Source organism: Salmonella sp. SAL04157 (genome assembly GCF_046551635.1).
Lineage (GTDB): Bacteria > Pseudomonadota > Gammaproteobacteria > Enterobacterales > Enterobacteriaceae > Salmonella > Salmonella enterica.
This window is the reverse complement of record NZ_JBGDVS010000004.1, coordinates 173015-230685: the sequence shown is the minus strand read 5'-3', so window position 1 is coordinate 230685 and position 57671 is coordinate 173015. Positions and strand designations below refer to the sequence as shown.

50 protein-coding genes and 1 pseudogene (2 of these 51 running past the window's edge) are annotated in these 57671 nt (G+C 53.2%); 23 read left to right on the top strand and 28 right to left on the bottom strand.

What is annotated here, in order from left to right:
* The 6 genes from ACLJRE_RS10850 to citS all read right to left on the bottom strand — a co-directional run.
* A protein-coding gene (locus ACLJRE_RS10850) for a response regulator (RefSeq protein WP_000377415.1) crosses the window boundary here: on the bottom strand, positions 1 to 681 show its 5' portion. Its footprint begins 6 nt before the window's first position; only the first 681 of its 687 coding nucleotides appear in the window; the start codon lies at positions 679 to 681; its stop codon lies beyond the left edge, outside the window.
* Position 682: 1 nt separating this feature from the next.
* Positions 683 to 2302 (bottom strand): sensor histidine kinase, encoded by a 1620-nt coding sequence (locus ACLJRE_RS10845; protein ID WP_053296637.1) that lies wholly within the window; start codon positions 2300 to 2302, stop codon positions 683 to 685.
* Positions 2303 to 2436: 134 nt separating this feature from the next.
* The gene (locus ACLJRE_RS10840; RefSeq protein ID WP_000444830.1) at positions 2437 to 3738 is read right to left on the bottom strand and encodes an oxalacetate decarboxylase subunit beta; all 1302 of its coding nucleotides are present in this window, start codon (positions 3736 to 3738) and stop codon (positions 2437 to 2439) included.
* A gap of 12 nt (positions 3739 to 3750) precedes the next feature.
* Entirely contained in the window at positions 3751 to 5520 is a 1770-nt protein-coding gene (oadA, locus tag ACLJRE_RS10835; RefSeq protein WP_058108997.1) for a sodium-extruding oxaloacetate decarboxylase subunit alpha, read from the bottom strand.
* 15 nt (positions 5521 to 5535) lie between these two features.
* Complete coding sequence (locus ACLJRE_RS10830) at positions 5536 to 5775, bottom strand: oxaloacetate decarboxylase subunit gamma (protein ID WP_001001155.1); 240 nt, start codon at positions 5773 to 5775, stop codon at positions 5536 to 5538.
* Positions 5776 to 5933: 158 nt separating this feature from the next.
* A complete protein-coding gene (gene citS, locus ACLJRE_RS10825) occupies positions 5934 to 7274 on the bottom strand; it encodes a citrate/sodium symporter CitS (RefSeq protein ID WP_000183608.1) in 1341 nt (446 codons plus the stop codon).
* A 244-nt stretch (positions 7275 to 7518) separates the two neighbouring features.
* On the opposite strand from citS, the gene citC reads away from it, so the two are divergent.
* The 7 genes from citC to dapB all read left to right on the top strand — a co-directional run bounded on the left by citC (position 7519) and on the right by dapB (position 13720).
* A complete protein-coding gene (gene citC, locus ACLJRE_RS10820) occupies positions 7519 to 8562 on the top strand; it encodes a [citrate (pro-3S)-lyase] ligase (protein ID WP_072156320.1) in 1044 nt (347 codons plus the stop codon).
* A gap of 29 nt (positions 8563 to 8591) precedes the next feature.
* Positions 8592 to 8885, top strand: a complete 294-nt coding sequence (citD, locus tag ACLJRE_RS10815) for a citrate lyase acyl carrier protein (protein WP_000691461.1) — start codon at positions 8592 to 8594, stop codon at positions 8883 to 8885.
* Positions 8882 to 9751: a citrate (pro-3S)-lyase subunit beta gene (gene citE / locus ACLJRE_RS10810; protein ID WP_023212454.1), complete on the top strand. Its 870-nt coding sequence runs from the start codon at positions 8882 to 8884 to the stop codon at positions 9749 to 9751. The genes citD and citE overlap by 4 nt, the downstream gene beginning before the upstream one ends.
* Before the next feature lie 10 nt (positions 9752 to 9761).
* The gene (citF, locus tag ACLJRE_RS10805; RefSeq protein ID WP_000665573.1) at positions 9762 to 11282 is read left to right on the top strand and encodes a citrate lyase subunit alpha; all 1521 of its coding nucleotides are present in this window, start codon (positions 9762 to 9764) and stop codon (positions 11280 to 11282) included.
* Positions 11282 to 11833 carry a citrate lyase holo-[acyl-carrier protein] synthase gene (citX, locus tag ACLJRE_RS10800; RefSeq protein ID WP_000679050.1) on the top strand — a complete coding sequence of 184 codons (552 nt, stop codon included), beginning with the start codon at positions 11282 to 11284 and terminating at the stop codon, positions 11831 to 11833. The genes citF and citX overlap by 1 nt, the downstream gene beginning before the upstream one ends.
* On the top strand, positions 11811 to 12719 hold the full coding sequence (gene citG, locus ACLJRE_RS10795) for a triphosphoribosyl-dephospho-CoA synthase CitG (protein WP_001103238.1): 909 nt from the start codon (positions 11811 to 11813) through the stop codon (positions 12717 to 12719). Before citX ends, citG begins: the two co-directional genes overlap by 23 nt.
* A gap of 179 nt (positions 12720 to 12898) precedes the next feature.
* Positions 12899 to 13720: a 4-hydroxy-tetrahydrodipicolinate reductase gene (dapB, locus tag ACLJRE_RS10790; RefSeq protein ID WP_023212453.1), complete on the top strand. Its 822-nt coding sequence runs from the start codon at positions 12899 to 12901 to the stop codon at positions 13718 to 13720.
* Positions 13721 to 13846: 126 nt separating this feature from the next.
* Here the strand turns inward: dapB and ACLJRE_RS10785 are convergent, their stop codons facing one another.
* Together ACLJRE_RS10785 and ACLJRE_RS10780 are read right to left on the bottom strand one after the other, a co-directional pair.
* On the bottom strand, positions 13847 to 14056 hold the full coding sequence (locus ACLJRE_RS10785) for a hypothetical protein (protein ID WP_162297775.1): 210 nt from the start codon (positions 14054 to 14056) through the stop codon (positions 13847 to 13849).
* A gap of 220 nt (positions 14057 to 14276) precedes the next feature.
* The gene (locus tag ACLJRE_RS10780; RefSeq protein WP_023212451.1) at positions 14277 to 14546 is read right to left on the bottom strand and encodes a hypothetical protein; all 270 of its coding nucleotides are present in this window, start codon (positions 14544 to 14546) and stop codon (positions 14277 to 14279) included.
* Between the two features lie 213 nt (positions 14547 to 14759).
* On the opposite strand from ACLJRE_RS10780, the gene carA reads away from it, so the two are divergent.
* The 3 genes from carA (at position 14760) to caiF (ending at position 19823) form a co-directional block, all read left to right on the top strand.
* Positions 14760 to 15908 carry a glutamine-hydrolyzing carbamoyl-phosphate synthase small subunit gene (gene carA, locus ACLJRE_RS10775; RefSeq protein ID WP_000597273.1) on the top strand — a complete coding sequence of 383 codons (1149 nt, stop codon included), beginning with the start codon at positions 14760 to 14762 and terminating at the stop codon, positions 15906 to 15908.
* A gap of 18 nt (positions 15909 to 15926) precedes the next feature.
* Positions 15927 to 19154 (top strand): carbamoyl-phosphate synthase large subunit, encoded by a 3228-nt coding sequence (carB, locus tag ACLJRE_RS10770; RefSeq protein ID WP_001126323.1) that lies wholly within the window; start codon positions 15927 to 15929, stop codon positions 19152 to 19154.
* A gap of 273 nt (positions 19155 to 19427) precedes the next feature.
* On the top strand, positions 19428 to 19823 hold the full coding sequence (gene caiF, locus ACLJRE_RS10765; RefSeq protein ID WP_000333324.1) for a carnitine metabolism transcriptional regulator CaiF: 396 nt from the start codon (positions 19428 to 19430) through the stop codon (positions 19821 to 19823).
* A 76-nt stretch (positions 19824 to 19899) separates the two neighbouring features.
* On the opposite strand, the gene caiE is transcribed toward caiF, so the two are convergent.
* From caiE to caiT, 6 genes are all read right to left on the bottom strand, one after another.
* A complete protein-coding gene (gene caiE / locus ACLJRE_RS10760) occupies positions 19900 to 20496 on the bottom strand; it encodes a carnitine operon protein CaiE (protein WP_000122860.1) in 597 nt (198 codons plus the stop codon).
* Between the two features lie 109 nt (positions 20497 to 20605).
* Complete coding sequence (caiD, locus tag ACLJRE_RS10755) at positions 20606 to 21391, bottom strand: crotonobetainyl-CoA hydratase (RefSeq protein WP_000004378.1); 786 nt, start codon at positions 21389 to 21391, stop codon at positions 20606 to 20608.
* Positions 21392 to 21444: 53 nt separating this feature from the next.
* The gene (caiC, locus tag ACLJRE_RS10750; protein WP_000355822.1) at positions 21445 to 22998 is read right to left on the bottom strand and encodes a crotonobetaine/carnitine-CoA ligase; all 1554 of its coding nucleotides are present in this window, start codon (positions 22996 to 22998) and stop codon (positions 21445 to 21447) included.
* Positions 22999 to 23060: 62 nt separating this feature from the next.
* Positions 23061 to 24278, bottom strand: a complete 1218-nt coding sequence (gene caiB / locus ACLJRE_RS10745; RefSeq protein ID WP_001016206.1) for an L-carnitine CoA-transferase — start codon at positions 24276 to 24278, stop codon at positions 23061 to 23063.
* Between the two features lie 111 nt (positions 24279 to 24389).
* Positions 24390 to 25532: a crotonobetainyl-CoA dehydrogenase gene (caiA, locus tag ACLJRE_RS10740; RefSeq protein ID WP_000347134.1), complete on the bottom strand. Its 1143-nt coding sequence runs from the start codon at positions 25530 to 25532 to the stop codon at positions 24390 to 24392.
* A gap of 34 nt (positions 25533 to 25566) precedes the next feature.
* Entirely contained in the window at positions 25567 to 27084 is a 1518-nt protein-coding gene (gene caiT / locus ACLJRE_RS10735; RefSeq protein WP_000787073.1) for an L-carnitine/gamma-butyrobetaine antiporter, read from the bottom strand.
* Positions 27085 to 27564: 480 nt separating this feature from the next.
* Between caiT and ACLJRE_RS10730 the strand changes: the two genes are divergently transcribed.
* The 7 genes from ACLJRE_RS10730 (at position 27565) to ACLJRE_RS10700 (ending at position 33435) form a co-directional block, all read left to right on the top strand.
* Entirely contained in the window at positions 27565 to 28335 is a 771-nt protein-coding gene (locus ACLJRE_RS10730; protein ID WP_000692185.1) for an electron transfer flavoprotein FixA, read from the top strand.
* Positions 28336 to 28350: 15 nt separating this feature from the next.
* The gene (locus tag ACLJRE_RS10725) at positions 28351 to 29292 is read left to right on the top strand and encodes an electron transfer flavoprotein subunit alpha/FixB family protein (RefSeq protein WP_001032188.1); all 942 of its coding nucleotides are present in this window, start codon (positions 28351 to 28353) and stop codon (positions 29290 to 29292) included.
* Between the two features lie 49 nt (positions 29293 to 29341).
* A complete protein-coding gene (locus ACLJRE_RS10720; RefSeq protein WP_023212450.1) occupies positions 29342 to 30628 on the top strand; it encodes an FAD-dependent oxidoreductase in 1287 nt (428 codons plus the stop codon).
* Positions 30625 to 30912 (top strand): ferredoxin-like protein FixX, encoded by a 288-nt coding sequence (gene fixX / locus ACLJRE_RS10715; protein ID WP_000203736.1) that lies wholly within the window; start codon positions 30625 to 30627, stop codon positions 30910 to 30912. Before ACLJRE_RS10720 ends, fixX begins: the two co-directional genes overlap by 4 nt.
* A 147-nt stretch (positions 30913 to 31059) precedes the next feature.
* Entirely contained in the window at positions 31060 to 32400 is a 1341-nt protein-coding gene (locus tag ACLJRE_RS10710) for an MFS transporter (RefSeq protein ID WP_001136169.1), read from the top strand.
* A gap of 88 nt (positions 32401 to 32488) precedes the next feature.
* Complete coding sequence (locus ACLJRE_RS10705) at positions 32489 to 32719, top strand: YgdI/YgdR family lipoprotein (RefSeq protein ID WP_001172089.1); 231 nt, start codon at positions 32489 to 32491, stop codon at positions 32717 to 32719.
* A 299-nt stretch (positions 32720 to 33018) separates the two neighbouring features.
* A complete protein-coding gene (locus ACLJRE_RS10700) occupies positions 33019 to 33435 on the top strand; it encodes a hypothetical protein (RefSeq protein WP_000767274.1) in 417 nt (138 codons plus the stop codon).
* 223 nt (positions 33436 to 33658) lie between these two features.
* Here the strand turns inward: ACLJRE_RS10700 and srfN are convergent, their stop codons facing one another.
* Positions 33659 to 33949: a DUF1471 family virulence protein SrfN gene (gene srfN / locus ACLJRE_RS10695; RefSeq protein WP_000745957.1), complete on the bottom strand. Its 291-nt coding sequence runs from the start codon at positions 33947 to 33949 to the stop codon at positions 33659 to 33661.
* Between the two features lie 897 nt (positions 33950 to 34846).
* Between srfN and ACLJRE_RS10690 the strand changes: the two genes are divergently transcribed.
* A complete protein-coding gene (locus ACLJRE_RS10690; protein ID WP_000066315.1) occupies positions 34847 to 36736 on the top strand; it encodes a sulfatase-like hydrolase/transferase in 1890 nt (629 codons plus the stop codon).
* A 350-nt stretch (positions 36737 to 37086) separates the two neighbouring features.
* On the opposite strand, the pseudogene ACLJRE_RS10685 reads toward ACLJRE_RS10690, so the two are convergent.
* Positions 37087 to 37167 (bottom strand): annotated as a pseudogene (locus ACLJRE_RS10685) (hypothetical protein); the annotation flags it as partial.
* Between the two features lie 120 nt (positions 37168 to 37287).
* On the opposite strand from ACLJRE_RS10685, the gene kefF reads away from it, so the two are divergent.
* The 3 genes from kefF (at position 37288) to folA (ending at position 40351) form a co-directional block, all read left to right on the top strand.
* Positions 37288 to 37818: a glutathione-regulated potassium-efflux system oxidoreductase KefF gene (kefF, locus tag ACLJRE_RS10680; protein ID WP_000600706.1), complete on the top strand. Its 531-nt coding sequence runs from the start codon at positions 37288 to 37290 to the stop codon at positions 37816 to 37818.
* A complete protein-coding gene (gene kefC, locus ACLJRE_RS10675; RefSeq protein WP_000377152.1) occupies positions 37811 to 39673 on the top strand; it encodes a glutathione-regulated potassium-efflux system protein KefC in 1863 nt (620 codons plus the stop codon). Before kefF ends, kefC begins: the two co-directional genes overlap by 8 nt.
* Before the next feature lie 198 nt (positions 39674 to 39871).
* Complete coding sequence (folA, locus tag ACLJRE_RS10670) at positions 39872 to 40351, top strand: type 3 dihydrofolate reductase (RefSeq protein ID WP_000624379.1); 480 nt, start codon at positions 39872 to 39874, stop codon at positions 40349 to 40351.
* A 211-nt stretch (positions 40352 to 40562) separates the two neighbouring features.
* Here folA and apaH read toward each other — a convergent pair whose 3' ends face one another.
* From apaH to lptD, 6 genes are read right to left on the bottom strand one after another with little or no spacing between them, the layout of a single operon-like run.
* Positions 40563 to 41411, bottom strand: coding sequence for a bis(5'-nucleosyl)-tetraphosphatase (symmetrical) ApaH (gene apaH / locus ACLJRE_RS10665; protein WP_023212448.1), 849 nt, complete (start codon positions 41409 to 41411; stop codon positions 40563 to 40565).
* A 10-nt stretch (positions 41412 to 41421) separates the two neighbouring features.
* The gene (gene apaG, locus ACLJRE_RS10660; RefSeq protein WP_000610894.1) at positions 41422 to 41799 is read right to left on the bottom strand and encodes a Co2+/Mg2+ efflux protein ApaG; all 378 of its coding nucleotides are present in this window, start codon (positions 41797 to 41799) and stop codon (positions 41422 to 41424) included.
* A gap of 2 nt (positions 41800 to 41801) precedes the next feature.
* On the bottom strand, positions 41802 to 42623 hold the full coding sequence (rsmA, locus tag ACLJRE_RS10655) for a 16S rRNA (adenine(1518)-N(6)/adenine(1519)-N(6))-dimethyltransferase RsmA (RefSeq protein WP_001065402.1): 822 nt from the start codon (positions 42621 to 42623) through the stop codon (positions 41802 to 41804).
* Entirely contained in the window at positions 42620 to 43609 is a 990-nt protein-coding gene (gene pdxA / locus ACLJRE_RS10650) for a 4-hydroxythreonine-4-phosphate dehydrogenase PdxA (protein WP_000093001.1), read from the bottom strand. The genes rsmA and pdxA overlap by 4 nt, the downstream gene beginning before the upstream one ends.
* On the bottom strand, positions 43609 to 44895 hold the full coding sequence (surA, locus tag ACLJRE_RS10645) for a peptidylprolyl isomerase SurA (protein WP_000800482.1): 1287 nt from the start codon (positions 44893 to 44895) through the stop codon (positions 43609 to 43611). Before surA ends, pdxA begins: the two co-directional genes overlap by 1 nt.
* Positions 44896 to 44948: 53 nt before the next feature.
* Positions 44949 to 47303, bottom strand: coding sequence for an LPS assembly protein LptD (gene lptD / locus ACLJRE_RS10640; RefSeq protein ID WP_000746125.1), 2355 nt, complete (start codon positions 47301 to 47303; stop codon positions 44949 to 44951).
* Between the two features lie 253 nt (positions 47304 to 47556).
* On the opposite strand from lptD, the gene djlA reads away from it, so the two are divergent.
* Positions 47557 to 48369, top strand: a complete 813-nt coding sequence (gene djlA / locus ACLJRE_RS10635; RefSeq protein ID WP_001200595.1) for a co-chaperone DjlA — start codon at positions 47557 to 47559, stop codon at positions 48367 to 48369.
* Between the two features lie 94 nt (positions 48370 to 48463).
* On the opposite strand, the gene rluA is transcribed toward djlA, so the two are convergent.
* From rluA to ACLJRE_RS10615, 4 genes are all read right to left on the bottom strand, one after another.
* On the bottom strand, positions 48464 to 49123 hold the full coding sequence (rluA, locus tag ACLJRE_RS10630) for a bifunctional tRNA pseudouridine(32) synthase/23S rRNA pseudouridine(746) synthase RluA (protein ID WP_000525196.1): 660 nt from the start codon (positions 49121 to 49123) through the stop codon (positions 48464 to 48466).
* 11 nt (positions 49124 to 49134) lie between these two features.
* A complete protein-coding gene (gene rapA / locus ACLJRE_RS10625) occupies positions 49135 to 52041 on the bottom strand; it encodes an RNA polymerase-associated protein RapA (protein ID WP_001116967.1) in 2907 nt (968 codons plus the stop codon).
* Between the two features lie 173 nt (positions 52042 to 52214).
* Complete coding sequence (polB, locus tag ACLJRE_RS10620) at positions 52215 to 54566, bottom strand: DNA polymerase II (RefSeq protein ID WP_000035717.1); 2352 nt, start codon at positions 54564 to 54566, stop codon at positions 52215 to 52217.
* Between the two features lie 43 nt (positions 54567 to 54609).
* Positions 54610 to 55230: a YdcF family protein gene (locus ACLJRE_RS10615; RefSeq protein WP_023257537.1), complete on the bottom strand. Its 621-nt coding sequence runs from the start codon at positions 55228 to 55230 to the stop codon at positions 54610 to 54612.
* A gap of 517 nt (positions 55231 to 55747) precedes the next feature.
* Between ACLJRE_RS10615 and ACLJRE_RS10610 the strand changes: the two genes are divergently transcribed.
* On the top strand, positions 55748 to 56167 hold the full coding sequence (locus ACLJRE_RS10610; protein WP_015406122.1) for a DUF4751 family protein: 420 nt from the start codon (positions 55748 to 55750) through the stop codon (positions 56165 to 56167).
* Between the two features lie 5 nt (positions 56168 to 56172).
* Here the strand turns inward: ACLJRE_RS10610 and araD are convergent, their stop codons facing one another.
* Positions 56173 to 56868: an L-ribulose-5-phosphate 4-epimerase gene (gene araD / locus ACLJRE_RS10605; RefSeq protein ID WP_000888690.1), complete on the bottom strand. Its 696-nt coding sequence runs from the start codon at positions 56866 to 56868 to the stop codon at positions 56173 to 56175.
* A 140-nt stretch (positions 56869 to 57008) separates the two neighbouring features.
* On the bottom strand, positions 57009 to 57671 hold the 3' end of the coding sequence (gene araA, locus ACLJRE_RS10600; RefSeq protein ID WP_023212446.1) for an L-arabinose isomerase. It continues 840 nt past the right edge of the window; only the last 663 of its 1503 coding nucleotides appear in the window; the start codon falls outside the window, past its right edge — the gene reads right to left on this strand; the stop codon is at positions 57009 to 57011.

Below are 57671 nucleotides of genomic sequence, written 5' to 3'. Positions count from 1 at the left end.
TTTGCCGCGATAGAGTCTCTCCGGCCTGCCCACTTTCCCGTAGCTGATCTCCGCTTCGAGAAAGTTATTTTTCACGCCTTGTTCCAGATAGCGTCGGGCAGTGGTTTTACTGCTGCCCAGAATTTGCGCCAGAGTGTCTGCTGTATGTACTGCCTGCGGGTCGGCGAATATTTGTCGTACCCGGTTGAAGGTGTTTTCATCAATTCCCCGCAGTCCGCTATTCGGTTCTGCGGTTTGTTCTTTGGCCTGGATATTAAATAAGGCATCAACGTGCGTCTGGTTTGCCTGCTCACTGGAACGTAACGAACTGCGGTAACGGGTGAACCGCTCCAGGGTATGCTGCAGGCGCTGATAATGTACCGGCTTAATCAGATAATCGAATACGCCCATGCGTAAGGCATCGCTGATGGTATCCATATGATTGTCGGCGGTAATGAAAATAATTCGCCCCGTGTAGTTGGTGCTGATGGTATGACGAATTAAATCGATCCCTTTGCCATCGGGTAAAAAATTATCCAATAGAATTAACTGTGGTTGATAGAGGCGTATTTGCTTCTTTGCACTTTCCAGTTTGTCTGCGATGCCGACGATTGAAAACTGGGGAAAAAGCTTGATGGTGTCCACCAGGATTTCCGCTAGCATCGGTTCGTCTTCAACGATGAGTGTCGTAATGCTATCCATGTTATTCTTCTCTGGTAAAAGGGATATAGAGGGTAAAAATGGTGCCAAAAGGATTATTGTTATCGACGATAATGTCACCATTGGCCTGCTTGACGTAGCTGTGCACCAACCATAATCCAATTCCGTGATCGCCGTTGTTGTGGGTGGTCACTCCACGCTCGAAAATATGCTGGCGGATATTTTCGTCAATACCACATCCCTGATCGGCAACTTCAATAATGACTTCATTACCTTCGCTGTTGATCAGGCACTCAATCTGTCGCGAGCCTTCGCGATTGAGCAGGGTGGCGTTATAGGCGTTGTCCAATAAATTGCCAACAATCGAAATCCATTCATTATGCGAGAGCGATGACGGCAGGTGTTCAACAAAGCTTGAAGGATCGAAAATCAGCTCCAGCCCCAGCTCTTTTGCCCGATAATATTTACCGATTAATAGCCCCGCAAGGTGGTAGTCGCGGAAATTATGGGAAATAAAATCGAGTACTTTCTGGTGGCTTTCCGATTGCTGCTGAATCAGCGCCAGCGCATTATCGTAGCGCTTCAGGAACAGCAGTCCGGCAATGGTGGAAATAAGGTTGCGATGCTCATGCTGCACGGCGCGCAGGTTATCGGCGTATTGCCGCACCTGACTTAACTGCAGGCTGAGTGTATTGATATCGTCTTTGTTGCGAAAGCTAATAACCCAGCCCTGAGGCTGGTTGTCAATAATGACCGCCATGCGACTGGCGATGACTTTCATTTGGTTAAAGGTGACGATCTCATCTTTTTTGTTTTTTTGCGGCGCATCGTAAAAAAAAGCCTCCGGCAACACGATATGGTGGATTGCATAGCCAATGAGTTCAGACTCCGGTTGGCTCAGATTCAGTAAGCGGCGAGCCGTTTGGTTAATGGCGGTAATACGGTGATGGGAGTCAATGGCGATCAACCCTTCAAATACCGACTCAAATAACACGCTTTGCTGAATTAATAGTTGTGAAAGCTGCTGCGGCTCCATGTTAAGCATCTGCTTTTTAATATGCAGCGAGAAGCGGCGGGCGCAGTACAACAGCACCAGCAACAGTATCGCCATCGGGAACAGCAACGAGCTGATTTGTAAGTTAAGCCAGCTCTCCAACTGTTCCAGAGTATAGCCAACGGAAACAATACCGATGACTTTACCGGTACTGTCCTGAATCGGGGATTTACCACGTAAGGAAGAGCCTAATGAACCTTTACGCACCGATACGTAGCTTTTAGCGTTATACAGCGCGTCGTCGCTATCGCCGCCCTCCATATATTTGCCGATCTCATTCGGGTTGACGTGATACAGTCGCTGACCTTTTTCGTTGCCAACGGTAATGTAAGTCGCGTCCGAAAACGAGCGCATTGGGTCAATCAGCGCTTTGATGCGTGGCAAATCATGCGCCTCTACGGCTTCAACTAATTCTGGCATAGCGGATATTTGCATTGCCTGAATAAGCGCACGTTGGCCCACCTGATAATGCAGGCGCTCTTTCGTGATATCGGTCAGATACCAGGTGATTGCCAGCATCACGATGGTGGATGTAAACAGGATCAGTAGAAATATCCGGTTTTGAAACGAGCGTCTGGCAAACCAGCGTGTAATTTCCCGTATAAACATATTGGTATTTAGATATTTAATTACGGTATTTTCTTGCATTCGGCATCACCGGAACCTGAACCAGTTCATACTTACTTTTCTTTCAGAAAAAATTTGGATGAAAATGGGATACGGCATGCGTATCCCATCCACTATTACATCGCCAGCACGTATTTCAGCATCACCCCGGCGGCAATCGCCGAACCGATAACCCCCGCCACGTTCGGGCCCATCGCGTGCATCAGCAGGAAGTTCTGCGGGTCCGATTCCAGCCCCACTTTGTTCGATACGCGTGCCGCCATCGGCACCGCCGACACCCCCGCCGAACCGATAAGCGGGTTGATTTTGTTCTTACTGCACAGGTTCAGCAGCTTCGCCATCAGCACCCCGGCCGCCGTCCCGATACCAAAGGCAATCACCCCCAGCAGCAGAATGCCCAGTGTCTGCGGCTGCAGGAACTTGTCCGCCACCAGCTTGGCGCCCACCGACAGTCCGAGGAAGATGGTCACGATATTAATCAGCCCGTTCTGCACCGTGTCGCTCAGACGCTCCACCACGCCGCTTTCGCGCATCAGGTTGCCAAAGCAGAACATCCCCAGCAGCGGCGCGGCGTCCGGCAACAGCAGGGCCACCAGCATGAGCAACACCACCGGGAAGAGGATTTTTTCCCGCTTGCTGACGGTGCGCAGCTGCACCATGCGGATTTTGCGCTCAGTCTCCGTGGTCAGCGCCTTCATAATCGGCGGCTGGATTAACGGCACCAGCGCCATATACGAGTACGCCGCCACCGCAATGGCCCCCAGCAGCTCCGGCGCCAGCTTGCCCGACAGATAAATCGCCGTCGGGCCGTCCGCGCCGCCGATAATGCCGATGGCCGCCGCCTGCGGCAGGGTGAAGGAAATCAGGCCGAAGTAGTTCAGCGTCAGCGCCCCCAGCACGGTGGCGAAGATACCGAACTGCGCCGCCGCGCCGAGCAGCAGGGTGCGCGGATTCGCCAGCAGCGGGCCGAAGTCGGTCATCGCGCCCACGCCCATAAAGATGACCAGCGGCGCGACGCCGGAGCCAATCGCCACTTTGTAGAACAGCGCCAGCACCCCCGGCGTGTAGCCCATGTCCACCGCCAGGTTCTCCATCTGGCCCTGCACCGACGGCAGCGCCAGCGCTAACGCCTCCTTGATGGCGTGCACGTCCGGCGCGCAGTTAAGCTTCGCGGCAATCACCGCCAGCTGCCCGGCGTCGTGATGTGCCAGCAGGCTTTCCAGCGCGGTCAGCGCCATGCCCGCTTCCGGGATGTTGGAGAGCAGGCCGCCGAAGCCAATCGGCAGCAACAGCAGCGGCTCGAACTTTTTCGCAATCGCCAGCCACAGCAGCAGCAGGCTGACCAGCAGCATGATGGCCTGGCCTGCGCCAAGGTGCATCAGCCCCATGCCCTGAAGCAGGGCGTTCAGACTTTCCATTTCAGTTCTCCGTTACGCCAGCGTCATCAGGGTGTCGCCCACAGAGACCGCGTCCCCGGACTTCACCGCGATACCGCGTACCGTCCCGGCCTGCGCGGCGCGGATTTCGGTTTCCATCTTCATGGCTTCCAGAATCAGCAGCACGTCGCCTTCGGCCACCGTCTGGCCCTCGGTGGCAATCACCTTCCAGATGTTGCCCGCCAGCGGCGCGGTGACCGGGGTGCCTGCGCCTGCCGGGGCGGCAGCCTGAACCGGTGCGGAAGACGGGGTGGCAGTAGTGAGCTGGCTGATATCGCCGCCGTCGCTGACTTTGACCACAAAGGCTTTGCCTTCCACTTCCACGGTGTAGATACCGGAAGCTGCAGGCTTCTCTGCTTTTGCCACCGGCTGCGCGGCTTCCGCCTGCGGTACCGGCTCAAACTCCGCCGGGTTATGGCGGTTCTCAAGGAATTTGAGGCCAATCTGCGGGAACAGCGCCACGGTGAGCACGTCGTCGATGGCGTTTCTCGCCAGAGTGATGCCCTTCTCCTGCGCCTGCCGCCTGACGTCCGCTTCCAGTTCAGCCAGCTCCGGCTTCAGCAGGTCCGCCGGGCGGCAGGTCACCGGGGCAGCCCCTTCCAGCACGCGGGCCTGCAGTGCCGCGTTCACCGGCACCGGGGTGTGGCCGTATTCCCCTTTCAGTATCCCGGCGGTTTCCTTCGCGATGGTCTTGTAGCGTTCGCCGGTCAGGACGTTGAGCACCGCCTGGGTGCCGACAATCTGCGAGGTGGGGGTCACCAGCGGGATAAAGCCAAGGTCCTCGCGCACGCGGGGGATTTCCGCCAGCACCTGGTCCAGCTTGTCCGCCGCATTCTGCTGCTTCAGCTGGCTTTCGAGGTTGGTCAGCATTCCGCCCGGCACCTGCGCCACCAGAATGCGGCTGTCGTAGCCTTTCAGCTGGCCTTCAAAGGCGTGGTATTTTTTGCGCACCTCGCGGAAGTACGCCGCGATGCTTTCCAGCTTCAGGATATCCAGCCCGGTGTCATATTTTGTGCCGGCAAGCGTGGCGACCAGCGCCTCGGTGGCCGGGTGGCCGTAGGTGGCGCTCATGGAGGAAATCGCCGTGTCCACGCCGTCAACGCCCGCCTCGATAGCCTTCAGCAGGGCCATCTCCGCCATCCCGGTGGTGGCGTGACAGTGCAGGTGCAGGCGCACCTCAAAACGTTTTTTGATTTCACTGACCAGCTCAAAGGCGGCCATCGGCGTCAGGATGCCGGACATATCCTTGATGGCAATCGAGTCAACGCCGGTTTCCAGCAGCTGTTCGGTCAGGTCCAGCCAGGTCTGCAGGGTGTGCGCCGGGCTGGTGGTGTAACTCAGGGTCCCCTGGGCATGTGCCCCGTGGCTGCGCACCGCCTGCAGGGCGGCTTTCATATTGCGCGGGTCGTTCATGGCATCGAAGACGCGGAACACGTCCATACCGTTTTTCACCGCGCGCTCGACGAAGCGCTCCACCACATCATCGGCGTAGTGGCGGTAGCCGAGCAGGTTCTGCCCGCGCAGCAGCATCTGCAGCGGGGTTTTCGGCATGGCTTTTTTCAGCTCGCGCAGGCGCAGCCACGGGTCTTCGCCAAGAAAGCGGATGCAGGCGTCAAAGGTGGCGCCGCCCCAGCATTCGAGGGAGCCGTAGCCCACGTCATCGAGCGCGGCGGCAATCGGCAGCATATCGTCAAGACGCAGACGGGTGGCAAACAGGGACTGGTGGGCGTCGCGCAGGACGACATCGGTAATGGCAATAGTCATGGATCCCTCCGGGAATTAAGCGTTAAGGCGGTGATGGTGAATGGCGGCGGCAATCACCGGCTTTAAGCGGGTGAAGTCGTCCACGACGGGAACGGCGCGCGGTGCGGGCGCGGCGACGGGTTCCGGGAAGAAGCGAGTAATCACGGCAGACATGCCGCGAATGGCAAAGATGAGCAGGAACAGAAAGCTCAGTACGAACCCCATCCCTAAAAACATCAGGGTGAAACCTTCACCCAGTAGTACAGCTTCATTCATGAATCATTTTCCATAATGAGAGGCACGACGGTGGCCTTGACGACAACCTTCCTGGTGAATCCGGCTAAGGAGTAGAGTGGATTTCCCTTGGCCGCCCCCGGCTTTGGCCTCTACTTTTCTCCAGGTCGTTTGCGGCAAAGACACCGCCGTGCGTTTTTTTACACCATCATGCTGAACACGATGCTAGCGATAACCAGCACAATACCGCCGCCCAGACGAGAGGAAATTTGTGCATATGAAATGAGGTTCATACGGTTACAGGCGGAGAGCACTTCCAGATCGCCGGAACCGCCGCGGTTGGCCATACACAGGCCAGCGGTAATAGATGATTCAATCGGGTAGAAGCCAATCAACCAGCCCCCGATAGCTGCGCCAACGACAGCGCCGACCACAATGATTGCGGCGATAACGACGTTCGCGAACGTCAGGGCGTCGATGATCTCTTGCAGATCGGTGTAGCAAACACCCACACCTACCATCAGCACCCACAGCAGTTGTTTGGAGAAGAAGTCAGAAAGACGTTTCGCCCCGGCTTTAATCTCCGGTGAGCAAAGACCTGATGCGTTCAGCGCAGCAACAATCAGAACCATCCAGGCGAAGTAGTGAATAGAGACGCCGCCGATGCTTGGCAGAATTTTCTTGGCAACAACATAGGCCAGCAGGAAGCAAGTGGTGGATAACACCATGCCAACCGCCGTTTCACGATGGGTAATCTGACCGGCTTTTTCATCATCTTCAGTTTTGAAGGAGGCCTTACGAACCAACTCGCCTTCACCGCTAAGCCAGGTGTATTTTTTACCGACCATATCGAGGAGTGCAGCGAAAATAATGGCGAAGATGTTTGCGATGGTCAGAATGGCGATAGCCGTTGAGTAGTACTCTTCGCGGGAACGTCCGGTAACCGAGTGATAAATTTCAGACAGAGGCACGGCGCCCGCGCCGTTACCACCGCCCATAATCGGCAGAACGTACAGCATCATGATACGGTCGACCGGGATACCGAAGCACAGACCAATGACGATACCGAAAAGGGACGCGCCGACAATCCCGGCGAGGATGGTTGGGATATAGCCCAGCAGTGATTTTAATAGCAGCTTACGGTTTACCGACAGGATAGCGCCTGTGATCAACACCGCGATAAACAGGTTAAGGAAGTTGCTTTTATCCATTACGTTGCTGATCGCATCAATTTCTTTCTGCGTAAATATGCCAGCATAGACAAAATAAGCTGCAACCAGAAATATCATAACCGGTGCGCCGCCAATATATTTATTGAAGATCGGTAAACGTTTGCCGATTTCACCAAAAATGGCCCCCATCACAAACATAAGGGCAAAACCACCGACTAAGTCAGTAGGTATAGCATTATAAAAATGAGAAAGTAATAAAGTAATTAATGCAAAAGCATAAAGCGGTAGCGGCATACCAAAGATTTTGAATCTGAGTAAATCGCTAGCCCCCTTTCTCTCCGTAGCCGAAGCCTGGGTCATGTTGGTCATAAACATTTTCCTGTGTATTGATGGGTAACAAGACCTGCGCATACTAATAAATTCAATGAACCGTGAGATGTGACTATCTTCACTGAATGGTTGTGTTTTTAATTAATTTAATTGTTTTTATTAACTCTGATTAATTAAGGAAATAAAAACTATAAAGGTCATAAAGGCAGCGGGGAAAGTGTGATGTCTATTCCAGACGAATAATATAAACACTGGCGAAATATGCGGCGTTATTTGCTGACGGATGCTGAATAGAGTGAATCTGATATTTAAACGCATTTATTTGCAAAAGGATGTATTGCGTCGCGAGTCGGTCGCCATGTTTCTGAAGGGCGAGGGACTCGCCCTGGAAGACGATTGTGAAATCGCGGTATGCGCATATTGGCAGGGTGAGATAGTTGGATGCGGCTCGCTGGCCGGGAACGTACTGAAATGCATCGCTGTTTCCCCAGTTTTACAAGGGGAAGGGCTCAGCCTCAAACTGCTGACTGAGTTGCTTACATTGGCCTACGAGTTAAACCGCAGCGAGCTTTTCCTGTTCACTAAGCCGCAAAATCGGTTGCTGTTTTCTGGCGCGGGGTTTTGGCCCATTGCGCAGGCAGGTGAGTTGGCGGTGTTAATGGAGAACAGTAGTGAACGGTTAGCGCGCTTTTGTCGCCAACTGGCGCTTTATCGTCAACCGGGAAAAACGATCGGCGCCATCGTCATGAACGCCAATCCGTTTACCTTGGGCCACCGTTATCTGGTGGAGCAAGCGGCTGCGGCCTGTGACTGGCTGCATCTGTTTGTGGTCAAAGAAGATGCTTCATTTTTTTCCTATACCGACCGTTGGGCGCTGATCGAACAAGGAATCGCGGGTATTGACAACGTCACGTTGCATTCCGGCTCCGCTTATATGATCTCGCGTGCGACGTTTCCCGGCTATTTCCTCAAAGAAAAAGGGGTTGTGGACGACTGCCATTGCCAGATCGATCTGCAACTCTTCCGTGAACATCTGGCTCCAGCGCTGGGGATTACCCATCGTTTTGTCGGCAGTGAACCGTTTTGTCCTCTGACCTGTGCCTATAACCAGCGAATGCACGACATTTTACACGATCCGAAGCGCAGCGGCCCGGTTATTGAGGTCGTCGAGCTGGCGCGGGTGGAGAAAAACGGCACGGCTATTTCCGCCTCTCGCGTCAGAAAACTGTATAGCGAACGTAATTGGCCGGCGATAAGCGCGCTGGTGCCTGCTGGCACCCTGGCATATCTGCAGCGGCATGCCGCCAGACACACTGAAACCATATGACGTAACACCGTTAACAAGGAACATAACTAATGAAAATCATTAAAGATGCCCTGGCAGGCACGCTGGAATCCAGCGATGTGATGATCAGGATAGGTCCATCCAGCGAGCCAGGAATTCGGCTGGAGCTAGAGAGTCTGGTGAAGCAGCAGTTTGGCGCGGCGATTGAGCAAGTCGTGCGCGAAACGCTGGCGAAGCTGGGCGTTGAACGCGCGCTGGTTAGCGTCGATGACAAAGGCGCGCTGGAGTGTATTTTACGCGCCCGAGTGCAGGCGGCGGCGCTGCGCGCTGCAGAACAAACGGAAATTCAATGGAGTGCGTTATGAGACCACGTCGCAGTATGTTGTTTATCCCCGGCGCAAATGCGGCCATGTTGAGCACCTCGTTTGTCTACGGTGCGGACGCGGTGATGTTCGACTTAGAAGACGCCGTAGCGTTACGTGAGAAAGATACCGCCCGTCTTTTGGTTCATCACGCGCTTCAACATCCGTTCTATCAGGATGTTGAAAGAGTGGTGCGCATTAATCCACTGAACACGCCGTTTGGTCTGGCCGATCTTGAGGCCGTCGTGCGTGGTGGCGCGGATATTGTGCGTCTACCGAAAACCGACAGCAAAAACGATGTGCTGGAGCTGGAAGCGCAGGTCGAACGGATCGAACGTGAATGCGGACGCGAGGTCGGCAGTACCAGGCTGATGGCGGCGATCGAATCAGCGAAAGGCGTGGTCAATGCCGTCGACATCGCCACCTCTACACCACGTCTGGTGGCAATTGCGCTGGCGGCATTTGATTACGTGATGGATATGGGTACCAGCCGGGGCGATGGCACCGAGCTGTTCTACGCCCGCTGCGCAGTGCTGCACGCGGCGCGTGTTGCGGGTATTGCCGCCTATGATGTTGTTTGGTCGGATATCAATAATGAAGAAGGCTTCCTGAAGGAAGTGCAGTTGGCGAAAGGGCTTGGTTTTAATGGTAAGTCCTTAGTGAACCCACGTCAGATTGAGCTGTTACATCAGGCTTATTCTCCGACACGTAAAGAAGTTGAGCATGCGTATGAGGTGATTGCCGCCGCTGAAGAGGCTGAGTCTCGCGGTCTGGGTGTCGTTTCACTCAACGGCAAAATGATTGACGGCCCGATTATCGACCACGCGCGCAAAGTGGTGGCGCTGTCGGCTTCCGGTATTCGTGATTAAGGAAGGAACCATGAAAGAGACTGTAACCATGCTCAACCAGCAATATGTCGTACCTGAAGGATTACAGCCCTACCAGGGGGTAACAGCGAACAGCCCGTGGCTTGCCAGTGAAACGGAAAAGCGTCGGCGTAAAATTTGTGACTCGCTTGAAGAGGCTATCCGTCGTTCCGGGCTTAAAAATGGCATGACGATATCCTTCCACCATGCGTTTCGTGGTGGCGACAAAGTTGTCAATATGGTGATGGCGAAACTGGCGGAAATGGGATTCCGCGATCTGACGCTTGCCTCCAGCTCATTAATCGATGCCCACTGGCCGCTTATCGAACACATTAAAAATGGCGTGGTGCGGCAGATTTATACCTCCGGGCTGCGCGGCAAGTTAGGGGAAGAGATCTCCGCTGGCCTGATGGAAAACCCGGTACAGATCCACTCTCACGGCGGCCGCGTAAAACTGATTCAGAGCGGTGAGCTGAATATTGATGTCGCTTTCCTCGGCGTGCCGTGCTGCGACGAATTTGGTAATGCGAACGGCTTTAGCGGCAAGTCACGCTGCGGCTCTTTGGGGTATGCGCAGGTTGATGCGCAGTACGCTAAATGTGTGGTGCTCCTGACTGAAGAGTGGGTCGAATTCCCCAATTATCCGGCCAGTATCGCGCAGGATCAGGTTGATTTGATCGTACAGGTGGACGAAGTAGGGGATCCGGAAAAAATCACTGCGGGCGCGATTCGTCTGTCCAGCAACCCGCGTGAACTGTTGATCGCCCGACAGGCGGCCAATGTAATCGAACACTCAGGCTATTTTTGTGACGGTTTCTCGCTGCAAACCGGCACCGGTGGCGCATCTCTGGCGGTCACCCGTTTCCTGGAAGACAAAATGCGTCGCCACAACATTACGGCGAGTTTTGGCCTGGGCGGGATCACCGGCACCATGGTGGATCTGCATGAGAAAGGGTTGATCAAAGCGCTGCTGGATACGCAATCATTCGATGGCGATGCAGCCCGTTCGCTGGCGCAGAATCCACATCATATTGAAATCTCAACCAATCAATACGCGAACCCCGCCTCTAAAGGCGCGGCATGCGAACGCCTGAATGTGGTGATGCTGAGCGCACTGGAAATTGACGTGAATTTCAACGTTAACGTGATGACCGGTTCAAACGGCGTACTGCGTGGCGCATCGGGCGGCCATAGCGATACGGCAGCAGGGGCCGATCTCACCATTATTACCGCACCGCTGGTCCGTGGCCGAATCCCATGCGTGGTGGAAAAAGTGCTGACTACCGTCACGCCTGGGGCAAGTGTTGATGTGCTGGTTACCGACCATGGTATTGCGGTGAACCCTGCGCGTCAGGATCTGCTTGATAACCTGCGTGCTGCGGGTGTGGCGCTGATGACCATCGAACAACTGCAACAGCGCGCTGAGCAACTGACCGGTAAACCGCAGCCGATTGAGTTTACCGATCGGGTGGTGGCTGTGGTGCGTTATCGCGACGGTTCAGTGATTGACGTGATTCGCCAGGTTAAAGGCTGATGAAGGGCACAGACCTGCTGTACCAGGGCCAGGCAGTTACGCTGGAGGAGATGCTACAAGCGCGCGATAAACGTGCCGCCAGGCAGCGTCAGGCGTTGAACTGCTATCGGCTACCGTTGATTTCCCTCACGCTGGTTGCACCGGGCGCCGTTAAAAACTCAGCGGTCTGGCGGCGTGTCGCCGATTATGCAATTGCCGAAATACTGGCGCTTTGCGAACAGAAGGAGTGGGTCAACGTCTGGGAAATGCAGGTGAATGAACGCAGCGGCCCGGAATGGATGGCAGCGGTCTGTGCGCCGGCAATGGCGTTGAAACAGCACATGTCGACACTAGAGATGAGCCATCCGTTAGGGCGGCTTTGGGACATCGACATTATTGATAGCGACGGTAAGTCGCTATCACGCCGTGAACTCGGGCATCCTGCCCGGCCATGTTTGATATGCCAGCAGGATGCTCATCTCTGTGCCCGGGGCAAGCATCACACCCTTGACCTTTTGTTGGATGAAATTGCACGAAGGATTGAATGCTATGAACGTGAGCGTTGTGACTGAACGGCGTACGCCAGCGTACTCATCGCTGGCGGCTGGCGAACTTAATGGGTTGGTTGCAAGAGCGCTGCTGACGGAAGCCAGGCTGACACCAAAACCCGGTCTGGTCGATATTCGTAATTCGGGAGCGCATAGGGATATGGATCTGGCGGCATTTGAACGTAGCACTACCGCCATTGCTCCGTGGATGGAAAAGTTTTTTATCATGGGCAACAACACGGCGGCGCTGGCGGCAGAAAATGTCCTGGTGATGCTGCGTCCGCTGGGGATGGCCTGTGAGAACGATATGCTACAGGCGACCAATGGTGTGAATACCCATCGCGGGGCGATTTTCGCTTTTGGCCTGCTGAGCGCAGCGATTGGCCGACTTCTCGCGCGGGGAGAACCGTTGGAGCAAAATCGTATCTGCGACCAGGTTGCCCGCCTGAGTCGGAATATTGTTGCCCACGAGCTCTCAGCAAAAAAAGCGGGAAAACTGACAAAGAGTGAAACCCATTTCCAGTGCTATGGCCTGTCGGGCGCGCGGGGAGAAGCGGAAAGCGGTTTTCGAACCGTCAGAACGCAGGCTTTGCCGGTGTTTAACCGGGTCGTGCAGGAGCATGACGATACCCATCTTGCCCTGCTGCAAACATTGTTGCATCTGATGGCGTGGAATGATGATACCAATCTGGTGTCACGGGGAGGCCTGGAAGGGCTTTACTACGTGCAGCAGCAGGCACAAAAATTGTTGTGGCAAGGGGGCGTATTGGTTGAGGGGGGCATTGAAGCGATGCAGTCCCTCGATGATGAACTCATCCTGCGTAACTTAAGCCCTGGCGGTAGCGCGGATTTACTGGCAGTGACCTGGTTTTTAAGTCATTTTCCTGCCGGTTCCCTCTATCCTGAGTAAGTTTCTCTTCTTTCATTCTCTCCAGCAATGATTCATCCTGCGGGATGAATCATGTCTTTTACTGATATCGCTCCCTGTTTATCATTAATTTCTAATTATCGGCGATTTTAGATGGCGGCCTCCGGGCGCGCTGGTTACTCTGAAAACGGTTTACGCAATTTTTACAAAAGAGAATAGCTATGCATGAAGCACAGATCCGCGTTGCGATTGTCGGCGCCGGTGGCCGCATGGGACGGCAGTTAATCCAGGCCGCCATGGCGATGGAAGATGTTCAGCTGGGTGCCGCGCTGGAGCGCGAAGGCTCTTCCTTGCTGGGCAGCGATGCTGGCGAACTGGCAGGCGTGGGGAAAACGGGCGTCATCATTCAAAGCGATCTGGCGTCGGTCAAAGATGATTTCGATGTTCTGGTCGATTTTACCCGTCCTGAAGGCACACTGGCGCATCTGGCGTTTTGCCGCCAGCATGGTAAAGGGATGGTGATTGGTACTACCGGCTTTGACGACGCCGGTAAACAGGCCATTCGCGAGGCGTCGCAAGAGATTGCGATCGTTTTCGCCGCAAACTTTAGCGTCGGCGTTAACGTCATGCTCAAGCTGCTGGAGAAAGCCGCGAAGGTAATGGGCGACTATAGCGATATTGAAATTATTGAAGCGCACCACTGCCATAAAGTGGATGCACCGTCGGGTACGGCGCTGGCAATGGGCGAGGCAATCGCCGGGGCGCTGGATAAAGATCTGAAGGACTGCGCGGTCTACTCGCGTGAAGGTTATACCGGCGAGCGCGTACCGGGAACGATTGGCTTTGCAACCGTTCGGGCGGGCGACATCGTCGGCGAACATACCGCGATGTTTGCCGATATTGGCGAGCGCGTAGAGATTACGCATAAAGCTTCCAGTCGCATGACGTTTGCAAATGGCGCGTTGCGATCGGCGTTATGGCTAAAAACGAAGAAAAATGGGCTATTTGACATGCGGGATGTGCTGGGACTGGATGTACTATAACGACTAAATACCTTCGTGATGTGGTTGTGGTAATCAAGATTAATTGATTACAAAGGGCAATATATTATTGCCCTTTTGTTTTTTGCCCCCCGGTTATTCGGTCAGATAAATAACGCCTTTCGCCATTCATGTTTCGACAGTTTCTTCGCCCACGACATGTTCTGACGTTGTTTTCGCGTTAAGAATAGTCAGTTTAAAGACATCCGGGCCAACGGCATCCATTTGCGTGACGTAATTGCCATTACGATAAATGCGGTTAATTGGCCCTTCAGGCGCATCGGTAAGGGTCATTACGTTCAACGGGAAAAAATTACTGCCTGAACTGACGTCACTCATATTCAGCTGCAGTGGCTTATCGTATGCAAAATGCACCTCGACCAGACTGATAAGACTGATATCCATCGTGGGGTTAGCGCTGTTCCACGGGGGCGTTTTATCTCTTTTTCTTCAATAGGTTAGCTTTTTTATGCTGTAGTGAGGCTGGTTGTGGTCCAATCGTATGCGTTAGTCTTAAAGAAAAAGAAGTTAGACCTTTATATCGCGATTGTGATTCTCATTACATTATCTTAATTTGCTGTTTTTTGTTGATTTTTTGATGTTTTTTATTTGTTTTTATTTTTATAACAGATTGATTTTTAAAATATTTTTTTATTGGTTTGCTTAATTTTGAATTTTTTATTCGTTTGATAGAATTAATGGCTATTAAACGAATTTTTATCGTTGTTTTTTGTTGTTTTAATGTGAAATTTGACCATTTGGTCCACTTTTTATCGTTCCAGTCACCTTTTTTCGAACTCAAGGAAGCGCAAGCGTTTTCTATCGTCACTTAGTTGATCTTTTTGCCTCTTAAATAGGATAACTTACTTATAATGTGCAAAATAACATAAAAAACACCCTCTTTAAGTTGACTTTTATCCGGCTTAACTTCAGAATGCCGCCGTTTGCCAGAAATCCACGGGTAAGCAAATTTGCATTGCTTCATACTGACTGAATGAATTAATATGCAAATAAAGTGAGTGAATATTCTCTGGAGGGTGTTTTGATTAAGTCAGCGCTATTGGTTCTGGAAGACGGAACCCAGTTTCACGGTCGGGCCATTGGGGCAACGGGTTCGGCGGTTGGGGAAGTCGTTTTCAATACTTCAATGACCGGTTATCAAGAAATCCTCACTGATCCTTCCTATTCCCGCCAAATCGTCACTCTTACTTATCCCCATATTGGTAATGTCGGCACCAATGAAGCCGATGAAGAATCTTCTCAGGTACATGCACAAGGTCTGGTAATTCGCGACCTGCCGCTGATTGCCAGCAACTTCCGTAACACAGAAGACCTCTCTTCTTACCTCAAACGGCATAACATTGTGGCGATTGCTGATATCGATACCCGCAAGCTGACGCGTCTGCTGCGTGAGAAAGGTGCACAGAACGGCTGTATCATTGCAGGCGATAGCCCGGATGCGAAGCTGGCGCTGGAAAAAGCGAAAGCATTTCCTGGACTGAACGGTATGGATCTGGCGAAAGAAGTGACCACGGCGGAAACCTACCGCTGGACGCAGGGGAGCTGGACGCTGAAAGACGGTTTACCGGAAGCGAAATCTGAGGATGACCTGCCGTTCCACGTGGTGGCCTACGATTTTGGCGCCAAGCGCAACATCCTGCGTATGCTGGTGGATCGCGGCTGCCGCCTGACGGTGGTGCCAGCGCAGACCTCTGCTGAAGAGGTGCTGAAAATGAACCCGGACGGCATCTTCCTGTCGAACGGCCCTGGCGACCCGGCGCCGTGCGACTACGCCATCGAGGCGATTAAGAAATTCCTCCAGACCGACATTCCGCTATTTGGCATCTGCCTCGGCCATCAACTGCTGGCGCTGGCGAGCGGTGCGAAGACCGTTAAGATGAAGTTCGGCCATCACGGCGGCAACCATCCGGTAAAAGATATGGACAGAAACGTGGTGATGATCACCGCGCAGAACCACGGCTTTGCGGTGGATGAAGACTCGCTGCCAGCCAACCTGCGCGTGACCCACAAGTCGCTGTTCGACGGCACCCTGCAGGGCATTCACCGTACCGATAAACCGGCGTTCAGCTTCCAGGGCCACCCGGAAGCCAGCCCCGGTCCGCACGATGCTGCACCGCTGTTCGACCACTTTATCGAGCTTATTGAGCAATACCGTCAGTCCGCGAAATAATCAGGAGTAATAAGAGCCATGCCAAAACGTACAGATATAAAAAGCATCCTGATTCTGGGCGCGGGCCCGATTGTTATCGGTCAGGCGTGTGAGTTTGACTACTCCGGCGCTCAGGCGTGTAAAGCGCTGCGCGAAGAGGGTTACCGCGTCATTCTGGTGAACTCCAACCCGGCCACCATCATGACCGACCCGGAAATGGCCGATGCCACCTACATCGAGCCGATTCACTGGGAAGTGGTGCGCAAAATCATTGAAAAAGAGCGTCCGGATGCGGTGCTGCCGACCATGGGCGGCCAGACAGCGCTGAACTGCGCGCTGGAGCTGGAGCGGCAGGGCGTGCTCGAAGAGTTCGGCGTCACCATGATTGGCGCCACCGCCGACGCCATTGATAAAGCCGAAGACCGTCGTCGCTTCGATATCGCGATGAAGAAAATTGGTCTCGACACCGCGCGTTCCGGTATCGCGCACACTATGGAAGAAGCGCTGGCGGTTGCCGCTGACGTGGGCTTCCCGTGCATTATTCGTCCGTCCTTTACCATGGGTGGCACCGGCGGCGGTATCGCTTACAACCGTGAAGAGTTCGAAGAAATCTGCGAACGCGGTCTGGACCTCTCGCCAACCAACGAGCTGCTGATTGATGAATCGCTGATCGGCTGGAAAGAGTACGAGATGGAAGTGGTGCGTGATAAAAACGACAACTGCATCATCGTCTGCTCTATCGAAAACTTCGACGCAATGGGTATCCATACTGGGGACTCGATCACCGTGGCCCCGGCACAGACGCTGACCGACAAAGAATACCAAATCATGCGTAACGCCTCGATGGCGGTACTGCGTGAAATCGGCGTCGAAACCGGCGGTTCTAACGTCCAGTTCGCAGTGAACCCGAAAAACGGTCGTCTGATCGTTATCGAAATGAACCCGCGCGTCTCCCGCTCCTCGGCGCTGGCGTCGAAAGCCACCGGTTTCCCGATTGCCAAAGTGGCCGCCAAACTGGCGGTGGGTTACACCCTTGACGAACTGATGAACGACATCACCGGCGGGCGTACTCCGGCCTCCTTCGAGCCGTCCATCGACTATGTAGTTACTAAAATTCCGCGCTTTAACTTCGAGAAATTTGCCGGTGCCAACGACCGTCTGACCACCCAGATGAAATCGGTTGGTGAAGTGATGGCGATTGGCCGCACGCAGCAGGAATCCCTGCAAAAAGCGCTGCGCGGCCTGGAAGTGGGCGCTACCGGCTTCGACCCGAAAGTCAGCCTCGACGACCCGGAAGCGCTGACCAAAATCCGCCGCGAGCTGAAAGACGCGGGCGCCGAGCGTATCTGGTACATCGCCGATGCTTTCCGCGCAGGCTTGTCTGTGGATGGCGTGTTCAACCTAACCAACATCGACCGCTGGTTCCTGGTGCAAATTGAAGAGCTGGTGCGTCTGGAAGAGAAAGTGGCTGAAGTCGGGATTACTGGCCTCAACGCCGACTTCCTGCGTCAGCTCAAGCGCAAAGGGTTTGCCGATGCGCGTCTGGCGAAACTGGCGGGCGTGCGCGAGGCGGAAATCCGCAAGCTACGCGACCAGTATGACCTGCATCCGGTCTACAAACGCGTGGATACCTGCGCGGCGGAATTCGCCACCGATACCGCCTACATGTACTCCACTTATGAAGATGAGTGCGAAGCGAACCCGTCCGTTGATCGCGATAAAATCATGGTCCTCGGCGGCGGCCCGAACCGTATCGGCCAGGGCATTGAGTTTGACTACTGCTGCGTCCATGCCTCGCTGGCGCTGCGCGAAGACGGTTACGAGACCATCATGGTCAACTGTAACCCGGAAACCGTCTCCACCGACTACGACACTTCCGACCGTCTGTACTTCGAGCCGGTGACGCTGGAAGACGTGCTGGAAATCGTGCGTATCGAGAAGCCGAAAGGCGTGATTGTACAGTATGGTGGCCAGACGCCGCTGAAGCTGGCGCGCGCGCTGGAAGCGGCAGGCGTGCCGGTTATCGGCACCAGCCCGGACGCCATCGACCGCGCGGAAGACCGTGAACGCTTCCAGCATGCGGTTGACCGTCTGAAGCTGAAGCAACCGGCCAACGCCACCGTCACCGCCATTGAACAGGCTGTCGAAAAAGCGAAAGAGATCGGCTACCCGCTGGTAGTACGTCCTTCTTACGTGCTGGGCGGTCGGGCGATGGAAATTGTCTACGACGAAGCCGACCTGCGTCGCTACTTCCAGACCGCAGTCAGCGTCTCTAACGATGCGCCGGTACTGCTGGACCGCTTCCTTGATGATGCGGTTGAAGTGGACGTGGACGCTATCTGCGACGGCGAAATGGTGCTGATTGGCGGCATTATGGAGCACATTGAGCAGGCTGGCGTACACTCCGGCGACTCCGCCTGTTCCCTGCCAGCCTACACGCTGAGCCAGGAAATTCAGGACGTGATGCGCCAGCAGGTGCAGAAGCTGGCTTTCGAGTTGCAGGTGCGCGGCCTGATGAACGTGCAGTTTGCGGTGAAAGACAACGAAGTCTATCTGATTGAAGTCAACCCGCGTGCGGCGCGTACCGTACCGTTCGTCTCCAAAGCCACCGGCGTGCCGCTGGCGAAAGTAGCGGCGCGCGTGATGGCCGGCAAATCGCTGACCGAGCAGGGCGTGACCCAAGAAATTATCCCGCCGTACTACTCGGTGAAAGAAGTGGTGCTGCCGTTCAACAAATTCCCCGGCGTTGACCCGCTGTTAGGGCCAGAAATGCGCTCTACCGGGGAAGTGATGGGCGTCGGTCGTACCTTCGCGGAAGCGTTCGCCAAGGCACAGTTGGGCAGTAACTCCACGATGAAGAAACAGGGCCGTGCGCTGCTCTCCGTTCGCGAAGGCGACAAAGAGCGCGTGGTGGATCTCGCGGCCAAGCTGCTGAAACAGGGCTTTGAGCTGGATGCCACTCACGGTACGGCGATTGTGCTGGGCGAAGCCGGTATCAACCCGCGTCTGGTGAACAAGGTGCACGAAGGTCGTCCGCACATTCAGGACCGCATCAAGAATGGCGAATATACCTATATCATCAATACCACCGCAGGCCGCCGCGCGATTGAAGACTCCAGGGTGATTCGTCGTAGCGCGCTGCAGTATAAAGTGCATTATGACACCACGCTGAACGGCGGTTTTGCAACGACGATGGCGCTCAATGCCGATGCCACCGAGAAGGTAACCTCGGTGCAGGAAATGCACGCGCAGATCAAAAAGTCGTAAATAAAGAGTCCGGTGGATATTGCTCTAACCGGACCTGTAATATAATTCTGAAAGGGTTTCTGTAAAGAAACCCTTTTTTTATCTTGCGTAAGGTCATTCCTGGAGAAGTCCGTTTCCGTAACCACATTTTCTATGTAATAAGCACGATATTGCTCACACTAATCAATATTTAAGTCGCATACTATCTTGCATATCCACAATTTTAATATGGCTTAGTTTTTATTAGTTTGGACAGGCCGTAGCCAGATTTTTAATTTGTGAAATGGTGTGCTTATGTGTGAAAAATATGTTGAAAGACCGCTTTATTTGTTAATTGCTGACTGGATGATGGCAGAGAACCGATGGATCACGGCCAGGGAGATTTCCCGTCAATTTGATATTGAACACTGCAAAGCAATTAATACGCTCTCCTATATTCTGTCAGAAGTGGGAGAAATTGTTTGTGAAGTGAAGATGATCCCTAACCAGATTGCAGGACGAGGCTGCCAGTGCCAGCGTCTGGTGAAAGTCGTGAGTATCGACTCTCAACTCTATCGCCGATTGAATCATAATTTGCAGGAAAGAAAAGTGAGCGTGGCGAAAGCGCCGCGACTGTCTGCCGTTCCCCCCACAGAGCTAAACCGTGAGCAGAAATGGCAGATGATGCTCTCCAAGAGTATGCGTCGATAATTGTCTGTTTACCTGCTGGCGGGGTAAACGGTAATTGACGCGTAGGCCGGATAAGCGTGAGCGCATCCGGCATCAATTACTGTGCTGATTTTGGCTTCACGTCCGTCGTGCCTTTCAGGCGCGGTCGGTTTTCTTCGACCTGCGTTAACGGCTTCGTTTCAGATAACCCCGTTCGACAGCGGACCGCAAGATCCTGATATTCTTTGGTGTTGAGGCGTTTCCAGTGCAGCTCCTGATCCGTAACCTGGCGTAGTATGCGCGCCGGTGAACCCACCAGCAGTTGCCTTGCCTCACCCTGAAATCCGGCTTTGACAAAACTCATGGCGGCGACAATGCTCTCTTCGCCAATCACTGCGCCGTCCATAATGACGCTATTCATGCCGACCAGGGCGTCCCGTCCCACCACGCAGCCATGTAGAATAGCGCCGTGGCCGATATGGCCGTTTTCATGCACGATGGTATCGGTATCGCAGTAGCCATGCATAATGCAGCCATCCTGCAGATTAGATCCTGCCTCCAGGATCAGGCGACCATAATCCCCACGCAATGACGCGAGTGGGCCAATATAAACACCAGCACCCACGATGACATCGCCAATCAGCACGGCGCTGGGATGGACAAACGCGTCCGGGTGCACCACCGGGATCAGTCCTTCAAAGGCGTAATAGCTCATGGTTGTACCTCGGTTTTTTTGCCGGATGGCGGCGTAAACACCTTATCCGGCCTACGGTTGCGCATGTGCTGTAGGCCGGATAAGCGAAGCGCCATCCGGCATAGTCACATTAACGACCCTTCCACACCGGATCGCGTTTTTCGGCAAATGCCTGCGGTCCTTCGAGCGCATCTTCTGAATGCAGTACCGACGGATAATGCTTCAGTACGCCGCTGCGGATGTAGCGGTAGCCTTCTTCTACCGGCATTTCGCTGGTCGCGCGATAAATCTCTTTCAGCGCCGCGATAGCCAGCGGGGCGCTATTGACCAGTTGTTGCGCCAGTTCGCGCGCGCTCTCCATCAGTTCGCTCTGGCTGACAACGCGGTTCACGATCCCCCAACGCAGCGCTTCTTCGGCGCTCATTCGTCTGCCGGTCATCACCATTTCGTTGACGATAGCCGGTGGCAGCAGCTTAGGCAGACGCAATACGCCGCCGCTGTCAGGCACGATGCCGAGCTTTGCTTCCGGCAGCGCGAAGCTGGCGTTTTCGGCGCAGACAATAAAGTCTGCCGCCAGCGCCAGCTCAAAACCGCCGCCAAACGCGTAGCCGTTCACCGCGGCGATAACCGGCTTATCGAGGTCAAATATTTCGGTTAAACCAGCAAAGCCGCCGGGACCAAAATCGGCATCCGGCGCTTCACCTTCCGCTGCCGCTTTTAAGTCCCAGCCAGCAGAAAAGAATTTCTCACCGCCGCCGGTAATGATTGCTACGCGTAATTCCGGATCGTCACGGAAATTAAGAAAAGCTTCACCCATTGCAAAGCTGGTTTTGGCGTCAATGGCATTCGCTTTAGGTCGGTCGAGGGTAATTTCCAGGATCGGGCCGTTACGGGTCAGATGTAATGACTCACTCATAGTTCATCTCCAGATAAATAGTTTTCCGGCGGGAGGGATTCCTGCCGGAAGGTTTATTTCAGATTTTTTTTGATTATTTTTCCTGAACAGTTGCGCGGCAGGTCAGTTCTGATCTCCATAAAAGAGGGAACCTTGAATTTCGCCATATTGTTTTCGCAGAAGCTGAAAAACTCGGCCTCGCTTAATGTTTCACCTTCATTAAGGACGATAAACGCTTTAATGGCTTCATCACGGATCGCATCTTTAATACCGACCACCACAATGTCCTGAATTTTCGGATGTGCAGAAATAATATTTTCCAGCTCGACGCAGGAGACATTTTCTCCGCCACGTTTAATCATGTTGCAGCGTCTGTCGACAAAATAGAAATAGCCATCCTCATCCTGGTAACCCGAATCACCGGTATGTAACCAGCCCTCTGGTTCCAGCGCCCTGGCGGTTGCTTCCGGCTGCATGTAATACTCTTTGAAGATAGTCTTGCCGGGGATGCCTTTAATACAGATTTCGCCAATTTCTCCGGCGGGCAGCGGGCGATTTTGATCGTCGCGAATTTCAGCTTCATAGCTAAAACCCACGCGACCAATGGAAGGCCAGCGCCGTTTGTCTCCGGGACGGTCGCCAATAATTCCGACAATGGTTTCAGTCATACCGTAGGAGGTCAGCAGCCTGACGCCAAAGCGTTCGGTAAAGGCGTCTTTTTCCTGCGCGGATAGATTGAGATAGAACATCACTTCGCGCAGATGATGCTGCCTGTCCGTTGGTGCGGAGGGCTGAACCATCAGCGTGCGGATCATCATCGGAATGCACTCGGTCACCGTCGCCTGATATTTACGTACCTGATCCCAGAAGGCCCTGGCGCTGTACTTTTCCAGGAGCACAAAGGTGCTGCCGGCGGAAAAGGCTGGCATTGCGGCGGTACACTGGCAGTCGATATGAAAAGCGGGCATCACCGTCATGTACACGTCATCATCGCGCAGGGCGATTTGCCAGGCAGAGTAGTAGCCTGCAAAACGCAGGTTATAGTGGGTAATCACCACCCCTTTTGGACGCGAGGTGGTACCGGAGGTAAACAGAATTTCCGCCGTATCGTCAATGGATAACGCGGGCGTATAGCACAGCGTGGCCGACTGGCGTGCTTGTAGTTGGGTAAAGTGGCTCACGCCATCGTCAGCCGGAAGCTGCTCGCCAATCAGACAGATATGATTAAGCGGAGTGCTATTGTCCTGGCGTATTTCACGGTACATAGGATAAAACTGGGCGCTGGTAACCAGCAGACTCACCTGGCTGTTTTGCAGGATCCAGGCGCTTTCTTCGCCCAGTAAGCGGGCATTAATCGGCACCATAATGGCGCCGATTTTTGCCAGTCCAAACCAGCAAAAGATGAATTCCGGACAGTTATCCAGATGCAGCGCGACCCTATCACCCTTGCGGATCCCTAAGGAGTAAAAAAGGTTCGCCGTGCGGTTAATCTCTTCATTGAGCGAAGCATAGCTAAACTGCCGAACGACTCCCTCACAGGATTCGAAAATTAACGCCGTTTTATCTCCGTACACCCCGGCCAGGTCGTCCCACATCTGACGTAAGTTTTGTCCGCCAACGATATCCATATTGCTTTATCCACTGAAATCAGGCGTGAGCGCTAACCGGAAAACCGATTAGCGCATCGCGTTTAATCCTCAACTTTGGCCAGGCCTTTGCCGACCAGTTCCTTAATATCTGCTTCGCTATAACCAATGTTTTTCAGAATGGCGGCGGTATCCATGCCGTGTGACGGCATGCCACGCCAGATTTTCCCCGGGTTGTTTTTAAATTTCGGCATGATGTTCGGCCCCTTACAGGTGCGACCGTCCATTGTTTGCCACTGAGTAATCGATTCGCGGGCAACGTACTGCGGATTACCTTCCAGTTCCGGAATGGTGAGCACCTTCGCACAGGCGATATTCAGCTCAGCAAAACGCGCCTGAACGTCGGCGATGGTATGTGCTGCCAGCCAGGCGTCCAGTTTCTCTTCGACGAGCGGGCCGTAAGGGCATTCCACGCGATGGATGAGCTGCGTGCCTTCCGGAACTTCTGGCGTACCGAGAATGTGGGCCAGGCCAATATCTTTAAAACACTCGTTGATTTGCGTGATGCCGACCAACTCCATGACGATGTAACCATCGGCGCATTTATACAGGCCGCAACCGGCGTAGTAGGGGTCTTTCCCTTTCGTCATACGTGGACAGATTTCGCCGCCGTTGAAGTAGTCCATCATGAAGTACTGACCCATGCGCAGCATCACTTCGTACATCGCGATATCGATGCTTTCACCTTTACCCGTTTCGCGTACTTTGTGCAGGGCCGCCAGCGCGGCTGTCGTCGCGGTCATCCCGGAGAAGTAATCGGCGGTATACGGGAAGGCTGGCATCGGCTGATCAACGTCGCCGTTTTGGATCAGATAACCACTGAATGCCTGCGCGATGGTGTTATACGCCGGAAGATTGGTGTACTCCTCGGTACCAAACTGGCCGAAGCCGGAAAGGTGGGCGATAACCAGTTTCGGGTTATGTTCCCACAGCACTTCATCGGTAATACCGCGGCGGGCAAAGGCCGGACCTTTACTGGCTTCAATGAAAATATCGGTGGTTTCCATCAGCTTCAGAAACGCTTCCCGGCCTTCATCTTTGAAAATATTCAGCGACAGGGCGTGCAGGTTACGGCGTGAGAGCTGCGGATAGTTAGGCTGCACGCGGATGGTATCGGCCCATGCGACGTTTTCAATCCAGATAACCTCAGCGCCCCACTCGGCGAACATCTGTCCGGCGAACGGACCGGCGATTTCGATTCCTGAAAAAACAACGCGTACCCCAGCAAGCGGGCCAAAGGTTGGCATTGGTAAATGATTCATCATTTTTCTCCTGGCATTTTTTGCGGTATGTAGGCCGGATAAGCACAGCGCCATCCGGCATGATTGCCTGATGGCGACGCCCCGCGTCTTATCAGGCCTACAAGGGATCGATTAGCGGTATTGCTTGAGTACCGCACGACCCAACGTCAGGATCTGCATTTCGTCAGAACCACCAGAAACACGGTCAACGCGCAGGTCACGCCAGAAACGCGTGATGCGGTGGTTGCCCGCGATACCAACACCTCCCAGTACCTGCATGGCGGTGTCTACCACTTCAAACGCGGCGTTGGCGCAGAAGTATTTGCACATTGCTGCGTCGCCGGAGGTAATCGTGCCGTTATCTGCTTTCCACGCGGCTTCCAGCAGCATATTTTTCATGGAGTTCAGTTTGATCGCCATATGCGCAAACTTCTCCTGAATCAGCTGGAAACGACCAATAGCTTCACCAAACTGCACGCGTTGATTAGCGTAACGCGCAGCGTCTTCAAAAGCGCACATTGCGGTACCGTAGTTGGTCAGCGCGACGAGGAAGCGCTCATGGTCAAACTCTTCTTTCACGCGGTTGAAGCCGTTACCTTCCCGACCGAACATGTCTTTTTCGTCCAGTTCAACGTCATCAAAGGTGATTTCACAGCAGCTATCCATGCGCAGACCGAGTTTCTCCAGTTTGTTGACCTTGATACCCGCTTTGCTCATGTCCACAAACCACTCGGTGTAAACCGGTTTATCCGGCGATGCACCGTCTCTCGCCATGACCACGATGTACGGGGTATAGGCGCTACTGGTGATAAAGCACTTACTGCCATTGAGATAAACCTTACCATTTTTGCGTGTATAAGTGGTTTTCAGACTACCAACATCCGATCCCGCTCCCGGTTCGGTGATAGCAGAGTTCCACATCTGCTTACCGGTGCCCCGGAACGCCATGATTTTATCAATTTGCTCCTGAGTCCCTTCACGCAGGAAAGTGTTAAAACCTCCCGGCAATTGGTACAACACGTAAGTTGGCGCGCCAAGACGTCCCAGTTCCATCCAGACGGCGGCGACGGTAACAAAACCCGCTTCCAGACCGCCGTGTTCTTCCGGGATCAGCAGGCTATCAATACCCATATCCGCCAGCGCTTTTACAAAACGCTCAGGGTAGACGCTGTCACGATCGCACTCGGCAAAATAAGCTTCCCAGTTCTCACTGGCCATCAGTTCGCGAATACCGGCGACAAACAGCTCCTGTTCGTCATTTAAGTTGAAATCCATCTTTCAGCCTCTTGATCAATTGGGTTAATAAGAATTACTTGTCTTTCCAGTGCACTTTGGCGTCTTTAATAAAGGACAGCGTCACCATAATGTTGACGAAGAACAGCGGGCATCCTCCGGCGATAATCGCGGTCTGAATCGGCTTCAACCCACCCAGCGCCAGCAGAACGATACCGATGATGCCGACCAGCACCGACCAGCCGATACGCACTAACAGAGGCGGCTCTTCACCATCGCGAACTTCACGACAGGTCGACATCGCCAGGGTGTAAGAGCAGGCGTTAATCAGCGTGACGGTGGCAATAAAGCAGAGGATGAAGAAGCCCCACATGGTGGCGGTGCTGAGCGGCAAGGCGGCCCAGGTTTCGATAATGGCGCGCGCCACGCCGTGTTGTTCAATCAACTGCGGAATGTTGAGGATGTTTTTATCCATCAGCAGCAGCGTGTTGCTGCCCAGCACTGTCCACAGGATCCAGGTAGACGCGGTCAGACCCATCACCATCCCGAAGCACAGTTCACGTACGGTACGACCACGGGAAATACGGGCCAGGAAGATACTCATCTGGATGGCGTAAATAACCCACCACGCCCAGTAGAAAACGGTCCAGCCCTGCGGGAAGCCGCCTTTACCGATGGCGTCGGTATAGAACAGCATCCGTGGCAGGTGCATTAACAGCATCCCGACGGAGTCGGTGAAGTAGTTCATGATGAAGCTGGCGCCGCTGACGATAAACACCCAGCCGAGCATCAGGAAGCTCAGGTAACTACGCACATCGCTGGCGATTCTGACCCCTTTTTGCAGGCCGCAGGCCACGCAAATCGCGTTCAGAATGATCCAGCAGGTAATGATGATGGCATCCAATTGCAGCGTATGCGGAATACCGAACAGCCATTGCATACACTCGGTGACCAGCGGGGTAGCCAGACCGAGGCTGGTGCCCATCGCGAAGATCAGCGCCACCAGGTAGAAGTTATCGACGATGGTACCGAACAACCCTTTCGCATGCTTTTCACCGACGAGCGGTACCAGCGTGGAGCTGGGACGGATGACATCCATCTTGCGTACAAAGAAGAAGTAGGCGAAGGCCACGGAAAGGAAGCTATAGGTTGCCCACGGTAGCGGCCCCCAGTGGAACAGGCTGTACGCCAGACCTATCTCTTTCGCGCCGGTGGAGTTTGGTTCCAGGCCAAACGGCGGGGTGGAGATATAGTAGTAGATCTCAATAGAGCCCCAGAACAGAACCGCAGCGGATGTACAGGAGGCGAACATCATGAAAATCCAGCTGGCGGTGCTAAACTCCGGTTTTTCGTCACCTAATCTCTTTTTGGCATAGGGGCCAAAAACCAGCCAGAACCAGCCGAAGAGCATGACGACCATATACCATTCAAATGCCCAACCCCAGACGTTGGTGACATAACTGAATACCGCATTAATAACGACGTTAGCGGCATCAAGATCTCTGACTGTTAGCCAGCAAAGTATCCCGACAATTATTAATGGCGGAAAAAAAACCTTCGGTTCAATTCCCGATTTTTTCTTTTCATTTTTCATAAGTGAATTCCAGTGTGAAAACGAAATTTATTTAGCGTGCCAGTCCATGAACGTTTGTTTATTTATTATTAATGATTTGTTGATAAGTTTTTAACCTCTGGGACGCCTCAATGAGTAACTCATGATGGGTATTCACTTCGGGTGATTCTGTTATCTTCGTCACACTTTTTTGCGTTGATTATTTTGTGTCTAAATTTTGATTTTTGCTTTATTTATCAATTTGTTGGTTGTTGTTTTTTAACTTTTTTAAGTATCTGACGTTCAATATTGTTGAGCCAGCAAACAATATTGAAAATTTTCATATTTGGCATATTTCTTTCAATATTGGTGAGGTGCGTAACACTATTGAAAGTTACGAATATCAATGTGTGACATTTTCAATATTGGTGATTAAGGTTTTATTTCCGAATTAAAGAGCGTGATATCTGTATTTAACACCGCCGATATAAATACGTTTCCTTCATGATTTCTGGAGATGCAATGAAGATAATTACTTGCTACAAATGCGTACCTGATGAGCAGGATATTGCGATTAATAATGCTGACGGAACACTCGATTTCAGCAAAGCGGATAGCAAAATCAGCCAATATGATCTGAATGCAATTGAAGCTGCTTGCCAGTTAAAACAGCAGTTGGGAGACGCTCAGGTTGTCGCCATGAGCGTTGGCGGCAAAGCGCTGACTAATGCAAAAGGGCGCAAAGATGTCCTCTCTCGTGGCCCTGATGAACTGATTGTGGTCATTGACGATCAATTTGAGCAGGCGCTGCCGCAACACACCGCTACCGCGCTGGCCGCTGCCGCGCAAAAATCAGGTTTCGATCTGCTTATCTGCGGCGACGGTTCTTCCGATCTTTATGCTCAGCAGGTTGGTTTGCTGGTGGGCGAAGCGTTGAACATTCCGGCGATTAACGGCGTGAGTAAGATCCTCTCTCTTACCGACAGCACATTGACGGTAGAACGCGAACTGGAAGATGAAGTTGAAACGCTGAGCATCCCGCTCCCGGCGGTGATCGCGGTTTCCACCGACATTAACACCCCACAAATCCCTTCGATGAAAGCCATTCTTGGCGCGGCGAAAAAACCGGTTCAGGTCTGGTCGCCTGCGGATATCGGGCTGAACAGCGTACCCGCGTATTCCGCACAACAGGTTGCCGCACCGAAGCAGCGCGAGCGTCAGCGTGTGGTGATTGAAGGTGACGGTGAAGAACAAATCGCCGCGTTTGTCGAGAATCTGCGCAAAATCATTTAATTATCAGGGGATGTTATGAACAAATTTTCCAGTGTCTGGGTATTCAGCGATACCCCTTCTCGTCTGCCCGAACTGATGAGTGGCGCGCAGGCTGTAGGTGAAAAAGTTAACGCGTTCGTACTGAACGAAGCGGATAGCGCGACAGCATGTCACTTAGGCGCGGATCATGTCTGGCTGCTCAGCGGCAAACCAGAAGACCGCATGATCGAAGACTACGCTGCTGCGATGGCTGAGACTATTCGTCAGCATAGCGAGGGCGGCGCGGTGCTGCTGCCGAATACGCGTCGGGGCAAGCTGTTGGCGGCAAAGCTGGGCTATCGCTTGTCGGCTGCGGTTTCCAACGACGCCAGCGACGTCGCCCTGCAGGATGGAAAAGCGGCGGTTAAACATATGGTCTACGGCGGTCTGGCGATAGGGGCAGAGACCATCGCTTCGCCGTTTGCCGTGATCACACTCAGCAGCGGAACGTTTGACGCACAACAACCGGATGCTTCCCGCAGCGGCGAGATGCATACCGTGCAGTGGCAGGCTCCGGCCACTGCCGTGACCCGCACCGCAACCCAGGCGCGTCAGAGCAACAGCGTTGACCTCGACAAAGCGCGTCTGGTGGTCAGCGTGGGACGCGGCATCGGCAGCAAAGAGAATATCTCGCTGGCCGAAGCGCTGTGCCAGACGATTGGCGCCGAGCTGGCCTGTTCCCGCCCGGTGGCGGAAAACGAGAAGTGGATGGAGCACGAGCGCTACGTCGGTATCTCCAACCTGATGCTCAAGCCTGAACTGTATCTGGCGGTGGGGATCTCCGGGCAGATCCAACACATGGTCGGCGCCAACGGCGCGCAGACGATTTTCGCCATCAACAAAGATAAAAACGCGCCAATCTTCCAGTATGCGGATTTTGGCATCGTTGGCGATGCGCTGAAGATCCTGCCTGCGCTGACGGCTGCCTTAGCGCGATAAACCATTTCGGGCAGGATGCGAAGGTATCCTGCCGCTGACAGGAGTACGTATGTCCGAAGATATCTTTGATGCCATCATCGTGGGTGCAGGTCTGGCCGGTTCGGTTGCGGCGCTGGTGCTTGCTCGCGAAGGTGCACAGGTGCTGGTTATCGAGCGCGGCAATTCTGCTGGCGCGAAGAATGTCACCGGTGGGCGCTTGTATGCACATAGCCTGGAACGCATCATTCCCGGCTTTGCGGATCAGGCCCCCATTGAACGCATGATCACCCACGAAAAACTCGCCTTTATGACCGACAAAGGGGCGATGACGATGGATTATTGCAACGGCGAGGACGCCGCATCGTCGCAGGTTTCTTATTCCGTTTTGCGCAGTAAATTTGACGCCTGGCTGATGGAGCAGGCCGAAGAGGCGGGGGCGCAACTGATCACCGGTATTCGCGTCGATAACGTCGTTCAGCGTGATGGCAACGTCGTGGGCGTGGAAGCCGATGGCGATATTCTGGAAGCCAAAGTCGTAATCCTCGCTGACGGGGTGAATTCTCTGCTGGCTGAAAAGCTGGGCATGGCCAAACGCGTTGAGGCATCGCATGTTGCTGTCGGCGTGAAGGAACTGATCGAATTGCCGAAGTCGGTCATTGAAGATCGTTTCCAGTTACAGGGCAACGAAGGTGCCGCCTGTCTGTTTGCCGGAGCGCCGACCGATGGTCTGATGGGCGGTGGCTTCCTGTATACGAATGAAACAACCCTTTCCCTGGGGCTGGTCTGTGGACTTCATCATCTGAAAGACGCGAAAAAATCGGTCCCGCAAATGCTGGAAGATTTCAAACAGCATCCGGCAGTTGCGCCGCTGATCGCCGGTGGCAAGCTGGTGGAATATGCCGCACACGTTGTACCCGAGGCGGGAATGAATATGCAGCCTGAACTGGTGGGCGATGGCGTACTGATTGCCGGGGATGCTGCCGGCATGTGTATGAACCTCGGCTTTACCATCCGGGGTATGGATCTCGCCATATCCGCAGGCGAAGCGGCGGCGAAGACGGTGCTTTCGGCGATGAAGCGCGACGATTTTAGCAAGCAATCGCTGGGGGAATACCGTCAGCATCTGGACGAAGGTCCGATGCGCGATATGCGCATGTATCAGAAACTACCAGCTTTTCTTGATAATCCCCGCATGTTTACCGCCTATCCCGAAATGGCGGTCAATATCGCGCGTGACCTGTTCACCGTGGATGGCTCCGCTCCGGTGCCCATGCGTAAAAAAATCCTGCGCCATGCGAAGAAAGTGGGCCTCATCAACCTGATGAAAGATGGCCTGAAAGGAGTGACCGTATTATGACATCTCCCGTCAATGTGGACGTCAAACTGGGCGTCAATAAGTTCAATGTGGATGAAGATAGCCCGCACATCATTCTCAAAACCGATCCTGATAAACAGGCGCTGGAGGTGCTGATTAAGGCCTGTCCGGCGGGACTGTATAAAAAGCAGGACGACGGTAGCGTTCGTTTTGATTACGCCGGGTGCCTGGAGTGCGGAACGTGCCGGATCCTCGGCCTTGATACGGCGCTGGAAAAATGGGAATACCCGCGCGGGACGTTTGGCGTGGAGTTCCGCTACGGCTAATAAGTACGAAGTTGTGCCCCCGTTGGCCGGATAAGATGCGGTAGCGTCGCCATCCGGCAATCATGTGGCGCCAATGCCGGATGGCGGCGGAAACGCCTTATCCGGCCTACAGATGACGCTTTGCCCGTGTTGAAACAGGACATCACCATGCCGCAGCCCAGGAACTTTGACGACCTTAAATTCTCCTCCATCCATCGCAGAATTATGCTGTGGGGAAGCGGCGGCCCGTTCCTTGATGGCTACGTGCTGGTGATCATTGGCGTGGCGCTGGAACAACTGACGCCGCTATTGCACCTTGATGCTGAATGGATTGGCGCGCTCGGCGCGGCTACGCTTGCCGGACTGTTTATCGGCACCTCGTTGTTTGGCTATATTTGCGATAAAGTCGGGCGGCGTAAAATGTTCCTGCTTGATATTATCGCTATCGGCGTTATCTCCGTGGCGACCATGTTTGTTTCCACGCCGCTTGAATTGCTGGTGATGCGCGTTTTAATTGGCATTGTTATCGGCGCGGATTACCCTATCGCCACTTCCATGATTACGGAGTTTTCCAACACCCGCCAGCGTGCGTTCTCCATCGGTTTTATCGCCGCGATGTGGTACGTCGGCGCGACCTGCGCCAACCTGGTGGGTTACTGGCTGTATGACATGGAAGGCGGCTGGCGCTGGATGCTTGGCAGCGCCTTTATCCCGTGCTTAATCATTTTGATTGGCCGCTTTGATCTGCCGGAATCGCCACGCTGGCTATTGCGAAAAGGACGGGTAAAAGAGTGCGAACAAATGATGATCAAACTGTTCGGCGAACCGGTCTGCTTTGACGATGAGCCGCCGCAGGAGACCCGCTTCCTGCAACTGTTTAATCGCCGTCATTTCCCGTTTGTACTGTTCGTTGCGGCTATCTGGACCTGTCAGGTAATCCCGATGTTCGCTATCTATACCTTTGGGCCGCAGATCGTCGGGTTACTCGGCTGGGAGCAGGGGCGCAACGCGGCGCTCGGCAATGTGGTGATTAGCCTCTTTTTTATGCTGGGCTGTATACCGGCGATGTTCTGGCTAAACAGTATTGGCCGTCGCCCTCTGCTTATTGGCAGCTTCGCCATGATGACTATCGCGCTGGCGCTGCTGGGGCTGGTGTCAAATCTGGGCATCATACTGGTCGTGGTGGCGTTTGCGGTATACGCCTTCTTTTCCGGCGGGCCGGGCATACTGCAATGGCTTTATCCTAATGAACTCTTCCCGACGGATATTCGCGCTTCGGCCGTGGGGGTCATCATGTCATTAAGCCGCATCGGAACCATTGTCTCCACCTGGGCATTACCGATTTTTATTACTCGTTACGGCATTAATAACGTCATGCTGATTGGCGCGTTGATTTCGTTAGTCGGGCTTGGCGTATCGGTGATGTTTGCCCCGGAAACTCGCGGCTTGACGCTAACACAGACCGGAAACATGACTTTGCGCGGAACGCCATCGGATAACCCTCGTTAAGAGTGTTCTGCATTTCTCCCTACTTTTCGCCAATAACGCTACAGTTAACAGTCACATGCTAAAACAACTGAAAAGCAGGGAGAACACCATGCAAAAACGTCTTATGACCGCACTGTTTACCGCAGCAACACTATTCACCGTCGCAGGATGCTCTTCTAACCAGGCGGTTGAAACCACGGATGGCAAAACTATTGTCACCGACGGGAAACCCGAGGTCGATAACGATACCGGTATGGTGTCTTACAAAAACGCCGCCACCGGGAAAACCGAACAGATTAACCGCGATCAGCTGAAAAATATGAGCGAGCTGGATAATTAATTCAATTTTTTCTGATTAGCCGCTCAATAATATTCTCTCTTTATGCGCATCCATTTATTCCCATGCGAATAAATGGATGCCTGAACAGGCAGGGACGCCGGAAAACGTCGAAATACGTTAGACCATTCGCCCGTGTTCCCGCTTTCCCCACCGCGCTGTCCGCTTACATGAGGTTACACTCATCGACATTTCTCTGAACAGCGGCTCAACATTTCCCGGAAAAAAACATATCGCAGGGCATTTATCCTTATGATTAGGTATAAATGATGAGGTATAAGGAACAGGAGTCTGTAATGAAACTGAAACTAATACCTTTTTATTTGCTCGCGCTATTTTCTGCCGCCTCCGGGGCTACGGAGATAAACGCCTGCAAAGACCTGATCGGAACATGGAAAACCACGGCAGATAACCCGCCTTATACCATGACAATATTGCCGCCAGTAGAAGGCTGCGGGGAAAAATGTGTGAAACTGAACGTGCAGTATGAACTTGACGTGACTCACCGCAACGCGCTTTATTGTCATGAAGGACAAGAGGGGGTAAAAGGGCAGGGACCCATGGTGATAGCATTTGAAGGGGCGTATGGTGGACACGCTATTGGAACCTATAACCGACAGCTGCAATTACTGTGGGCTGGCGTAATACCGAAAAATAAAAAGGGGAAATGGATAACGAAAATGGAAAATTACTGGTTCAGGCAAGTAAAAGCGCACTAAATATTATCTTAAAACAGCCCGCAAAACCGTCTTACTCTCGAAGGGCTTACTGTCTGCGCGCGCCCATTCCAACGGCTTGCCTGCCCCGGATGAACTGTTGATAAAAAAGAGGGCCAGCATCTGTTTCCAGACGGCCCTGAGTGGATTGTGACGTAACATGGCACCTTGCTGGCGCTCTCTTATTATTTCATGCCTGTGCCCTCGTTATGGCGCAATCAGAGCTTTATTTCGTCGCATCGTTATAAACTTCGGCAACGGCTTCAAAATTCGGACCATGCTCACGTGCAGCGATAATATGGTAATATTTTCCGCCTTTCGCATCGGCTAATGCTGACAGTTTTTCGCGTAGATCAGAGGGTGAGGAAATCTGCCCGCCACTCTGGGACACATTTATGGTGCCGACCTTAACCAGTTTGAAGTGGCTGATTTCTTGCTTAGAGACCTGCTCTGCCGCAAGTGTGCTGAATGAAGCAACCGTTGCCAGTAATGCGGCGGCAATAATGCGTTTTTTCATAGTTCTGTTCCTGTTGCATTGATGATAAGGTTTGCGCAATATCAGTAATCCGTAACGAAATTATTTATACCCTTCATACTTCAGGTTGCTTATGGGTTGGCTACGGATTACTCGGCCCACCTATGGGCCTCGCCCTGACGGGCCGTCGCACGCGACATTCAAATCTGCTCCCGGCAGATTTGTCGCTCACCTCAGTCACATAATTATCTATGCTCCTGGGGACTCACTCCCTTGCCGCCTTTAAGCAACTCGAATTATTTTGGGTAATAACCTCGGTTGATTATCTGAAAATAGCCTTATTTGGTGTGACCGTCTTATATCTTGTTATAGTCACCTCTTTATGTTGTTGTCAATGTAAAATAATGCACTGCCAGCTAAAAAGAAACTTAACCCCCTGTAAATAATAGTTTTTATATTATTTCTTTTAATGGCGTAATTTTTATTGAATCACGCGGCAATACGCTAGTTTTATTCATAAGCAACATAACAGAATTGAGTTATGTTTTAATTTCCCAGAGTGATATTACCGGTTGTATGTCTATGGTTACGCGGCCTGTTACTGATAGTGTTTCTTTCGGGGGGATTTTATTGTAGCGGCATAGGGTAATCACCGTAGCTGAAGGGAAAAGGCGCGAACACAGAGCTATAGAGTATGTTTAATAATGTATTTTTTTATGAAGTAATGTCTGCAGTTGTATCTCTAAAATAAAAAAAATGAACTTTTCATCTAAATAATTTTTCAGTGAATTATGGTTATTTATTAATATATTTCTAATTTGAAATACAAATCAATTTATAACACATATTCTTACCCGGAAGGCATTGATACATATCCACGCTTCCTCGTACAGTAATAAATGAATATGTGATAAAGTTACTGACTACAGGTATAATAATATGAGTAATAAAAAAAATCTGTCCGCAGAAGAGACGGATCTTACGCGTAGGAAACTGTTAACCAGTGCCGGTATTCTTGCCGCAGGCGGTATGTTATCCGGCGCGGTAAAGGCTGATGAAAAATGCGCCGTCAAGGCGAAACCGGCGTGGGATAAACCGTTTACCGGCGAAATCCCGGAAAAATTGCCAGAAGGATATAATATTCTGTTAGTCGTGACCGACCAGGAGCGTTTTTTTCCTACGTTTCCTTTCCCGGTACCCGGCAGAGAGCGGCTCATGAAAACGGGGGTGACATTCTGTAATCATCAGAATACCAGTAATGTCTGTACGCCTTCCCGCTCCGTATTGTATACCGGCTTACATATGCCCCAGACAAAAATGTTTGATAATCTGGGCTTACCCTGGATGCCTTATGACCTTGACCCCGCTCTTGGAACCACAGGCCATATGATGCGGGAACTGGGATACTATACGGCCTATAAAGGTAAGTGGCATCTTACAGAAAAACTGGAGAAGCCTTTGCCTGACGAAAAAGATGAGGATATTGATGTCGGGGATATTCCTGAACCAGAATTACATAAAATTATGGAAAAATATGGTTTTGCTGACTATCACGGCATCGGCGATATTATAGGCCATAGTAAAGGCGGCTATTTTTATGATTCAACCACCACGGCTCAGACTATAAATTGGTTAAGATGCAAGGGGCAGCCCTTGAATGACCAACACAAGCCCTGGTTCTTGGCCGTTAACCTCGTTAATCCTCATGACGTCATGTTTATTGATACCGATAAAGAGGGAGAAAAGGTACAGTGGCGTGGCGAGTTGGATCAGGATGATAATACCCTGGCGCCCACGCAGCCGCCGGAAAACGAGCTTTATCAGGCAAGCTGGCCGAACTATCCGCTGCCGGCAAACAGGCATCAATCATTCAATGAGCAGGGAAGACCGCCGGCGCATCTTGAATACCAGACGGCGCGCGCTGCGCTGGAAGGGCAGTTTCCTGATGAAGATCGTCGTTGGCGTAAACTGCTTGACTACTATTTCAACTGTATCCGCGATTGTGATACTCACCTTGACCGGATATTAAATGAACTTGATGCCCTCAAGTTAACTGATAAAACGATTGTTGTATTTACTGCCGATCATGGCGAATTAGGCGGAAGCCATCAGATGCACGGTAAAGGCGCTTCCGTTTATAAAGAACAGATCCATGTACCGATGATTATTTCCCACCCGGCGTACCCCGGTAATAAGAAATGTCAGGCGTTGACCTGTCATCTTGATATCGCGCCGACATTAGTTGGGCTGACCGGTTTGCCGGAAGAAAAACAGCACCAGGCGTTAGGCAACCGCAAAGGCGTTAATTTTAGCGGATTGCTAAAAAACCCAGAGGGCGTTGCGGTTAATGCGGTGAGAAATGCCAGCTTATATTGCTATGGCATGATCTTGTATACCGATGCCCATTATCTCCACCGCGTTATCGCGCTACAAAGGGATAAACAAAAAACGGTGGCGCAAATCAAGCAGGAAATATCCCATTTGCATCCTGATTTCAGCCATCGTTCAGGGACGCGGATGATTAACGATGGCCGTTATAAGTTTGCACGCTATTTCTCGCTAAGGGAGCATAATACGCCGGAAACCTGGGAGGATCTTATTAAGTACAACGATCTTGAACTTTACGATCTTAAAAATGATCCCGATGAGAACCATAACCTTGCTGCTGATAAACAGAAATATCAGGATCTCATTCTTACGATGAATGAAAAACTGAATAAAATTATCAAGGACGAAATTGGCGTGGATGACGGCAGTTTTATGCCGGATGCGGCCCATGAGCCGTGGGATCTTACTATTGAGCAGTTTAACCGCATGGCGAAAGATTAAGAGCCTGGCCATTAGGCTATTTTATTCGCCATTTTGGGACCGGGCAGTGCTCAAAATCCTCACGTACTACGTGTACGCTCCGGTTTCTGCGCGCTGGTCGGCCCCAAACTGGCTTCAACAATTACGCCTGGTGGGCCAGGCTCTAAGTACCTGACCCATTAGGTTAATTTATGCGTCGGCGATCTGGCATCCAGCGTGTCTGGAGGTTCAGATGCTGTTGGCGCTGCGCTTATTGGGCCTGTGTCATCATGTAATGGATTGATATTACAGTCATTACAGGCAAATTTAGCGCAGCGCCGCCCGACAAGAAGGCCTTAAACCGATTGGTCAGCGATTTAAGGCTGCTATCATCACCGACCTTTCCACACCGGATCGCGCTTTTCCGCAAACGCCTGCGGCCCTTCGAGAGCGTCTTCCGGGGGCAGGATGGCGTCAACCCTTGCTGGCGTTAATTCAATTTTTTCTGGTTAGCCGCTCAATAATATTCACTATTAGCCTGGCGAATTTGTCACTACACTTTGTAATAAAAAACAGATCATCACAGGCTAATCATGATCCTCATTATTTATGCGCATCCGTATCCGCATCATTCTCATGCGAATAAACGGATGCTTGAACAGGCAGGGACGCTGGAAAACGTCGAAATACGTTCGCTTTATCACCTCTATCCCGATTTCAATATTGACGTTGCCGCCGAGCAGGAGGCGCTGTCGCGCGCGAGTCTTATCGTCTGGCAGCATCCGATGCAGTGGTACAGCGTCCCTCCTTTACTCAAATTATGGATGGATAAAGTCCTCACCCACGGCTGGGCTTACGGTCATGGCGGTACGGCATTACACGGTAAACATCTGCTGTGGGCGGTAACGACCGGCGGCGGTGAAAATCACTTTGCTATCGGCTCCCATCCGGGATTTGACGTCCTTTCTCAGCCGCTACAGGCGACGGCGCTCTATTGCGGCCTCAAATGGCTGCCGCCGTTTGCCATGCACTGCACGTTCATTTGTGATGATGACACCTTACAGGCGCAGGCGCGTCAGTATAAACAGCGTTTACTGGCATGGCAGGAGGTGAATCATGGATAGCCATACTCTACTGCAGGCGCTGATCTATCTTGGTTCGGCGGCGTTGATTGTGCCGATTGCGGTACGTTTGGGCTTAGGAGCGGTGCTGGGGTATCTGATTGCGGGGTGTATTATCGGCCCCTGGGGACTACGGCTGGTGACGGACGCCGAATCTATTCTGCATTTTGCGGAAATCGGCGTCGTGCTGATGTTGTTTGTTATTGGGCTTGAGCTGGACCCGCAACGGTTATGGAAGCTGCGCGCCTCGGTATTTGGCGGCGGCGCGTTACAGATGGTGGTCTGCGGCGGACTGATTGGTCTGTTCTGTATGTTTCTTGGCCTGCGTTGGCAGGTGGCGGAACTGATTGGCATGACGCTGGCGCTTTCGTCCACGGCTATCGCCATGCAGGCAATGAATGAGCGTAACCTGACCGTTTCACAAGTAGGACGTAGCGCATTCGCAGTGCTCTTGTTCCAGGATATCGCGGCGATCCCGCTGGTGGCGATGATTCCGCTGCTGGCCGCCAGCGGCGCATCCACCACGCTTGGCGCGTTTGCGCTATCGGCGTTGAAAGTCGCAGGCGCGTTGGCGCTGGTGGTGCTGCTGGGACGCTACGTCACGCGCCCGGCGCTGCGCTTTGTCGCGCGTTCTGGTTTGCGGGAAGTGTTCAGCGCCGTGGCGCTATTTCTGGTGTTTGGTTTCGGCCTGTTGCTGGAAGAGGTTGGGCTGTCAATGGCGATGGGCGCGTTCCTGGCGGGCGTTCTGCTGGCGAGTTCGGAATATCGTCATGCGCTGGAAAGCGATATTGAACCCTTTAAGGGGTTGCTGCTGGGGCTGTTCTTTATTGGCGTCGGCATGTCGATTGATTTCGGCACGCTGGTGGAGAATCCGCTGCGCATTCTGCTGTTGCTGGCCGGTTTTCTGGCAATCAAAATCGTCATGCTGTGGCTGGTCGCGAGGCCCCTGGGTGTACCGGCAAAACAGCGTCGCTGGTTTGCCGTCTTATTAGGCCAGGGAAGTGAGTTTGCGTTTGTGGTTTTTGGCGCGGCGCAAATGGCGGGTGTACTTGAGCCGGAATGGGCAAAAGCGCTGACGCTGGCGGTCGCGCTGTCGATGGCGGCAACGCCGATTTTTCTGGTGCTGCTGACGCGCATGGAGAAGACCGCGACGGGTGAAGCGCGCGAGGCGGATGAAATCGACGAAGAGCAGCCGCGGGTTATTGTGGCCGGGTTTGGACGATTTGGGCAGATAGCCGGGCGTTTGCTGCTGTCGAGCGGGGTGAAGATGGTGGTGCTCGATCACGATCCCGATCATATCGAAACGCTGCGTAAATTCGGCATGAAGGTTTTTTATGGCGACGCGACGCGTATGGATTTGCTGGAATCTGCCGGAGCGGCGAAGGCGGAGGTATTGATTAACGCCATTGACGATCCGCAAACCAATTTGCAACTGAGTGAACTGGTGAGGTCGCATTTCCCGCATCTGCAGATTATCGCCCGCGCCCGTGATGTCGATCATTACATCCGCCTGCGCCAGGCAGGTGTGGCGATGCCCGAACGTGAAACCTTCGAAGGCGCGCTCAAAAGCGGGCGACAGGCGCTGGAAGCGCTGGGGCTGGGGCGTTATGAAGCCCGCGAGCGCGCGGATCTGTTCCGCCATTTTAATACCCGGATGGTGGAAGATATGGCGAAAGGGGAAAACGATCCGTTATCTCGCGCCGCCGCCTATAAACGTACCAGCGCGATGTTGAGCGAAATTATTACCGAGGACCGGGAGCATCTGTCGTTGATTCAGCGCCACGGCTGGCAGGGAACGGCTGGGGGCAAACATTCCGGGGAGGCCGCTGATGAACCCGAGGTCAAACCGTCAATCTAAAGTAAAAAATGTGATGTTCTGCAAACTTTACTGCTAATTGGCTGTTTTTGAACTACTGTAATGCTGGCGCTCCACATCAAATGAGTGGCGTCGCCAGCAGAACGAAAAATTTTCGTGCTCATCCTCTTTTCGTCAGTCGACGAAAGATTGCGCTTTACGTATAGTGGCGGCAATTTTTTTTGTATCAGGAAATAATTAATGATCAGTCTGATTGCGGCGTTAGCGGTGGATCGCGTCATCGGTATGGAAAACGCCATGCCGTGGAACCTGCCTGCCGATCTCGCCTGGTTTAAACGTAACACGTTAAATAAACCTGTCGTTATGGGACGTCACACCTGGGAATCCATCGGACGCCCCTTACCGGGACGTAAAAATATTGTTATCAGCAGCCAGCCGGGCACCGACGATCGCGTGCAGTGGGTGAAGTCTGTCGATGAGGCGATTGCCGCTTGCGGCGATGCGCCGGAAATTATGGTCATTGGCGGCGGGCGCGTGTACGAGCAGTTCCTGCCAAAGGCGCAGAAGCTTTATCTGACGCATATTGATGCGGAAGTCGAAGGCGATACCCATTTTCCGGATTATGAACCGGATGACTGGGAATCGGTATTCAGTGAGTTTCACGATGCCGACGCGCAGAATTCTCACAGCTATTGTTTCGAGATTCTGGAACGTCGTTAATACTGTAGTGCCGGATGGCGGCGAAACGCCTTATCCGGCCTACTCTTGAGCCAGATGTAGACAGATGTAGGCCTGAGAAGCGTAGTGCCATCAGGCATAAACCAATCCTTGAGCCAGATGTAGGCCTGAAAAGCGTAGCGTCATCAGGCATAAACCAATTCTTGAGCCAGATGTAGGCCTGATAAGCGTAGCGCCATCAGGCATAAACCTATCAGGCGTTGACCGCTTCGCCTTCGCCCATATCCATCTGGCGGTTTGACGGCTGCACAAAATACTGTTTATCTTCCCAGCATAAACAGGTCAACTCCCCGCCCCAGCAGCAGCCGGTATCCAGCGCGTAAATACCTTCCGGCGTCCCTTTCCCTTCCAGCGACGCCCAGTGCCCGAACGCAATACTGTAAGCCTCGCTCACCGGCCCCGGAATGGCGAACCACGGCTTCAGCGGCGCAGGGGCATTTTCCGGCGACGCTTTACTGTACATATCCAGTTGACCGTTAGGAAAGCAGTAACGCATACGGGTAAAGGCATTAGTAATAAAGCGTAGCCGCGCCAGACCGCTTAACTCCGGCGACCAGTTATTTGGCATATCGCCATACATCGCGTCGAGGAAAAAGGGGTACGAGTCGCTCGACAGCACCGCTTCAACATCGCGGGCGCACTCTTTTGCCGTCTGCAAATCCCACTGCGGGGTAATACCCGCATGCGCCATGACCAGCTTTTTCTCTTCATCTACCTGCAACAGCGGCTGACGGCGTAACCAATTCAACAGCTCATCGGCGTCCGGCGCTTCAAGAAGCGGGGTCAGCCGGTCTTTAGGTTTGTTGCGGCTAATCCCGGCGAATACGGCCAACAGGTGTAAATCGTGATTCCCCAGCACCAAACGCACGCTATTGCCAAGCGATTTGACGTAGCGTAACACGTCCAGCGAACCGGGACCGCGGGCGACCAAATCGCCAGTCAGCCACAGAGTGTCTGTGTCTGGCGTAAATTCCACTTGCTGTAATAAGGCGATCAGTTCGTCGTAGCAACCGTGAACGTCGCCGATGAGATAAGTTGCCATTGTTATAATTTTAGTGAATGAGTGTAGGGACGGCGAGTCGAAACACGGGAATGTCGATGGTAAAGGCGTCGCCATTTTCATCGATCATTTCGTAATGACCCTGCATGGTGCCAAGCGGCGTTTCAATTACCGCGCCGCTGGTGTACTGATACTCTTCGCCAGGCGCAATGCGCGGCTGGACGCCAACCACACCTTCGCCCTGGACTTCGGTTTCACGGCCATGACCATTGGTAATCAGCCAGTAGCGGCCCAATAGCTGCACTGGCGCCCGGCCCAGATTGCGGATGGTTACGGTATAGGCAAAAACGTAACGTTCATCGTCAGGTGAGGATTGCGCCTCAATGTAGACGCTTTGCACCTGAATACACACTCTGGGCGAATTGATCATGTTTAACTCTCCTTCAAAGGCGCGTTTTCCGACAGATAATTGGCCATCTGGCAGTACTGCGCGACAGAGATATTTTCCGCGCGCATTGCCGGGTCAATACCCATTTCCGTCAACGTCTCAACGCTAAAAAGATTGCCGAGACTGTTACGGATCGTTTTACGGCGCTGGTTAAAGGCCTCGGTGGTAATACGGCTCAACACGCGAATATCTTTAACCGGGTAAGGCATTGTTGCGTGTGGAACCAGACGCACCACGGCGGAGTCCACTTTGGGCGGCGGCGTGAAGGCGGATGGCGGCACTTCAAGCACAGGGATCACCTGACAGTAATATTGCGCCATTACGCTTAAACGACCATACGCTTTGCTGTTCGGCCCTGCAACCAGACGATTTACCACTTCTTTTTGCAACATAAAGTGCATGTCGGCAATGGCATCAGTATAGCTAAAGAGATGGAACATCAGCGGGGTGGAGATATTATAGGGCAGATTGCCGAACACACGCAGCGGTTGGCCCAACTGCGTAGACAGCTCGCCAAAGTTCATGGTCATGGCGTCCTGCTGATAAATAGTCAGCTTCGGCCCTAAGAACGGATGGGTTTGCAAACGCGCCGCCAGATCGCGGTCAAGTTCAATGACCGTGAGCTTATCCAGTCGTTCGCCGACCGGCTCCGTCAGCGCCGCCAGACCGGGGCCGATTTCAACCATCGCCTGGCCTTTTTGCGGATTAATAGCAGAAACAATACTGTCGATCACAAACCGATCGTTGAGAAAGTTTTGCCCGAAGCGTTTACGGGCTAAATGGCCCTGATGGACTCGATTATTCATTGGGTATTAACAATCATTTTGATGGCGAGATTAAGCGCCGTAATAAAACTGCCGACATCCGCTTTTCCACGGCCCGCCAGTTCAAGCGCGGTGCCGTGGTCAACGGAGGTTCGAATAAAAGGTAGGCCGAGCGTAATATTCACTCCCCGACCGAATCCCTGGTATTTTAGCACGGGCAGGCCCTGATCGTGGTACATCGCCAGCACCGCGTCGGCATTATCGAGATATTTGGGCTGAAACAGCGTATCAGCAGGTAGCGGCCCGTTGAGTTTCATCCCCTGCGCCCGCAGCTCGTCGAGCACCGGAATGATGGTGTCTATCTCTTCCGTGCCCATATGACCGCCTTCGCCCGCGTGCGGATTCAGGCCACAGACAAGAATGCGCGGTTCGGCAATACCAAATTTGGTCCGCAAATCGTGATGCAAAATAGCAATCACTTCGTGCAAAAGCGCAGGGGTGATGGCGTCTGCAATCGCCCGTAGCGGCAGATGCGTGGTCGCCAGCGCCACGCGAAGTTCTTCGGTTGCCAGCATCATCACGACTTTTTTCGCCTGCGAACGCTCTTCGAAAAACTCGGTATGACCGGTAAACGGAATGCCTGCGTCGTTAATAACGCCTTTGTGCACGGGGCCTGTGATCAGCGCGGCAAATTCACCGTTCAGACAGCCATCACACGCTCGCGCCAGCGTCTCTACCACATAGGGGCCATTTTCTACCGTCAACTGACCGGGGATGGCAGGTGCGCGCAGCGAGACCGGCAATAGGGTCAGCGTTCCCGCGGGCTGCGGCGCAGCGGGGACATCAGGCGAGTAAGGGAGAAGCGAGAGGGGCAGGCCGAGCATGGCGGCCCGCTCCGTCAGGAGCGCGCCGTCCGCACAGACGACCAGTTCAATCGGCCACGCGCGTTGCGCCAGTTGGACGACAAGATCGGGGCCAATCCCGGCGGGTTCGCCGGGAGTGATAACAACGCGTTGCGCACTGCTCATTAGTTACTCAAAATCTTAACGTAAGCGCTGGCGCGCTGTTCTTGCATCCAGGTCGCCGCTTCTTCTGAGAACTTACGGTTCATCAGCATACGATAAGCGCGATCTTTCTGCGCCGCATCGGTTTTGTCTACCTTACGCGTATCCAGCAATTCGATCAGATGCCAGCCGAAAGAGGAGTGTACCGGCGCGCTTATTTGGCCTTTATGCAGCTTCGTCAGCGCGTCGCGGAACGCCGGATCGAAAATATCTGGCGTAGCCCAACCCAAATCACCGCCCTGGTTAGCGGAGCCCGGGTCCTGAGAGTACTCTTTCGCCGCAGCGGCAAAGGTGGTTTTACCACTCTTAATGTCAGCCGCGATTTCTTCCAGCTTCAGGCGCGCCTGCTGATCGTTCATGATCGGCGACGGCTTAAGCAGAATATGACGAGCGTGAACTTCGGTCACGGAGATACTCTGGCTCTGACCGCGCAGGTCGTTTACTTTCAGAATGTGGAAACCGACGCCGGAGCGAATCGGGCCGACAATGTCGCCTTTCTTCGCGGTGCTCAGCGCCTGGGCGAAAATCCCCGGCAGCTCCTGGATACGGCCCCAGCCCATCTGACCGCCTTTTAGCGCCTGCTGGTCGGCAGAGTAGGTAATCGCCAGTTTGCCGAAATCTGCGCCGTTACGCGCTTCTTCAACAATGCTTTCCGCCTGGCGCTGCGCGTCGTTAACCTGCTCGGAGGTTGGGTTTTCCGGCAGAGCAATCAGGATATGGCTCAGGTTCAGCTCGGTGCTGGCGTCGTTTTGGGTGCCAATCTGTTTTGCCAGCGCGTCAACTTCTTGCGGCAAAACGGTGATACGGCGACGAACCTCATTGTTGCGCACTTCAGAGATAATCATCTCTTTACGAATCTGGTTACGGTAGGTTGAATAGTTCAGCCCATCGTAAGCCAGACGGCTGCGCATCTGATCCATCGTCATATTGTTTTGTTTGGCGATGTTGGCGATGGCCTGATCCAACTGCTCATCCGTGATCTTCACCCCCATCTTCTGACCCATCTGCAGGATAATTTGATCCATAATCAAACGTTCCAGGATCTGGTGACGCAGCGTGGCGTCGTCCGGAAGCTGCTGACCTGCCTGACCCGCGTTGAGTTTGACTGATTGCATTAAGCCATCAACGTCGCTTTCCAGCACGACGCCATTATTGACGACGGCTGCGACTTTATCGACTACCTGGGGGGCAGCGAAACTGGTATTCGCGATCATGGCGATACCGAGAAGCAGCGTTTTCCAGTTCTTCATACTTTTTCCATTTCAATTAACCGCAATGCGGATTACGTTGTAAATCAATCAGATTACATAGAGCTTTGGTACGGCAGAATGTTCGAACGCAACATTTCTTGCGTGCCGAGGCCGTAGTTAGAGCTCAAACCGCGCAGCTCAATGTTGAAGCCAATCGCGTTATCATAAATCGCGTGTTGTTTATCGTTATCCCAACCGTTCAGCTTACGTTCGTATCCGACGCGGATCGCATAGCAGCAAGAGTTGTACTGCAAGCCGAGCATCTGGTCTGCAGGTTTGCTCGAATTGGTATCGAAGTAGTACGCGCCGACAATCGACCAGCGATCGGCAATCGGCCAACTTGCCACCGCGCCCACCTGGTTGATGCCGTTTTTATACTGCTCTGCCGTGGAATAATACGAAGGCAACGTAGCCTGAATATATTCCGGGCTGGCATAGCGGTAGTTCAACTGTACCAGACGATCCTGATCCCGACGGTATTCGAGGCTGCTGCTGCTGGTAGCGACGCTATCCAGACGGGTATCGTACTGCACTCCGCTACGCAGCCCCCAGCGTTCTGAAATACGCCAGTAAGTGTCGCCTGCCCAAACCAGCGAACCGGTTTTATCGTCATTCTCCCATTTAATGTTGTCATCGCCGGTGCGAGACTCCGTGAAATAGTAGATTTGACCAACAGAAACGTTAAAACGTTCAACGGCGGCATCATCATAAACGCGTGTTGTGACGCCGGTCGTGACCTGGTTGGCGGAAGCAATACGGTCGAGACCACCATAAGTGCGGTCGCGGAACAGGCCGTTATAGTCGGATTGCAGCAAAGAAGAATCGTAGTTATAGATGCCGCTCTGGTCGCGGTACGGCACATACAGGTACTGCACGCGTGGTTCCAGCGTCTGGGTATACCCCGGCGCCAGCATCGCCATATCGCGTTCGAAGACGAGCTTACCGTCGACTTTAAACTGTGGCATGACGCGGTTAACCGAATCTTCCAGTTTTTTGCTGTTATTGGCGTTGTACCAGTCCAGATTCGTTTGCTGATAGTGCGTCGCCATCAGCTTCGCTTCGGTGTTCAGGCTGCCCCAGCGGTTGGAGAGCGGCAAATTGATGGTTGGCTCCAGGTGGACGCGGGTCGCTTCCGGCATATTGTCTTTGGTGTTGACGAAATGTACCGCCTGGCCGTAAATCCGGGTATCAAACGGCCCGAGATCGTTATAGTAGTAGTTAACGTCTAACTGCGGCTCCGCAGAGTAGCTGCTGGTGTTCTGATCGTTAAACACCTGGAATTGCTTGGTCGACACCGTAGCGTCAAAGTTTTGTACGGCGTAGCCGACGCTGAATTTCTGCGTTGCGTAGCCGTCGGTACTGGAACCGTACTTACTGTCGAAATCATTAAAATAGCTGGAGTCGCTGACTTTGGTGTAATCGACGTTAAAACGCCACACCTGATCCATCACGCCTGAGTGCTGCCAGTAGAATAACCAGCGGTGCTTATCGCCCTCTTTGGGATGTTCGTCCTCGTAGACTTTATCAGAAGGCAGATAATCTAATTCCATCAACCCGGCGCCTGCCTGCGTGAGATAACGGAATTCGTTCTCCCACATAATATTGCCGCGGCGGTGCATATAGTGCGGGGTGATGGTGGCGTCCATATTGGGCGCGATGTTCCAGTAATACGGTAAGTAGAACTCGAAATAGTTCTTGGTCGTGTATTTCGCGTTCGGGATCAGGAAACCTGAGCGACGTTTGTCACCGACGGGGAGCTGTAAATAGGGGCTATAAAAGATCGGAACCGGACCTACTTTAAACCGGGCGTTCCAGATCTCCGCAACCTGTTCTTCACGGTCATGGATGACTTCACTCCCCACCACGCTCCAGGTATCGGAGCCAGGCAGACAGGAGGTAAAGCTGCCGTTTTCCAGAATGGTATAGCGGTTTTCGCCGCGCTGCTTCATGAGATCGGCTTTACCGCGTCCCTGACGGCCCACCATCTGGTAATCGCCTTCCCAGACGTTCGTGTCTTTGGTGTTCAGGTTTGCCCAGCCCTTCGGCCCTTTAAGGATGACCTGATTGTCATCATAATGCACATTACCCAGCGCATCGACGGTGCGTACAGGTTCCGGCTGACCTTCCGCCTGCTTCTGATGAAGCTGCACTTCATCCGCTTGCAGGCGGCTATTCCCCTGCATAATGTCCACGTTGCCGGTAAAAACGGCATCGTCCGGGTAGTTACCTTTAGCGTTATCGGCATTGATAGTAACCGGCAGATCGTTGGTATCGCCTTTTACCAGAGGACGATCGTAGCTCGGCACGCCCAACATACACTGTGAGGCGAGATCGGCTGCCAGCCCCTGATGACTATAAAGGGCGCTGGCGATCATGGTGGCCAGAAGAGTGGGAATACGTTTTTTCATACGTTGTATTTATTGTTCCATCATCGGTAGCGTTGCGCGTGACAAACGGTCACAGCCTAACTTACTCATCTTCGCTGCGCCAGTGTTAATCCTGCCGTTTAGCGTCTGTGGTGTTAGGCACGGCATTGAATGACAGGTATGATAATGCAAATTATAGGCGATGTCCCACAATTGACCGTAGCCTTCATTCGCAGAAAAGCACCTTATTTTGTGGGAGATAGCCTCACCGATAGCGTAACGTTTTGGGGAGTCTATGCAGTACTGGGGAAAGATAATTGGCGTCGCCGTAGCCCTGATGATGGGCGGCGGCTTTTGGGGCGTGGTCCTGGGTCTGCTGGTGGGCCATATGTTCGACAAAGCCCGCAGCCGAAAAATGGCGTGGTTTGCCAACCAGCGGGAACGGCAGGCGCTGTTTTTTGCCACCACCTTTGAGGTGATGGGCCACTTAACCAAATCAAAAGGACGGGTGACGGAAGCGGATATTCATATCGCCAGTCAGTTGATGGATCGTATGAATTTACACGGCGATTCACGTACAGCCGCGCAGAACGCCTTTCGGGTCGGAAAAGCGGATAATTACCCATTACGTGAAAAGATGCGGCAGTTTCGTAGCGTCTGCTTCGGGCGTTTTGATCTGATCCGGATGTTTCTGGAAATTCAGATCCAGGCGGCGTTTGCCGATGGCTCGCTACACCCTAATGAGCGGGAAGTGCTGTATGTGATTGCGGAAGAGCTAGGTATTTCCCGCGTACAGTTCGATCAGTTTCTGCGCATGATGCAGGGCGGCGCGCAGTTTGGCGGCGGTTATCATCAACAGTCCGGCGGCGGCTGGCAGCAGGCGCAGCGCGGCCCGACGCTGGAAGATGCCTGTAATGTGCTGGGGGTTAAAACCACCGACGATGCAACCACCATTAAACGCGCTTATCGCAAACTGATGAGCGAGCATCATCCCGATAAGCTGGTGGCCAAAGGTTTGCCGCCGGAAATGATGGAAATGGCGAAGCAAAAAGCGCAGGAAATTCAGAAAGCGTATGAGCTAATCAAAGAACAGAAAGGCTTCAAGTGATTGAATTGCCGGATGCGACTAGCGCCTTATCCGGCCTACGTTAATGAATGTAGGCCGGGCAAGCGAAGCGCCCCGGCATAAATTGGCTCAGAATTTAAAAATCTGCCGGGACTTTAAACGTCATGCTGTTACCGTAAGCGGGATGGGTAATGGTCAGCATTTCGGCGTGTAACTGCAAACGCGGCGCCAGCGACAACGCTTCCGGCGAGGCGTAAAACCGATCGCCTAAAATCGGGTGGCCTAACGCCAGCATATGCACACGAAGCTGATGCGAACGTCCGGTGATCGGTTTTAGCACCACGCGGGCGGTATTATCCGCCGCAAACTCCACCACGTTATATTCCGTTTGCGCCGGTTTGCCGGTTTCATAACACACTTTCTGCTTTGGCCGGTTCGGCCAGTCGCAGATGAGCGGTAAGTCGACCAGTCCTTCCGCCGGGGAGGGATGCCCCCATACGCGCGCCACATACTGCTTTTTCGGCTCACGTTCGCGGAACTGGCGTTTTAGCTCCCGCTCCGCGGCTTTGGTCAGCGCCACTACAATCACGCCGCTGGTGGCCATATCCAGACGATGCACCGACTCTGCCTGCGGGTAGTCGCGCTGGATACGCGTCATAATGCTGTCTTTGTGCGCTTCCAGACGCCCCGGCACGGACAACAGGCCGCTGGGCTTATTGACCACCATAATGTGCTCATCCTGATACAGGATAACCAGCCAGGGTTCCTGCGGCGGATTGTAGTTTTCCATCCCCATGTACGGCTCCGTTATTGGTGCGTGACGACGATAAGACGCAGCGCGTCCAGACGCCAGCCTGCCTGATTCAGGCTTTCCAGCACCTGCTGACGGTTACTGTCGATAGCGGCAAGTTCGTCGTCGCGAATGTTCGGGTTGACGGTGCGCAGCGCTTCCAGACGCGACAGTTCCCCGGACAGTTTTTCATCCGCCTCGCGACGCGCGTTATCAATCAGCGCTCTGGCGGACTTTTCAATCTGCGTCTCGCCCAGTTGCAAAATGGCGTGGACGTCCTGTTGCACGGCGTTCACCAGTTTGCTGCCGGTGTGGCGATTCACGGCGCTGAGCTGACGGTTGAAGGTTTCAAACTCGACCTGGGCGGCCAGATTGTTGCCGTTTTTATCTAACAGCATACGTACCGGCGTCGGCGGCAGGAAGCGGTTCAGTTGTAGCTGTTTCGGCGCCTGCGCTTCCACGACGTAAACCAGTTCGACCAGCAGCGTGCCGACGGGCAGCGCTTTATTTTTCAACAGCGAAATGGTGCTGCTGCCGGTATCGCCGGAGAGGATCAGATCCAGTCCGTTACGGATGAGCGGATGTTCCCAGGTAATAAACTGCGCATCTTCGCGAGACAGGGCTACGTCACGTTCAAACGTGATAGTACAGCCGTCTTCCGGCAGGCCGGGGAAATCCGGCACCAACATGTGGTCGGACGGCGTCAGCACGATCAGGTTGTCGCCGCGATCGTCCTGGTTAATGCCGACGATATCGAACAGGTTCATGGCGAACGCGATCAGGTTGGTGTCGTCGTCCTGTTCTTCAATGCTTTGTGCGAGCTGTTGGGCTTTTTCTCCGCCGTTGGAGTGGATCTCCAGCAGGCGGTCGCGGCCCTGTTCTAACTGGGCTTTTAGCGCTTCATGTTGCTCGCGGCAGGATTTGATCAGATCGTCAAACCCGTCGGTTTCTTCAGGCGCGGCCAGATAGTTAATCAGACTGGCGTAGGCTGAATCATAAATCGCGCGACCGGTCGGGCAGGTGTGCTCAAAGGCGTCCAGCCCTTCGTGATACCAGCGAACCAGCACCGACTGGGCGGTTTTTTCCAGGTACGGGACGTGGATCTGGATATCATGCGCCTGGCCGATACGATCCAGACGACCAATACGCTGTTCCAGCAGATCCGGGTTAAACGGCAAGTCGAACATCACCAGATTGCTGGCAAACTGGAAGTTACGTCCTTCGGAGCCGATTTCAGAACATAACAGCACCTGCGCGCCGGTATCTTCTTCGGCGAACCAGGCGGCGGCGCGGTCGCGTTCGATAATCGACATGCCCTCATGGAACACGGCGGCGCGGATGCCTTCGCGTTCGCGCAGCACCTGCTCCAGCTGTAACGCGGTGGTCGCCTTAGCGCAGATCACCAGCACTTTTTGCGAACGATGGCTGGTCAGATAGCCCATTAGCCACTCAACGCGTGGGTCGAAGTTCCACCAGGTGCCGGTATCGCCTTCGAACTCCTGATAAATTTGTTCCGGATAGAGCATATCGCGGGCGCGATCTTCCGCGCTCTTACGCGCGCCCATAATGCCGGAGACCTTAATGGCGGTCTGATACTGGGTCGGCAGCGGTAGTTTTACCGTATGCAGTTCACGTTTCGGGAACCCCTTGACGCCGTTACGGGTGTTGCGGAACAGAACGCGGCTGGTGCCGTGGCGATCCATCAGCATCGACACCAGCTCATCACGGGCGGCCTGCGCGTCGTCGCGATCGCTATTAGCGGCCTGCAACAGCGGTTCAATATCCTGTTCGCCGATCAGATCGCCCAGCCTGTTCAGTTCGTCGTTGCTGAGTTTATTGCCCGCCAGCAGCATGGCCACCGCATCGGCGACAGGGCGGTAGTTTTTCTGTTCTTCGACAAACTGTTCGAAATCGTGGAAACGGTTCGGATCGAGCAGGCGCAGACGGGCGAAATGGCTTTCCATCCCCAGTTGTTCTGGCGTGGCGGTCAGCAGCAGCACGCCCGGTACGCGTTCAGCTAACTGTTCGATGGCCATATATTCACGGCTCGGCGCATCGGTACTCCACACCAGATGATGCGCTTCGTCGACCACCAGCAAATCCCACTCGGCGTCGCACAAATGTTCCAGACGCTGCTTATTACGGCGGGCGAAATCCAGCGAGCAGATCACCAGTTGTTCGGTTTCAAACGGGTTATACGCGTCGTGCTGCGCTTCGGTATAGCGTTCGTCATCGAACAGCGCGAAGCGCAGGTTGAAACGGCGCAGCATTTCTACCAGCCACTGGTGTTGCAGGGTTTCCGGAACGATGATCAATACGCGTTCCGCCGCGCCGGATAATAACTGTTGATGCAGAATCATCCCGGCTTCAATGGTTTTACCTAAGCCCACTTCATCCGCCAGCAGTACGCGCGGCGCGTGGCGACGACCCACATCATGAGCGATATTAAGCTGATGCGGGATCAGGTTGGTCCGCTGACCACGCAGGCCGCTGTATGGCATCCGGTACTGCTCGCTCTGAAATTTACGGGCGCGATAGCGCAGCGCGAACCGATCCATTCGATCGATTTGACCGGCGAACAGACGATCCTGGGGCTTACTGAAAACCAACTTGCTGTCGAGCAGAACTTCGCGCAGCGTCACATTGGTCTCTTCGGTATCCAGGCGGGTGCCGACATAAACAAGCAGGCCATTTTCTTCTTTTACTTCATCGATATGTAGCTGCCAGCCTTCATGGCTTGTAATCGTATCGCCAGGGTTGAACATGACGCGGGTCACGGGAGAATCACTACGCGCATACAGGCGGTTTTCCCCCGTGGACGGGAAAAGTAAGGTGACGGTTCGCGCATCCATCGCAACAACGGTTCCAAGTCCCAGCTCGCTTTCTGTATCGCTGATCCAGCGTTGACCAAGTGTAAAAGGCATATGTGTTCGGCTCTATATCTTTAATTGCAGGCATTACTCGCCATTCCCAGGCGACAGCACTGGATAATTGCGAGTATACGACCCCGCTACCAGGCTAATGTGGTAGTGGCGTTAATTAGGTCCAGGAATGGAAAGGGCGCTATGGTACTGGAAGGCGGCGCTTTCGTCACGCGTCAAAATAGCCCCAGTTGCCCGGTCAGTAGTGTAGCAAAATTATCTTCAACGAAGGGAAGAATTCCTTCCGCCACGGGTTGTAGCTGGCGGGTAAGATAGTGTTCGTAATCCAGCGGCGACTGCTGGTAATCCACGGGCTCGGGGCCGTTAACAGTCCAGACATATTTTATGGCGCCGCGATTCTGATACTGCGCCGGACGACCCCGCTTCAGGTTTTGTTCATCCGCCAACCGGGCGGCGCGAACGTGCGGCGGGATGTTACGTTGGTACTCATGTAAAGGGCGACGCAGACGCTTGCGATAAACCAGCTGCGCGTCCAGTTCGCCCGCCATCAGTTTATCAATAGTCTCGCGCACATAGTCTTGATAAGGTTCATTGCGAAAAACGCGCAGATACAGCTCCTGTTGAAAGCGCTGCGCCAGCGGCGTCCAGTCGGTCCGCACCGTTTCCAGACCTTTAAATACCATGCGCTGACTGTCGCCTTCCTGAATCAGGCCCGCGTAGCGTTTTTTACTGCCAGTATCCGCGCCGCGGATGGTCGGCATCAGAAAACGGCAAAAGTGGGTTTCAAACTCCAGCTCCAGCGCGCTGGTCAAATTTTGCTGTTGTAACGTCTGCGCCCACCATTCGTTCACGTGACGCACCAGCCTGTGCCCGATTTCCGCCGCGTCGGCTTCTGAATGCGCGCGCCGGAGCCAGACGAAAGTGGAATCGGTATCGCCATAAATTACGTTATAACCCTGCGCCTCAATCAGCGCTTTGGTCTGGCGCATAATCGCATGGCCGCGCATGGTGATTGACGACGCCAGACGGGGATCGAAAAAGCGACAGGCCGTGGTGCCGAGTACGCCATAAAAGGCGTTCATAATGATTTTAAGCGCCTGCGAGAGCGGTTTATTACCCTGACGTTTGGCTTCATCGCGCCCGTGCCAGATTTGGCTAACAATTTCCGGCAGGCAGTGCTTTTCTCGTGAAAACCAGGCGTCAAGGAAACCTTCGGTACTGTGTTCCGGATCCGGCTGCGCCATGCCTTCGACCAGCCCGACGGGATCAATCAAAAACGTGCGGATAATCGACGGGTACAGGCTTTTATAATCCAGCACCAGTACTGAATCGTATAATCCGGGTTGTGAATCCATTACGTAGCCGCCGGGACTTGCCAGCGGCGGCACTTCGCCGAGATTGGGCGCGACATAGCCGGCGCGGTGCATTCGCGGAAAGTAAAGATGCCCAAATGCGGCGACCGAACCGCCGTGGCGATCGACCGGCAGGCCGTTGATCGTCGCGCGTTCCAGCAAAAACGGCATGATCTCGGTTTTATGGAAAATGCGCGTGACCAGCTCGCAGTCTTTCAGGTTGTAGGTGGCGAGGGCGGGTTTATCCTGGGCAAAGCGGCGATCGATCTCATCCATACGATCCCAGGGATTATCAATGGATTTTCCTTCGCCGAGCAGTTCCTGCGAGACGGCTTCCAGCGAAAAAGACGAAAAATTCCAGAACGCGGATTTAAGCGCGTCGATACCATCGATAATGACTCGCCCTCTGGCCTGGGCGAAAAAAACGCCGTTTTTGAAGCCATGTTCGCGCCACTCCAGTTCGCTATTGTCTCGCCCCAGCCGTAAAGGGATACGGTAGCGTTCGGCATGTTTTTGCAGCATACGCAGGTCGAACTGCACCACGTTCCAGCCGATGATGACGTCGGGATCATGTTCGGCAAACCAGGCGTTGAGTTTTTCCAGCAGCTGCGGGCGGCTGGCGACATACACAAGCTCGAAGTCCAGTTGGCGGTCATCGCCATTCGCCGGGCCCAGCATATAAACGGTACGCTGGCCGCAGCCTTCCAGACCAATGCAATACAGTTCGCCGTGTCGCGTGGTTTCGATATCCAGCGAGACCCATTTTAGCGGCGGTCGATAGTCGGGGTGGGGTTTAAGACGCGCATTGCGGATAACGCCGTTGCGCATCTCGCCGTCTACCCAAACGGGCGACGTAATAAAACGCTCCATCAGGTAACGTTCCGGCGGGCGTACATCCGCTTCATAAACGGTGACGCCGTTTTCGCGCAGCAGTTTCTCCATCCGCATAAGCTGGCGGTGAGTACGGCAATACAGACCGGAGACCGGCTGACGATGAAAGTCTCGCAGCTGGAGCGGCGTCAGGCGATAGTCTTTTTCCGCCTGTAGCAGCGAGGCGGCGCGGGAGGTCTGGCTGGTCGGAATAAACGCCACGGACTCTTGCGGCGCCAGCGTCGCCTGCACAGGGCCGTTGTCTGTCGCCAGCCAGAAAGAGACCTCCGTTCCTTGCGGCGTATCCCGCCAGTGCCGGGTTAAAATGAAACCTGCCTGCGCCACGATGATTACCTGTCTAAAAAATTCACGCTAATTATAACCTGTTTTAGGGGGTAATACTGTTATTTTGTACAGGCATATAACGTAAAAGCCGATATCCGTTGTAATAAAAAGTTTCTCGCAGTAAGAAGCGGGTTTTCGCCCACCAGGATTTATAGCGGGTGGATCGCGTGGGTGATGAGCGGCTATCGATACCATTATCCTGAGCGATAGTTTTCAGACGCAGCATATGCAGCGGATCGCTGACCAGTAACGCTGTGCGCCATTGTTGTTGCCGCTGTATCTGTTTTGCGTAACGAATATTTTCGCGCGTCACGGTAGAGCGCTCTTCAATAAAAATCGCCTTAGCCGGAATGCCTTTTTCCAGAACGTATTGACGGGCTATCGCCGCGTCGGAAACCGTTGCGCCAGCGCCGTAGCCGCCGGTTAATACCAACGCGCGGACAATGTGTTGTTGGTAAAGCCAGATGGCATGATCCAGTCTGGCCTGAAAAACGGGAGAAGGCGTTTTTCCGCTAACGCCTGCTCCTGCGACAATCGCGCAGTCAGCTACGCGCGTCTGGTCTTGCTGACTGAACTGATAAATAGCGATAGCGTTATTGATAAACACCGTGGCCATAATGAGAATTATGCCTGCCGCGATTCTGGTGATGTAGCGATATTTCATGAATGAGTTCGTTCCCCGTGACGGGTGTAATGAATATTTTAACGATAAAAGAACTTTTAGCGTCAGATATTTTTGCTGACGTGTATTTATCAATATAATGATGTCGGTGTAGACAGCTGATATAATTATCCTATAACTGCTAATTTTGAATCATGTTTATTTACAATTTTTATCCATAGGTTGGCTGTTTTGTGTCAAGTCTGTTTCCATACATTAAGTATTTTTCAGAATAGTGCTTGCTCGAATTTGTTACTTATTTCTCGGATTAACAAAAAAGCGATATTTTTTGTTTGTTTTAATTAATGAAAAGTGTAAGAATTTTATTTGAAACATCCGCACCGTCAGGTAGAAATATAATATTCCAATTGGCCGCTATGGTTAAATAAAAATGGATTACAGTGCGAATTCGTCGGGAACTCTCTGCATAATTTAATTTTTATTTTAGAATATAATTTTATTTTGACTTTCAGGTGCGGGTGTTTTTATCAAAATGTGTGGTATTCGGGAATTATCTTTTATGAATGTGAATATGCAGGCGTGTCCGGTAGGGAACGCACGTTATCTTTTCGTCAATACTCAACGCGCTAACCCTTCCATAAAAACCGTGAGTCGATTTTTTGAGTATAAAACATGGACAGATCAGATTTGGCGTACCGAAATTATTGAAAACGGCAATGCTTTTTTTCACTGGCAAGGGCACGACAGAAAAAACGGACATCTGGATACCATTATTAACTATCTGTTAAATGGGCAACGCTGGCAGTCAACAATCGAAGATTATATTTTCTTCCATGCGCTGGAAGGAAAAGTGTTGCAGGGACATTACGATAATATTATTGAATATGTGAGTTCTGATAATTACGTCTATCAAAGCGCATTTGCTGAATATATCACCGACCAGACTCATCAACGCGCCCCCAATGGGACGCGTTTTTAGAGACATTACTGCCCGTAATAGGCTTTTGCGCCGTGTTTGCGTAGATAGTGTTTATCCAGAAGGGATTGCTGCATATCGGGCAACTGCGGCGCAAGCTGGCGGCAGAAGATCCCCATATAGGCCACTTCTTCCAGCACGATGGCGTTATGCACGGCATCCTCGGCATTTTTACCCCAGGCAAACGGGCCGTGCGAATGGACAAGCACGCCGGGCATTTGAGCGGCGTCAATACCTTGTTTTTCAAAGGCTTCAACAATGACATTGCCCGTTTCCCATTCATACTCGCCATTAATTTCCGCCTCGGTCATTTTGCGAGTGCAGGGAATCGTACCGTAGAAATAGTCGGCATGGGTGGTTCCCGTCGCCGGAATCGGCTGACCCGCCTGCGCCCAGATAGTCGCGTGGCGCGAATGGGTGTGTACGATGCCGCCGATAGTCGGAAATGCCTGGTACAACAGACGGTGGGTTGGCGTATCGGACGACGGTTTCTTATGACCTTCAACGACTTCACCGGTCTCCAGACTGACCACCACCATATCCTCAGCGGTCATGACGCTATAATCGACGCCGGACGGCTTAATCACCAGTACGCCGCGTTCGCGATCGACGGCGCTGACGTTACCCCAGGTAAGGGTGACCAGGTTGTGTTTTGGCAGCGCCAGATTGGCTTCCAGTACCTGGCGTTTGAGATCTTCTAACATTGTTTTCTCCCTGCCGGATGGCGCTTCGCTTATCCGGCCTACGAGCGACGGTGTGCCGGATGGCGACACAAATGCCTTATTCGGCCTACAGGACCGTAGGCCCGGTAAACGCAGTGCCACCGGGCATTCAGACCCCACTTTTAGCGTTTTAAACCGTAATACACCTCGTTCCAGCGCAGCGCGTCCTTAAAGGCCGGCAGACGGGTATCGTTATCAATCACAGCGATTTCGATATCGTGTATTTCTGCGAACTGGCGCATATCGTTCAGATCCAGCGCGTGGCTGAAGACGGTATGGTGCGCGCCGCCAGCCAGAATCCACGCTTCGGAGGCGGTCGGCAGATCCGGCTGCGCCTTCCACAGCGCGTTAGCCACCGGTAGTTTCGGCAGGGAGTGCGGCGTTTTTACGGTGTCAATGCAGTTGACCAGCAGGCGATAACGATCGCCGAGGTCGATCAGGCTGGCGACGATCGCCGGGCCTGTTTGGGTATTGAAAATCAAACGCGCCGGATCTTCCTTACCGCCAATGCCGAGGTGCTGGACGTCGAGGATCGGTTTCTCTTCCACCGCGATGGACGGACACACCTCCAGCATGTGAGAACCGAGCACCAGATCGTTGCCTTTCTCGAAGTGGTAGGTGTAATCCTCCATAAATGAGGTGCCGCCCTGCAGACCGGTTGACATCACTTTCATAATGCGAAGCAGAGCGGCGGTTTTCCAGTCGCCTTCGCCCGCAAAGCCGTAGCCCTGTTGCATCAGACGCTGTACGGCCAGACCCGGGAGTTGTTTCAGACCGTGTAAATC

What these genes read in the sequence shown, in the direction of transcription:
- ACLJRE_RS10845 (WP_053296637.1), bottom strand. Translation starts at nt 2,302, where the DNA reads ATGTTTATACGGGAAATTACACGCTGGTTTGCCAGACGCTCGTTTCAA.
- ACLJRE_RS10840 (WP_000444830.1), bottom strand. Translation starts at nt 3,738, where the DNA reads ATGGAAAGTCTGAACGCCCTGCTTCAGGGCATGGGGCTGATGCACCTT.
- oadA (WP_058108997.1), bottom strand. Translation starts at nt 5,520, where the DNA reads ATGACTATTGCCATTACCGATGTCGTCCTGCGCGACGCCCACCAGTCC.
- ACLJRE_RS10830 (WP_001001155.1), bottom strand. Translation starts at nt 5,775, where the DNA reads ATGAATGAAGCTGTACTACTGGGTGAAGGTTTCACCCTGATGTTTTTA.
- citS (WP_000183608.1), bottom strand. Translation starts at nt 7,274, where the DNA reads ATGACCAACATGACCCAGGCTTCGGCTACGGAGAGAAAGGGGGCTAGC.
- citC (WP_072156320.1), top strand. Translation starts at nt 7,519, where the DNA reads ATGCTGAATAGAGTGAATCTGATATTTAAACGCATTTATTTGCAAAAG.
- citD (WP_000691461.1), top strand. Translation starts at nt 8,592, where the DNA reads ATGAAAATCATTAAAGATGCCCTGGCAGGCACGCTGGAATCCAGCGAT.
- citE (WP_023212454.1), top strand. Translation starts at nt 8,882, where the DNA reads ATGAGACCACGTCGCAGTATGTTGTTTATCCCCGGCGCAAATGCGGCC.
- citF (WP_000665573.1), top strand. Translation starts at nt 9,762, where the DNA reads ATGAAAGAGACTGTAACCATGCTCAACCAGCAATATGTCGTACCTGAA.
- citX (WP_000679050.1), top strand. Translation starts at nt 11,282, where the DNA reads ATGAAGGGCACAGACCTGCTGTACCAGGGCCAGGCAGTTACGCTGGAG.
- citG (WP_001103238.1), top strand. Translation starts at nt 11,811, where the DNA reads ATGAACGTGAGCGTTGTGACTGAACGGCGTACGCCAGCGTACTCATCG.
- dapB (WP_023212453.1), top strand. Translation starts at nt 12,899, where the DNA reads ATGCATGAAGCACAGATCCGCGTTGCGATTGTCGGCGCCGGTGGCCGC.
- ACLJRE_RS10785 (WP_162297775.1), bottom strand. Translation starts at nt 14,056, where the DNA reads ATGAGTGACGTCAGTTCAGGCAGTAATTTTTTCCCGTTGAACGTAATG.
- carB (WP_001126323.1), top strand. Translation starts at nt 15,927, where the DNA reads ATGCCAAAACGTACAGATATAAAAAGCATCCTGATTCTGGGCGCGGGC.
- caiF (WP_000333324.1), top strand. Translation starts at nt 19,428, where the DNA reads ATGTGTGAAAAATATGTTGAAAGACCGCTTTATTTGTTAATTGCTGAC.
- caiE (WP_000122860.1), bottom strand. Translation starts at nt 20,496, where the DNA reads ATGAGCTATTACGCCTTTGAAGGACTGATCCCGGTGGTGCACCCGGAC.
- caiD (WP_000004378.1), bottom strand. Translation starts at nt 21,391, where the DNA reads ATGAGTGAGTCATTACATCTGACCCGTAACGGCCCGATCCTGGAAATT.
- caiC (WP_000355822.1), bottom strand. Translation starts at nt 22,998, where the DNA reads ATGGATATCGTTGGCGGACAAAACTTACGTCAGATGTGGGACGACCTG.
- caiB (WP_001016206.1), bottom strand. Translation starts at nt 24,278, where the DNA reads ATGAATCATTTACCAATGCCAACCTTTGGCCCGCTTGCTGGGGTACGC.
- caiA (WP_000347134.1), bottom strand. Translation starts at nt 25,532, where the DNA reads ATGGATTTCAACTTAAATGACGAACAGGAGCTGTTTGTCGCCGGTATT.
- caiT (WP_000787073.1), bottom strand. Translation starts at nt 27,084, where the DNA reads ATGAAAAATGAAAAGAAAAAATCGGGAATTGAACCGAAGGTTTTTTTT.
- ACLJRE_RS10730 (WP_000692185.1), top strand. Translation starts at nt 27,565, where the DNA reads ATGAAGATAATTACTTGCTACAAATGCGTACCTGATGAGCAGGATATT.
- ACLJRE_RS10725 (WP_001032188.1), top strand. Translation starts at nt 28,351, where the DNA reads ATGAACAAATTTTCCAGTGTCTGGGTATTCAGCGATACCCCTTCTCGT.
- ACLJRE_RS10720 (WP_023212450.1), top strand. Translation starts at nt 29,342, where the DNA reads ATGTCCGAAGATATCTTTGATGCCATCATCGTGGGTGCAGGTCTGGCC.
- fixX (WP_000203736.1), top strand. Translation starts at nt 30,625, where the DNA reads ATGACATCTCCCGTCAATGTGGACGTCAAACTGGGCGTCAATAAGTTC.
- ACLJRE_RS10710 (WP_001136169.1), top strand. Translation starts at nt 31,060, where the DNA reads ATGCCGCAGCCCAGGAACTTTGACGACCTTAAATTCTCCTCCATCCAT.
- ACLJRE_RS10705 (WP_001172089.1), top strand. Translation starts at nt 32,489, where the DNA reads ATGCAAAAACGTCTTATGACCGCACTGTTTACCGCAGCAACACTATTC.
- srfN (WP_000745957.1), bottom strand. Translation starts at nt 33,949, where the DNA reads ATGAAAAAACGCATTATTGCCGCCGCATTACTGGCAACGGTTGCTTCA.
- ACLJRE_RS10690 (WP_000066315.1), top strand. Translation starts at nt 34,847, where the DNA reads ATGAGTAATAAAAAAAATCTGTCCGCAGAAGAGACGGATCTTACGCGT.
- kefF (WP_000600706.1), top strand. Translation starts at nt 37,288, where the DNA reads ATGATCCTCATTATTTATGCGCATCCGTATCCGCATCATTCTCATGCG.
- kefC (WP_000377152.1), top strand. Translation starts at nt 37,811, where the DNA reads ATGGATAGCCATACTCTACTGCAGGCGCTGATCTATCTTGGTTCGGCG.
- folA (WP_000624379.1), top strand. Translation starts at nt 39,872, where the DNA reads ATGATCAGTCTGATTGCGGCGTTAGCGGTGGATCGCGTCATCGGTATG.
- apaH (WP_023212448.1), bottom strand. Translation starts at nt 41,411, where the DNA reads ATGGCAACTTATCTCATCGGCGACGTTCACGGTTGCTACGACGAACTG.
- apaG (WP_000610894.1), bottom strand. Translation starts at nt 41,799, where the DNA reads ATGATCAATTCGCCCAGAGTGTGTATTCAGGTGCAAAGCGTCTACATT.
- rsmA (WP_001065402.1), bottom strand. Translation starts at nt 42,623, where the DNA reads ATGAATAATCGAGTCCATCAGGGCCATTTAGCCCGTAAACGCTTCGGG.
- pdxA (WP_000093001.1), bottom strand. Translation starts at nt 43,609, where the DNA reads ATGAGCAGTGCGCAACGCGTTGTTATCACTCCCGGCGAACCCGCCGGG.
- surA (WP_000800482.1), bottom strand. Translation starts at nt 44,895, where the DNA reads ATGAAGAACTGGAAAACGCTGCTTCTCGGTATCGCCATGATCGCGAAT.
- lptD (WP_000746125.1), bottom strand. Translation starts at nt 47,303, where the DNA reads ATGAAAAAACGTATTCCCACTCTTCTGGCCACCATGATCGCCAGCGCC.
- djlA (WP_001200595.1), top strand. Translation starts at nt 47,557, where the DNA reads ATGCAGTACTGGGGAAAGATAATTGGCGTCGCCGTAGCCCTGATGATG.
- rluA (WP_000525196.1), bottom strand. Translation starts at nt 49,123, where the DNA reads ATGGGGATGGAAAACTACAATCCGCCGCAGGAACCCTGGCTGGTTATC.
- rapA (WP_001116967.1), bottom strand. Translation starts at nt 52,041, where the DNA reads ATGCCTTTTACACTTGGTCAACGCTGGATCAGCGATACAGAAAGCGAG.
- ACLJRE_RS10615 (WP_023257537.1), bottom strand. Translation starts at nt 55,230, where the DNA reads ATGAAATATCGCTACATCACCAGAATCGCGGCAGGCATAATTCTCATT.
- ACLJRE_RS10610 (WP_015406122.1), top strand. Translation starts at nt 55,748, where the DNA reads ATGAATGTGAATATGCAGGCGTGTCCGGTAGGGAACGCACGTTATCTT.
- araD (WP_000888690.1), bottom strand. Translation starts at nt 56,868, where the DNA reads ATGTTAGAAGATCTCAAACGCCAGGTACTGGAAGCCAATCTGGCGCTG.